The sequence below is a fragment of the Pantoea sp. GM01 genome (assembly GCF_000282675.1).
GTDB lineage: Bacteria > Pseudomonadota > Gammaproteobacteria > Enterobacterales > Enterobacteriaceae > Pantoea > Pantoea nemavictus.
Genome location: NZ_AKIU01000096.1, coordinates 1 through 47264, shown reverse-complemented (window position 1 = coordinate 47264; position 47264 = coordinate 1). Strand labels below are relative to the sequence as shown.

The 47264-nt window shown below is 53.7% G+C and carries 45 protein-coding genes; 16 read left to right on the top strand and 29 right to left on the bottom strand.

Going from position 1 to position 47264, the window contains the following annotated elements; translation table 11 throughout:
* Positions 1–154 precede the first annotated feature (154 nt).
* A complete protein-coding gene (gene gmhB / locus PMI17_RS24150; protein ID WP_007893969.1) occupies positions 155–715 on the bottom strand; it encodes a D-glycero-beta-D-manno-heptose 1,7-bisphosphate 7-phosphatase in 561 nt (186 codons plus the stop codon).
* A 187-nt stretch (positions 716–902) separates the two neighbouring features.
* On the opposite strand from gmhB, the gene metN reads away from it, so the two are divergent.
* The 6 genes from metN (at position 903) to proS (ending at position 6475) form a co-directional block, all read left to right on the top strand.
* Positions 903–1934: a methionine ABC transporter ATP-binding protein MetN gene (metN, locus tag PMI17_RS24145; RefSeq protein WP_007893965.1), complete on the top strand. Its 1032-nt coding sequence runs from the start codon at positions 903–905 to the stop codon at positions 1932–1934.
* Positions 1927–2580, top strand: a complete 654-nt coding sequence (locus PMI17_RS24140) for a methionine ABC transporter permease MetI (RefSeq protein WP_007893963.1) — start codon at positions 1927–1929, stop codon at positions 2578–2580. Before metN ends, PMI17_RS24140 begins: the two co-directional genes overlap by 8 nt.
* 37 nt (positions 2581–2617) lie before the next feature.
* Positions 2618–3433, top strand: coding sequence for a MetQ/NlpA family lipoprotein (locus PMI17_RS24135; protein WP_007893960.1), 816 nt, complete (start codon positions 2618–2620; stop codon positions 3431–3433).
* Positions 3434–3561: 128 nt separating this feature from the next.
* A complete protein-coding gene (rcsF, locus tag PMI17_RS24130) occupies positions 3562–3963 on the top strand; it encodes an Rcs stress response system protein RcsF (protein WP_007893958.1) in 402 nt (133 codons plus the stop codon).
* Complete coding sequence (tsaA, locus tag PMI17_RS24125; RefSeq protein WP_007893955.1) at positions 3960–4667, top strand: tRNA (N6-threonylcarbamoyladenosine(37)-N6)-methyltransferase TrmO; 708 nt, start codon at positions 3960–3962, stop codon at positions 4665–4667. Before rcsF ends, tsaA begins: the two co-directional genes overlap by 4 nt.
* An 89-nt stretch (positions 4668–4756) precedes the next feature.
* Positions 4757–6475 carry a proline--tRNA ligase gene (gene proS / locus PMI17_RS24120; RefSeq protein WP_007893952.1) on the top strand — a complete coding sequence of 573 codons (1719 nt, stop codon included), beginning with the start codon at positions 4757–4759 and terminating at the stop codon, positions 6473–6475.
* Between the two features lie 30 nt (positions 6476–6505).
* On the opposite strand, the gene arfB is transcribed toward proS, so the two are convergent.
* Positions 6506–6916: an alternative ribosome rescue aminoacyl-tRNA hydrolase ArfB gene (gene arfB, locus PMI17_RS24115; protein ID WP_007893949.1), complete on the bottom strand. Its 411-nt coding sequence runs from the start codon at positions 6914–6916 to the stop codon at positions 6506–6508.
* A gap of 215 nt (positions 6917–7131) precedes the next feature.
* Between arfB and PMI17_RS24110 the strand changes: the two genes are divergently transcribed.
* Together PMI17_RS24110 and rof are read left to right on the top strand one after the other, a co-directional pair.
* Positions 7132–7332, top strand: coding sequence for a YaeP family protein (locus PMI17_RS24110; RefSeq protein ID WP_036622231.1), 201 nt, complete (start codon positions 7132–7134; stop codon positions 7330–7332).
* Positions 7319–7579 carry a Rho-binding antiterminator gene (gene rof, locus PMI17_RS24105; RefSeq protein WP_007893946.1) on the top strand — a complete coding sequence of 87 codons (261 nt, stop codon included), beginning with the start codon at positions 7319–7321 and terminating at the stop codon, positions 7577–7579. The genes PMI17_RS24110 and rof overlap by 14 nt, the downstream gene beginning before the upstream one ends.
* A gap of 39 nt (positions 7580–7618) precedes the next feature.
* On the opposite strand, the gene PMI17_RS24100 is transcribed toward rof, so the two are convergent.
* The 21 genes from PMI17_RS24100 to rpsB form a co-directional block, all read right to left on the bottom strand.
* Complete coding sequence (locus PMI17_RS24100) at positions 7619–7927, bottom strand: cytochrome c (protein WP_007893944.1); 309 nt, start codon at positions 7925–7927, stop codon at positions 7619–7621.
* Between the two features lie 14 nt (positions 7928–7941).
* Positions 7942–9243, bottom strand: coding sequence for a tRNA lysidine(34) synthetase TilS (tilS, locus tag PMI17_RS24095; RefSeq protein ID WP_007893942.1), 1302 nt, complete (start codon positions 9241–9243; stop codon positions 7942–7944).
* 54 nt (positions 9244–9297) lie between these two features.
* The gene (locus PMI17_RS24090) at positions 9298–9687 is read right to left on the bottom strand and encodes a VOC family protein (protein ID WP_007893941.1); all 390 of its coding nucleotides are present in this window, start codon (positions 9685–9687) and stop codon (positions 9298–9300) included.
* A 75-nt stretch (positions 9688–9762) separates the two neighbouring features.
* Positions 9763–11913 carry a lysine decarboxylase LdcC gene (locus tag PMI17_RS24085; protein WP_007893939.1) on the bottom strand — a complete coding sequence of 717 codons (2151 nt, stop codon included), beginning with the start codon at positions 11911–11913 and terminating at the stop codon, positions 9763–9765.
* A gap of 332 nt (positions 11914–12245) precedes the next feature.
* Positions 12246–13205 carry an acetyl-CoA carboxylase carboxyl transferase subunit alpha gene (gene accA, locus PMI17_RS24080; RefSeq protein WP_007893936.1) on the bottom strand — a complete coding sequence of 320 codons (960 nt, stop codon included), beginning with the start codon at positions 13203–13205 and terminating at the stop codon, positions 12246–12248.
* Positions 13206–13217: 12 nt separating this feature from the next.
* Complete coding sequence (gene dnaE, locus PMI17_RS24075; RefSeq protein WP_007893933.1) at positions 13218–16700, bottom strand: DNA polymerase III subunit alpha; 3483 nt, start codon at positions 16698–16700, stop codon at positions 13218–13220.
* 31 nt (positions 16701–16731) lie between these two features.
* Positions 16732–17358, bottom strand: a complete 627-nt coding sequence (gene rnhB / locus PMI17_RS24070) for a ribonuclease HII (RefSeq protein ID WP_007893929.1) — start codon at positions 17356–17358, stop codon at positions 16732–16734.
* A complete protein-coding gene (gene lpxB, locus PMI17_RS24065; protein ID WP_007893927.1) occupies positions 17351–18499 on the bottom strand; it encodes a lipid-A-disaccharide synthase in 1149 nt (382 codons plus the stop codon). Before lpxB ends, rnhB begins: the two co-directional genes overlap by 8 nt.
* 3 nt (positions 18500–18502) lie before the next feature.
* Positions 18503–19291: an acyl-ACP--UDP-N-acetylglucosamine O-acyltransferase gene (gene lpxA, locus PMI17_RS24060; protein WP_007893926.1), complete on the bottom strand. Its 789-nt coding sequence runs from the start codon at positions 19289–19291 to the stop codon at positions 18503–18505.
* A gap of 3 nt (positions 19292–19294) precedes the next feature.
* Positions 19295–19750 carry a 3-hydroxyacyl-ACP dehydratase FabZ gene (gene fabZ, locus PMI17_RS24055; protein WP_007893924.1) on the bottom strand — a complete coding sequence of 152 codons (456 nt, stop codon included), beginning with the start codon at positions 19748–19750 and terminating at the stop codon, positions 19295–19297.
* Positions 19751–19940: 190 nt separating this feature from the next.
* Positions 19941–20966, bottom strand: a complete 1026-nt coding sequence (lpxD, locus tag PMI17_RS24050; protein ID WP_007893922.1) for a UDP-3-O-(3-hydroxymyristoyl)glucosamine N-acyltransferase — start codon at positions 20964–20966, stop codon at positions 19941–19943.
* Between the two features lie 3 nt (positions 20967–20969).
* Entirely contained in the window at positions 20970–21470 is a 501-nt protein-coding gene (locus PMI17_RS24045; protein ID WP_007893920.1) for an OmpH family outer membrane protein, read from the bottom strand.
* 95 nt (positions 21471–21565) lie between these two features.
* The gene (bamA, locus tag PMI17_RS24040) at positions 21566–23977 is read right to left on the bottom strand and encodes an outer membrane protein assembly factor BamA (RefSeq protein ID WP_007893918.1); all 2412 of its coding nucleotides are present in this window, start codon (positions 23975–23977) and stop codon (positions 21566–21568) included.
* Positions 23978–24028: 51 nt separating this feature from the next.
* The gene (gene rseP / locus PMI17_RS24035) at positions 24029–25378 is read right to left on the bottom strand and encodes a sigma E protease regulator RseP (RefSeq protein WP_007893916.1); all 1350 of its coding nucleotides are present in this window, start codon (positions 25376–25378) and stop codon (positions 24029–24031) included.
* 12 nt (positions 25379–25390) lie between these two features.
* Complete coding sequence (cdsA, locus tag PMI17_RS24030) at positions 25391–26248, bottom strand: phosphatidate cytidylyltransferase (protein ID WP_007893911.1); 858 nt, start codon at positions 26246–26248, stop codon at positions 25391–25393.
* Between the two features lie 18 nt (positions 26249–26266).
* Complete coding sequence (ispU, locus tag PMI17_RS24025) at positions 26267–27019, bottom strand: (2E,6E)-farnesyl-diphosphate-specific ditrans,polycis-undecaprenyl-diphosphate synthase (protein WP_007893909.1); 753 nt, start codon at positions 27017–27019, stop codon at positions 26267–26269.
* Positions 27020–27185: 166 nt separating this feature from the next.
* On the bottom strand, positions 27186–28388 hold the full coding sequence (gene ispC, locus PMI17_RS24020; protein ID WP_193372796.1) for a 1-deoxy-D-xylulose-5-phosphate reductoisomerase: 1203 nt from the start codon (positions 28386–28388) through the stop codon (positions 27186–27188).
* Positions 28389–28506: 118 nt separating this feature from the next.
* Positions 28507–29064, bottom strand: a complete 558-nt coding sequence (gene frr, locus PMI17_RS24015; protein ID WP_036622239.1) for a ribosome recycling factor — start codon at positions 29062–29064, stop codon at positions 28507–28509.
* Between the two features lie 142 nt (positions 29065–29206).
* Positions 29207–29932 carry a UMP kinase gene (gene pyrH / locus PMI17_RS24010; RefSeq protein WP_007893903.1) on the bottom strand — a complete coding sequence of 242 codons (726 nt, stop codon included), beginning with the start codon at positions 29930–29932 and terminating at the stop codon, positions 29207–29209.
* A 155-nt stretch (positions 29933–30087) separates the two neighbouring features.
* A complete protein-coding gene (gene tsf, locus PMI17_RS24005) occupies positions 30088–30939 on the bottom strand; it encodes a translation elongation factor Ts (RefSeq protein ID WP_007893899.1) in 852 nt (283 codons plus the stop codon).
* 182 nt (positions 30940–31121) lie between these two features.
* Positions 31122–31841, bottom strand: coding sequence for a 30S ribosomal protein S2 (gene rpsB, locus PMI17_RS24000; RefSeq protein ID WP_007893898.1), 720 nt, complete (start codon positions 31839–31841; stop codon positions 31122–31124).
* Positions 31842–32159: 318 nt separating this feature from the next.
* On the opposite strand from rpsB, the gene map reads away from it, so the two are divergent.
* From map to PMI17_RS23980, 4 genes are all read left to right on the top strand, one after another.
* The gene (map, locus tag PMI17_RS23995; protein ID WP_007893897.1) at positions 32160–32954 is read left to right on the top strand and encodes a type I methionyl aminopeptidase; all 795 of its coding nucleotides are present in this window, start codon (positions 32160–32162) and stop codon (positions 32952–32954) included.
* A gap of 70 nt (positions 32955–33024) precedes the next feature.
* Complete coding sequence (glnD, locus tag PMI17_RS23990; RefSeq protein ID WP_007893896.1) at positions 33025–35679, top strand: bifunctional uridylyltransferase/uridylyl-removing protein GlnD; 2655 nt, start codon at positions 33025–33027, stop codon at positions 35677–35679.
* Between the two features lie 184 nt (positions 35680–35863).
* Positions 35864–36688: a 2,3,4,5-tetrahydropyridine-2,6-dicarboxylate N-succinyltransferase gene (gene dapD, locus PMI17_RS23985; protein ID WP_007893895.1), complete on the top strand. Its 825-nt coding sequence runs from the start codon at positions 35864–35866 to the stop codon at positions 36686–36688.
* 290 nt (positions 36689–36978) lie between these two features.
* Positions 36979–37371 (top strand): DUF3461 family protein, encoded by a 393-nt coding sequence (locus PMI17_RS23980; RefSeq protein WP_007893894.1) that lies wholly within the window; start codon positions 36979–36981, stop codon positions 37369–37371.
* Positions 37372–37418: 47 nt separating this feature from the next.
* On the opposite strand, the gene PMI17_RS23975 is transcribed toward PMI17_RS23980, so the two are convergent.
* The 4 genes from PMI17_RS23975 to dgt all read right to left on the bottom strand — a co-directional run bounded on the left by PMI17_RS23975 (position 37419) and on the right by dgt (position 43053).
* Positions 37419–38639, bottom strand: a complete 1221-nt coding sequence (locus tag PMI17_RS23975) for an alginate lyase family protein (RefSeq protein ID WP_007893893.1) — start codon at positions 38637–38639, stop codon at positions 37419–37421.
* The gene (locus PMI17_RS23970) at positions 38639–39796 is read right to left on the bottom strand and encodes a CdaR family transcriptional regulator (protein WP_007893890.1); all 1158 of its coding nucleotides are present in this window, start codon (positions 39794–39796) and stop codon (positions 38639–38641) included. The genes PMI17_RS23975 and PMI17_RS23970 overlap by 1 nt, the downstream gene beginning before the upstream one ends.
* Positions 39797–39980: 184 nt before the next feature.
* Positions 39981–41423, bottom strand: coding sequence for a serine endoprotease DegP (degP, locus tag PMI17_RS23965; protein ID WP_007893889.1), 1443 nt, complete (start codon positions 41421–41423; stop codon positions 39981–39983).
* Positions 41424–41559: 136 nt separating this feature from the next.
* Entirely contained in the window at positions 41560–43053 is a 1494-nt protein-coding gene (gene dgt, locus PMI17_RS23960; protein WP_007893888.1) for a dGTPase, read from the bottom strand.
* A 97-nt stretch (positions 43054–43150) separates the two neighbouring features.
* On the opposite strand from dgt, the gene mtnN reads away from it, so the two are divergent.
* The 3 genes from mtnN (at position 43151) to PMI17_RS23945 (ending at position 45010) form a co-directional block, all read left to right on the top strand.
* Positions 43151–43849: a 5'-methylthioadenosine/S-adenosylhomocysteine nucleosidase gene (gene mtnN, locus PMI17_RS23955; protein WP_007893887.1), complete on the top strand. Its 699-nt coding sequence runs from the start codon at positions 43151–43153 to the stop codon at positions 43847–43849.
* The gene (gene btuF, locus PMI17_RS23950; RefSeq protein ID WP_007893886.1) at positions 43842–44651 is read left to right on the top strand and encodes a vitamin B12 ABC transporter substrate-binding protein BtuF; all 810 of its coding nucleotides are present in this window, start codon (positions 43842–43844) and stop codon (positions 44649–44651) included. The genes mtnN and btuF overlap by 8 nt, the downstream gene beginning before the upstream one ends.
* 107 nt (positions 44652–44758) lie before the next feature.
* Positions 44759–45010, top strand: a complete 252-nt coding sequence (locus PMI17_RS23945) for a hypothetical protein (RefSeq protein ID WP_007893885.1) — start codon at positions 44759–44761, stop codon at positions 45008–45010.
* Between the two features lie 35 nt (positions 45011–45045).
* Here PMI17_RS23945 and erpA read toward each other — a convergent pair whose 3' ends face one another.
* Positions 45046–45393, bottom strand: a complete 348-nt coding sequence (gene erpA / locus PMI17_RS23940; protein WP_007893884.1) for an iron-sulfur cluster insertion protein ErpA — start codon at positions 45391–45393, stop codon at positions 45046–45048.
* Between the two features lie 200 nt (positions 45394–45593).
* Between erpA and hemL the strand changes: the two genes are divergently transcribed.
* Entirely contained in the window at positions 45594–46874 is a 1281-nt protein-coding gene (hemL, locus tag PMI17_RS23935) for a glutamate-1-semialdehyde 2,1-aminomutase (RefSeq protein ID WP_007893883.1), read from the top strand.
* A 30-nt stretch (positions 46875–46904) separates the two neighbouring features.
* On the opposite strand, the gene PMI17_RS23930 is transcribed toward hemL, so the two are convergent.
* A partial coding sequence (locus PMI17_RS23930) for an iron chelate uptake ABC transporter family permease subunit (RefSeq protein ID WP_007893882.1) occupies positions 46905–47264 on the bottom strand: 360 nt, incomplete at its 5' end.

The following is a 47264-nucleotide window of genomic DNA, read 5'->3' as shown; positions in this document are numbered from 1 at the left end:
CCGGCGGGATGAATTTCTTCACTCCCTGCTGAGCCGCCCGCGTTGCCGCTTTGCCGTCTCAGTGGTGGCGCATTATAGGGAGTTATTCGGAGGTGACAAGTGCAAATTTCAACTTTTTTGCCGTTCGATTGAAATTTGCACAAAACGACCGTTTTTAGGCCTTTTTAATGCGTGAAGGTAGTTCTGCCAGACTATTAATTACCCAATCCGCCGCGGCTTCACCTTCTGCCGTTACCGGCTTACCGCTACGTACCAATACTTTTGTACCAACACCTGCCGCTTGTGCCGCCTGCATATCTTCTATTTTGTCACCTACCATATAAGAAGAAGCCATATCGATATCCAGATGCTGCTGCGCCGAAAGCAACATGCCTGGCTGCGGCTTACGGCAATCACACTGCTGTCGATATTCTTCTACTGTTGCATCGGGTAAATGTGGGCAGAAATAGATGCCATCCAGATCAACATCCCGATCGGCCAGTGACCAGTCCATCCATTCGGTGAGCTGCATAAACTGATCTTCGGTAAACATCCCCCGCGCAATGCCCGACTGATTGGTCACCAGCACCAGCGCATAGCCCATCTTCTTCAGCGCCTGTAGCGCTTCGATGGTGCCATCAATAAATTCGAAATTATCGATTTCATGAACATAGCCGTGATCGACATTCAAGGTGCCATCACGATCCAGAAAAATAGCCGGGACTTTGTTCGCCACGTAGAAACTCCTGCTGAAAATGTGTCCCTAAGTATCGCATGATTGCGTATAGCGAGAGAATGGCAGATTGAATGACTTCGATTGATTTAGCCGTCTGGATACCTTAACATCCATTCAAATTTCGCGCAGCACTGCTGAGCGAAGCCCGATACACCACGGACCATGCAACACGATAATAAATAACCTAATGATTAAACTCGAAAATATCACCAAAGTGTTCCAGCAAGGTTCACGCAGCATTCAGGCACTGTCGAACGTCAGCCTGCATGTGCCTGCTGGACAGATTTATGGCGTCATCGGTTCATCCGGTGCCGGTAAAAGTACATTGATTCGCTGCGTCAATCTGCTCGAACGCCCAACATCCGGTCGCGTACTGGTTGATGGCCAGGAGTTGACCACCCTCTCTTCAGGCCAATTAACACTGGCACGCCGTCAGATTGGCATGATTTTCCAGCACTTTAACTTGATGAACTCGCGCACGGTGTCCGGCAACGTGGCGCTGCCACTGGAATTAGGCAACCTCTCTCGCGAGCAGATTAAAAAGCGCGTCACCGAGTTACTTGAATTGGTGGGTTTATCCGACAAGCATGATAGCTGGCCGGCGAATCTCTCTGGCGGACAAAAGCAGCGTGTAGCGATTGCGCGCGCGCTGGCAAGTAATCCGAAGGTGCTGCTGTGTGATGAAGCCACCAGCGCGCTGGATCCGGCCACAACGCGTTCCATTCTGGAGTTGCTGAAAGACATCAACCGCCGTCTCGGTATTACCATTCTATTGATCACCCACGAAATGGATGTGGTGAAACGCATCTGCGATCAGGTTGCGGTCATCAGCAATGGTGAGCTGATCGAGAAAGACAGCGTAAGCGAAGTGTTCTCACATCCAAAAACACCGCTGGCGCAGCAGTTCATCCAATCCACGCTGCATCTGGATATCCCTGACGACTATCAGCAGCGCATGGCGCCACAGGCCTCCGCCGAAAGCGTGCCCCTGCTGCGTCTGGAGTTCACCGGTAAGTCAGTCGATGCTCCGCTGCTGTCTGAGGCGGCACGTCGCTTTAACGTGAATAACAATATTATTAGCGCGCAGATGGATTACGCCGGCGGCGTGAAGTTCGGCATCATGTTAGCCGAAATGGATGGCAGTGAAACAGATACCCAAGCCGCAATTGCCTGGCTGAAAGAAAATCATGTGAAAGTAGAGGTGCTAGGTTATGTCTGAAGCGATGATGTGGTTACTGACGCGTGGCGTCTGGGAAACGCTGATGATGACCTTTGTCTCCGGTTTCTTTGGTTTTGTCCTCGGTCTGCCGGTCGGCGTGCTGCTGTATGTTACGCGCCCGGGTCAGATTCTGGCTAACAATGCGCTCTATCGCGTGCTGTCAGCGCTGGTGAATATCTTCCGTTCGATTCCATTCATTATCTTATTGGTGTGGATGATTCCCTTTACTCGCGCCATCGTCGGCACGTCCATTGGTTTGCAAGCCGCCATCGTGCCGCTGACTGTTGGGGCCGCGCCATTTATTGCACGTATGGTTGAGAACGCACTGCTCGAGCTGCCAACCGGTTTGATCGAGGCTTCCCGCGCTATGGGCGCCACGCCGCTGCAGATTGTGCGTAAAGTCCTGCTGCCAGAAGCCCTGCCGGGTCTGGTGAATGCCGCTACAATTACTCTGATTACGCTGGTCGGCTACTCTGCCATGGGCGGTGCAGTTGGCGCGGGCGGTTTGGGCCAGATTGGCTACCAGTATGGTTACATCGGCTATAACGCCACCGTGATGAATACCGTGCTGATCCTGCTGGTTGTTCTGGTGTATTTAATCCAATTCTGTGGCGACCGCATCGTGCGTGCTGTGTCCCATAAGTAAGCAAGCAACATCAATAGTCCTCTATTAAGGAAGGGATATGTCTTTTACATTTAAAAAGATTGCCGCTGTGGGTGCTCTGATTGGCGCAATTGCGCTGGCAGGATGCGATCAAAAAGCAAAAGATCCAAACCACATTAAAGTGGGTGTGATCGTGGGTGCTGAGCAGCAGGTTGCGGAAACTGCGGTGAAAGTTGCCAAAGAAAAATATGGCCTCGATGTTGAGCTGGTCACCTTTAACGATTACGTGCTGCCTAACGAAGCGCTGAGCAAAGGTGATATCGACGTTAACGCCTTCCAGCACAAGCCGTATCTCGATCAGCAAATTAAAGATCGTGGTTACAAGCTGGCTATCGTAGCGAACACCTTCGTTTACCCAATCGCGGGTTACTCGAAGAAAATCAAATCACTGGATGAACTGCAGAACGGTGCACAGGTCGCTATCCCGAACGATCCCACTAACCTGGGTCGTTCATTGCTGCTGCTGCAGAAAGTGGGCCTGATCAAATTGAAAGACGGCGTGGGTCTGCTGCCTACCTCGCTGGATATCGTCGGGAACCCGAAAAACCTGAAGATTGTTGAGCTGGAAGCGCCGCAACTGCCACGTTCCCTGGACGATCAGCAAATCGCGTTGGCGGTGATCAACACCACTTACGCTAGCCAGATTGGCCTGACGCCAGCGAAAGATGGCATCTTCGTGGAAGACAAAGATTCACCGTATGTGAACCTGATCGTTAGCCGTGAAGATAACAAAGACGCTGAGAACGTGAAGAAATTTGTTCAAGCCTACCAATCAGACGAAGTGTCTGAAGCGGCCAACAAGATCTTCAACGGCGGTGCAGTGAAAGGCTGGTAATTTTTACCTTTCATGCCATACAGGGCGGCTTCGGCCGCCCTTTCTTTTGCCATAAATTGCACCTGACTTGTTATTTATTGTCGTCCTTGTTTCAATAACGCCACTTTTTATTACTTGAGGATGTTGCCATGCGTTTTTTACCGCTCTGCTTGTTGGCATTGATGCTAACCGGGTGCGTGCGTGAATATCACCCGATAAGCAGTGCTCCTTCTCGTCCGCAGCAGGCATCCAGCGAGCCAGAACGCAAACCGACACCACGTCCTGCGCCGGTGAAGATTTACACCGATGCGACCGATTTGGTCAGCAATCCGTTCCGCGATTTAGGCGAAGTCTCCGCTGAAGATTGCCAAAGCAGCAGCCAGGATTCACCGCCGAATATCAACACCGCGCGTAAACGCTTGCAGATCAGAGCGGCCGGCATGAAAGCCAATGCGGTATTGCTGCATAAGTGCGAAATTGTCACCAGCACGCCGGGATGTTATCGCCAGGCCATTTGCCAGGGCTCCGCCCTAAAAGTCTCCAATCAATGAGTGAATTTGCCTTCGCGCAAATCGGCGTGATCCGCTCACCGTGGAAAGAGAAGTTTGCCGTCCCGCGCCAGCCCGGTCTGGTGCAGGATGGTGGCGGCGAGTTGCATCTGTTGCCGCCCTACAATCAGCCGGAAGCGGTACGCGGTCTCGAAGACTTTAGCCATCTGTGGGTACTGTTCGTCTTTCACCAAACGATGGAGGGTGGCTGGCGTCCAACGGTGCGTCCACCGCGCCTCGGTGGCAATGCGCGTATGGGAGTGTTCGCCACACGGTCGACCTTCCGTCCCAATCCCATCGGCATGTCGCTGGTTGAGTTAAAAGGTATTCGCTGCGAGAAGCAGCAGGTGATCTTACAGCTCGGCAGCCTTGATTTAGTCGATGGTACGCCGGTGGTGGATATCAAACCCTATCTGCCGTTTGCCGAGGCGTTACCGGATGCGCGTGCCGGCTTTGCGCAGGCCGCTCCGGATGCCACTATGCCGGTACGCTTTTCGCCACTGGCGCAGAGCCAGCTTCAACAGCAGCAGAAAACCTATCCCCAGCTGGCGCGGTTTATCACCGACGTGCTGGCGCAGGATCCGCGCCCAGCCTATCGTAAAGGTGAGACGCAGGATCGCGAATATGCCGCGTGGCTCCTCGACTTTAATGTGCGCTGGCGCATTGATGACGCGGGAACCGAAGTGATCGCCCTCGATCCACGCTAAAACTCGCTTTTGAGTGATTGATCTCGCTGGTACACTAGCCGCCAGAAAAATTTTGTCAGTTTCCTTCCGTATAACTGGAATCGTAATCAATGCGTACTACTCAATATCTGCTCTCCACTCTGAAGGAGACACCTTCCGATGCAGAAGTGATCAGCCACCAGCTGATGCTGCGCGCCGGCATGATCCGCAAACTGGCTTCGGGTCTCTATACCTGGTTGCCGACCGGTATTCGCGTGCTGCGAAAAGTTGAAAACATCGTGCGTGAAGAGATGAACAACGCCGGCGCGATTGAGATCTCCATGCCGGTGGTTCAGCCAGCCGATTTGTGGGAAGAGAGTGGCCGTTGGGAGCAGTACGGCCCGGAACTGCTGCGCATTAAAGATCGTCATGAGCGTCCATTCGTGTTGGGTCCAACCCACGAAGAAGTGGTGACCGATTTGATCCGCAACGAGCTGAGCTCTTACAAGCAGCTGCCGCTCAACCTGTATCAAATCCAAACCAAATTCCGCGATGAAGTACGCCCGCGTTTTGGTGTGATGCGTTCACGCGAGTTCATCATGAAAGATGCTTACTCGTTCCATACCACGCAGGAGTCGCTGCAGGAAACTTACGACGCGATGTACCGCGCCTACAGCCAAAGCTTCAGCCGCATGGGTCTGGATTTCCGTGCCGTACAGGCCGATACCGGTTCTATCGGTGGCAGCGCCTCACACGAGTTCCAGGTATTGGCGCTGAGCGGTGAAGATGACGTGATCTTCTCCAGCGAATCGGATTACGCGGCCAACATTGAGAAAGCTGAAGCCTTAGCGCCGGCTGGTGAACGTCCACAGGCCACGCAGGCGATGACGCAGTTCGATACGCCGAACGCGAAAACCATTGCTGAATTGGTTGAACAACATCAGTTGCCGATCGAGAAAACCGTCAAGACGCTGTTCGTCAAAGCCACCGAAGAGAGCGGCCACACGCTGGTTGCCCTGCTGCTGCGCGGCGATCATCAGCTGAACGAAATTAAAGCCGAAAAGCTGGATATCGTGGCTGAACCGCTGGAGATGGCAAGCGAAGAAGAGATTCGCGCATTGTTAGGCGCAGGTCCAGGTTCACTCGGTCCGGTTGGTTTGACCCTGCCAGTGATCGCCGATCGTACCGTGGCGAAAACCAGCGACTTCTGTGCGGGCGCGAACATCGATGGTAAGCATTTGAGCGGCATCAACTGGGGACGCGATCTGCCAGAACCGCGCGTGGAAGATATCCGTAACGTGGTCGAAGGTGATCCAAGCCCGGACGGTAAAGGCACGCTGCAGATTAAACGCGGTATTGAAGTTGGCCACATCTTCCAGCTGGGTACCAAGTACTCCGAAGCGATGAAAGCGGCGGTACAGGGCGAAGATGGCCGTAACCAGGTGATGACTATGGGTTGCTACGGCATCGGTATCACGCGCGTGGTGGCGGCAGCGATTGAGCAGAACAACGATGAGCGCGGCATCATCTGGCCTGCGGCGCTGGCGCCGTTCGAAGTCGCCATTTTGCCAATGAACATGCACAAATCTTTCCGTGTACAACAGCTGGCAGAAGAGCTGTACAACACGCTGCGTGCTAAAGGCATCGACGTAATTCTGGACGATCGCAAAGAGCGTCCAGGCGTGATGTTCGCGGATATGGAGCTGATTGGCGTGCCGCACACCATCGTGATTGGCGATCGTAATCTCGATAACCAAGAGATTGAGTACAAGGCGCGTACCGCCAGCGAGAAGCAGATGATCAAGCAGCACGACATCGTCGACTTCCTGGCGAAAGCCCTCAACAAGTAACACTGAAACGCCTCCGACTGGAGGCGTTTTTTATTGCACTTTCCCGCGCATCGCTTTTACGTTACTGCGCCGTGTTTTGCCTTCCAGCCGCCTCACTTTAGAACCGTGCGTCGGTTTCGTCGCGCGCCGGACTTTTTCCACCGTAGTTAACTCCTGAATCAGATTGATCAACCGCTGCACGGCCGCTTCACGATTCATTTCCTGGCTACGGTGCTCCTGTGCTTTGATGATCACCACACCTTCCGCAGTGATCAAATGATGGCTCGCCGCCAGCAGTCGCTCTTTATAAAACGGCGGCAGCGACGATGCGTTGATATCAAACCGCAGGTGAATGGCCGTAGAGGTTTTATTCACGTGTTGGCCGCCCGCACCCTGCGCACGGATGGCACTAAGCTCTACTTCATTATCGGCCAGTGAAACCGAACGAGACAGTACAATCATCTGTCACCTGCCGTTTGGTTCGACGTTGTGTCGCGTAATAACCTGTTCATCAACTTAACCTTTTGTGCGCACGCTGAGTGCATGATACCAGCGCGAAATGTCACTTTTGCCCTTTTCCATGCATCAAACCCGTGACGACCGGGCTGATTTCCATGAATTTCCTGTGATATAGTCGCCTATCATCCAGAGTATCAAGCTCTGCTGAGGAGGTGTATGTGCAAAAGTATTGTGAGTTAGTTCGCCAGAAGTATGCCGAAATTGGTAGCGGCGACCTTGGGTATGTGCCAGACGCCATAGGTTGTGCGTTGAAGGCTCTCAACGATATTGCCGCTGATTCTGCGCTAAACTCTTCTCTCAGGGAACAAGCAGCGTATGCCGCTGCAAACTTATTGGTGAGCGACTATGTTGACGAATGAAGCCTACAAACCCATCAACTGCGATGACTACGACAACCTCGAACTCGCCTGCCAAAAAAACTGGACGCTGTCGTTAGAGTTAAAAAACGGCGATCAGCTCAAGGCGAAAGCCGTGGACATGGTCTCACGTAAAAACGTCGAGTACCTTGCCGTCGATCTCTCCGGCGAGACCCGCGAAGTGCGGCTCGACCACATCGCCAGCTTCACGCATCCGGAGCTGGGCACCGTCGTCGTTAGCGAAGAGTAAACCCTCTCTCGGGCGGGAATCCCATCCCGCCCCCCTCGCTTAAGGCTTTAACGAACTGTAATACGCCGACAAATCTTCCATATCCTGATCGCTCAATCCCGCCACAAATGCTTTCATCACTTCTGCCTGACCGCCGCTGCGTTCGCCTTTTTTGTAGGCTTGCAGTGAATGCAGCAGATAAGGCGCATGTTGTCCCGCGAGATTTGGATAAAGCGGCACCGCGCTTTTGCCCTCCGCGCCGTGACACGCCATGCAGCTTGCCGCTTTTTGCGCGCCGGCATTGACATCACCGTCGGCAAACGCCGGTAGCGTCGCAGCGCATAAAAGCGCGGCAATCAAATACTTCATCATTGCTCTCCATTTTATTGTTGTTGTAGCCAGATCGCCTGCCAGCCTTGCGCATTGCCAGCCGCGCCTTCCCGGGTGATAAACAGTCCCGGCGCGCAAATTAACGTCTGGTTGTAGTAAATCAAGGGGATACGTTCACGCTGCCAGGGCGCAACGCCCAACTCTTGCCACAGCTTCTTCATCTCTCGGCCACCCGCGCGCCCCAGCAGGTGATAATAGCCTTGCGCCCTGAAGCGAATATTGATCTCTTCATCCGCATTAGGGTGACGTAACTCAGCAATCTCGCCGTTAGCCTGCAGCAAGCCTACACCTGCCGGTAAATCGAGTGGCTGGCTGCGGTCTTGCCAGGTTAGCGAGTGCTGACTCAGAGATGGCTGCGGCCTGAGCCAGTAGAGTTGCTGGCGATAGCGTCGCAGTTCAAAATCGCCGAAGCGCAGACAAGGTTTAGCATCATCCCGACTGTTAATGACTTCATCGGTGATACGTTTGAGCGCTTCACGCGCAGGCATCGCGCCGCCCTGTTGAGCGATCCAGCGGCGCAACAGCGCATGGCGGCGCGCTTCGCTCATGTCGAGTAACGGTGGAAAATGCAGTGCGCCATGCGCATCGGTAAGCTGTATCAGCTGTTCAGCCAGCAACTCATCCAGCAGTTGCTCCTGCTCGCCACAGAGTGCTGCACTGCGTGCGCTGGCGGCGCAGAAGTGCGGCCAGCGCGCCTGCAGTAGCGGTAAAACCTGCTGGCGCAAGAAGTTGCGGTCATAGCGGCTATCGGCGTTGCTTTCATCCTCAATCCAGCTGAGCTGGTGCTCGGCAGCATAGTTTTCCAACTGCTGACGGCTGACGTCAAGCAACGGTCGCAGATGCAGACGATCGTCAACGCTGCGCTGCAGCGGCATCGCCGCCAAACCCGCCGGTCCGCTGCCGCGTTTTAATGCCAGCAGCAGCGTTTCCGCCTGATCGTCGAGGTGCTGCGCAGTGAGTAAGTGCTCACCGGGTTGTAGCTGCTGAAACAGCGCTTGATAGCGCGCCTCGCGGGCCGCCGCTTCAATACCGCTATCGCGCCCATCAACCTGCACCTGCAGAACCGCACAAGGAATCTGCCACTGCATGCAAATCTGCTGACAATGTTGCGCCCAGCGATCAGCATTGGGGCTTAAGCCATGATGAACATGTAACGCGCGCACGCGCAGCTGCGGCTGCTGACGTTGCCAGCAAACCAATTGATGCAGCAGCACGGTAGAGTCAAGTCCGCCGCTGAACGCCAGCACATAGCCAGCGTCGGGTGTCAGCAGCGAAGCAAGATGAGATAAAGACATGAGCGCGTTCCGTCCAGGCGAGCCACCGAATTGCGGCTCGCGGCGGACGCTAGTTTACGCCTGATACAGCTCCAGCGGCAAACCGTCCGGATCGGGGAAGAAGGTGCAGGCTTTGCCGGTTAACGCATCGATACGAATCGGTTCACAGGTCACGCCCTTCTCCGCTAGCGCGGCTATCGACTGCGCGACATCCTCGACACAAAACGCCAGATGGCGCAGACCGCAGGCTTCCGGTCCGCTGACACGTGGCGGCGGCGACGGGAACGAGAACAGCTCGATGGTGTAAACCCCGTTCAACCCAAGATCGCCTTTCCAGGAATCGCGCTCGGCGCGGTAATATTCACCCAAAAGTTCAAAACCCAGCACATCACAGTAAAACGCCTTACTGCGCTGATAATCGGTGGCAATAATGGCAATGTGGTGGATCTGTTTTATCTGCAGCATAGCGGCTCCATTTTTCACATAAGCCGCTTACCCTACGTGGCATAAGCGGCGATGGAAAGGGGGGATTATCCTAAGTTAGCGATCGTCTTCATCACGCAACACGCGCACCAGATAGCGGCCATCTTCGGTCAGCGTCGCGCCGTGAATATCGGTTTCGAAGCCGGGATAGTGGCGACCAATGGTGCAGAGCATCAGCAGAAAATCGAGTACTGATCGGCTCTCTTCGGTGATCATCTCACCCGGCATCACCACCGGTACGCCCGGCGGATACGGCAAAATCATATTGGCCGAAATGCGCCCCACCAACTCACGAATATCAACGGTTTCAACCTGGCCTTTCACCTGGCGCTGAAACGCCTGATGCGGCGTCATCTTCATCTCCGGCAGCACGTCGAACGCCTTCAACATCAGACGCGGCAAATCGTGCTGCAGGATCAGTTGATGAATGCCCTGCGCCAGCGTCTGAATACGCATGTTGCGATAGAAGTCAGGATCTTCGGCATACAGATCCGGCAGCATGTTTTTCACCCGCAGGTTGAGATCGTAGGCACGCTTAAATTCCGTCAACCCGCGCAACACGCTCATCGCTTTGGTTTTATCGATACCGATGCTGAAGAGGAACAGCAGATTGTAGGGCCCGGTTTTCTCCACCACGATACCGCGCTGATCGAGGAACTTCGCCACCAGCGCGGCAGGAATCCCCTCTTCCGCCATGTTACCCAGTTCACTCATGCCCGGCGTCAGGATGGTGACTTTGATCGGATCGAGGTACATGTGATCGCGATCGGCATGGGTGAAACCGTGCCAATCCTCTTCGCCCGGCTGGATCGGCCAGCATTCAGCTTGATCAACCTGCTCCGGCTGCCAGATATCAAAGAACCAGCCGTCGGACTCTTCACGCAAGCGCTGAATCTCACGGCGGAAATGCAGCGCGCGTTCGACCGAGCGGTTAATCAGTCGCTTACCCGGATTACCGCGCAACATCGCTGCCGCCGTTTCAATCGATGACACGATCGCATAGCTTGGCGATGTGGTGGTGTGCATCATGTAGGCTTCGTTGAAGGTGTGCTCGTCGTAGTCGCCTTTGATGTGAATTAGCGAGGCCTGTGAAAATGCCGCCAGCAGCTTGTGGGTTGATTGCGTTTCATAGATCACTTTGCCTGGAGTACGATCGCCACTCATGCCGCTTTTTCCGGCGTAGATCGGATGGAAGTTGGTGTAAGGCACCCACGCTGAATCAAAGTGGATTGAGGGTACATCCAGCGTCTGCTTGATGAACTGTGTGTTATACAGCAGGCCGTCGTAAGTCGAGTTAGTAATGACTGCATGCACCGGCCAGCTGGCGCGCGGCGTGGCGTTAACCTTTTGCTGAATGTTGTCGCGCGTAAATTCACGCTGCGGAATACCGCCGAGAATTCCCAGCGCATTACGCGTCGGCTTGAGCCAAATCGGAATGATGTCGCTCATCATCAGTAAATGGGTCAGCGATTTATGGCAGTTACGGTCAATCAATACCGTGCTGCCGGCGGGAGCCGCGTACATGCCGACGATTTTGTTCGAGGTCGAGGTGCCGTTGGTCACCATGTAGCTTTGCTCTGCGCCAAAGGTACGCGCGACATACTCTTCCGCTTCCAGATGCGGACCGGTGTGATCGAGCAACGAACCCAGTTCTGTCACCGAGATCGAAACGTCCGCCTTTAAGGTGTTCGAGCCGAAGAAGTCGTAAAACAGGCTGCCAACCGGGCTCTTCTGAAAGGCGCTACCGCCCATGTGCCCTGGCGTGCAGAAAGTGTATTTGCCCTCTTTCACATAATTGAACAACGCTTTGGTCAGCGGCGGTGTGATGTTGTCGATGTACTCATCGGTGTATTGCCGAATATGCAGCGCGATGTCATCGGCGGCGCTTAGGGCATACTCAAAGAAGTGCAGCGCCATGCGCATCTCGTTGATGCTGACATCCATTTGCGAATGGGTGTTGATGAAGGCATACAGCGGCAGATATTCGTTGAGCTGATTGATATCGCTACACAACGACAGACTGTAATCGTCCCAGTCAAAAATCACCCCGCAAATGCGCGGATTGTGTTCAATCAACTTCAGCAGGTCGCTGGCATTATTGGGGTAGACGGTCTGGAAGCCTTGCAGCTTGAGTGTGGCGTCCAGTTCGCGAATAGGCTCATCTTTATAGAAAGCGCCGTGCGGTCCCATGATCGCAATAATATTCAATGCTCACCTCCTGTGGTGTTGTGGCACTGAATAAGGATAGCGAAAAGCGGACGTGGATAAACCTGGAATGCTCTGCTGTTAAGTTACATCGCTGGCGGCTGAGGCCAGGAAAGGCCAGCCCGATCGCAAAGAAGGCCTGCATCCATTTTGATCGGCCTCGCCATCCTGGCTCGGACGCTTTGCTCTTCAGGCTGGCCTTTCCTGACCCTTCCGACATTTTTATTGCTGCAAGTGTGTCGGCTCGCCATTAATGGCGACCAATGCGAATTCACCCATTAACAGGCATAAAAAAAGCGGACCGAAGTCCGCTTCTTCTTATGCAGCATTGCTTATCACGCGTAGCCGTAGTTCATCAGGCGCTGATAGCGACGGTTAAGCAACTCTTCGGTGCTCAACACATCGAGATCGGCCAGATCAGCCAACAGCTGCTGCTTCAGACTGGCAGCGATCTCCAGCGGATGGCGATGTGCACCCCCCAGCGGTTCTGGAACGATGGAATCAATCAGCTTCAGCTCTTTCAGACGTTCAGCGGTGATGCCCATCGCTTCTGCGGCCAATGGCGCTTTATCGGCGCTTTTCCACAGAATCGACGCACAGCCTTCCGGTGAAATCACTGAATATGTGCTGTACTGCAGCATGTTCACTTTGTCGCCCACGCCGATGGCCAACGCACCACCGGAACCGCCTTCGCCGATTACGGTACAAATCACCGGAATTTTCAGGCCAGACATTTCACGCAGGTTGCGAGCGATCGCTTCAGACTGACCGCGCTCTTCTGCACCGACGCCCGGATAAGCACCCGGCGTGTCAATAAAGGTGATCAGCGGCATCTTGAAACGTTCCGCCATTTCCATCAGGCGCAGCGCTTTGCGATAGCCTTCCGGTGCCGGCATGCCGAAGTTACGACGGATTTTCTCTTTGGTTTCGCGACCTTTCTGATGACCAATGATCATCACCGGACGGCCGTCGAGACGTGCAATACCACCGACAATCGCTTTATCATCGGCATAAGCGCGGTCGCCAGCCAGTTCGTCGAAATCATCAAACGCGTTGCGGATATAGTCCAGTGTATAAGGACGCAGCGGATGACGCGCAAGTTGCGCCACTTGCCAGGCGCCTAAATCGGAGAAGATTTTACGGGTCAGCTCAACGCTTTTTTCGCGCAGGCGCTGCACTTCCTCATCCAAATTAATATCGTGTTTCTCATCCGAACGGCCAATCGATTTTAACGAGTCGATTTTCGCTTCAAGCTCTGCGATTGGCTGTTCAAAATCCAGGTAATTAAGACTCATAATGTTCCTGTTTTAGTCAAACTCCAGTTCCACCTGCTCCGATCCTACTAACGACCGCAAATCGTTGAGTAAACGATCGCTGGGCGAAATTCGCCACGCTGCACCAAAGCGTAGCTTCGCTCGCGCATCGGCTCTCTGATAGTAGAGATGCACCGGAATGGTCCCGGAGCGATGAGGCTCCAGAGACTGGCGGAGACGGTTTAAAAGCTGGTCATCAATTTGCCTGTCCGTCAGCGAGATAGCAAGTCCGCGCGCGTATTTTTCCCGCGCTTCGTCGATGTCCATAACTTCTCGAGCGGTCATTTTAAGGCCACCGCTAAAGTCATCAAAGCTGACCTGTCCACTGACGATCAGGATACGGTCCTTCTCCAGCAACTGCTGGTATTTATCTAACGCATCGGTAAATAACATCACTTCAAGACGACCAGAACGATCGTCAATCGTACAAATACCAATTCGGTTGCCGCGCTTGGTGACCATCACGCGGGCGGCAATCACCAGCCCCGCCGCGACGGTTACTTTACCACGATCTGTTGGATGCATGTCTTTCAGCCGCATGCCGCCAACGTAACGCTCAATTTCTTTCAAATACTGATTAATGGGATGGCCGGTGAGATACAGGCCAAGCGTCTCACGTTCGCCATCCAACTGAACTTGTTCCGGCCATGGCGTAATGCTGGCGTAGGATTTCTCCACCTGCTCCGGCTCTTCCGCCAGCACACCAAACATATCGGCCTGGCCAATGGCTTCGGCTTTAGCGTGCTGATCGGCGGCTTTTAATGCATCGCCAAGCGCACTCATCAATGCTGCACGATGCGGACCCAGACGATCGAACGCGCCCGACATGATCAGTTTTTCCATCACGCGACGGTTGATCTTCTTGGTGTCAGTGCGCGCACAGAGATCGAACAGCTCTTTGAAGTAGCCGCCCTCGTTACGCGCATCAATGATCGCTTCGATCGGACCTTCGCCCACGCCTTTAATCGCGCCAATGCCGTAAACGATCTCGCCTTCGTCATTGACGTGGAACGGATACAAACCTGAGTTGATGTCCGGCGGCAGCACTTTAAGGCCCATACGCCAGCACTCATCGACCAGTCCAACCACTTTCTCGGTGTTATCCATATCGGCGGTCATTACCGCCGCCATGAACTCTGCCGGATAGTGCGCTTTCAGCCACAGCGTTTGATAAGAAACCAGTGCGTAAGCAGCGGAGTGTGACTTGTTAAAGCCATAACCGGCGAACTTCTCCACCAGATCGAAGATTTTCATCGACAGTTCGCCATCGACGCCCATCTTCTCCGCACCGTCCTGGAATACCGAACGCTGCTTCGCCATCTCTTCTGGTTTCTTTTTACCCATCGCACGACGCAACATATCTGCGCCACCCAGCGTATAGCCGGACAGCACCTGCGCGATCTGCATCACCTGTTCCTGATACAGGATAATGCCGTAGGTCGGCTCCAGTACCGGCTTCAGGGTTTCGTGCTGCCACTGAATATCCGGATAGGAGATCTCTTCGCGGCCGTGCTTACGGTCGATGAAGTTATCTACCATGCCCGATTGCAGCGGGCCCGGACGGAACAATGCCACCAGAGCGATCATATCTTCGAAGCAGTCAGGCTTCAGACGTTTGATCAGATCTTTCATGCCGCGCGATTCAAGCTGGAACACTGCGGTGGTTTCCGAGCGCTGCAGCATGTCGAAGCTTTTCTTGTCATCCAGCGGGATGGCAGCGATATCGATTGGCGGCAAACCCTGCTTTTCACGGCGCGGGTTAATCATCTTCAGCGCCCAGTCGATGATGGTGAGCGTACGCAAGCCGAGGAAGTCAAACTTCACCAGCCCGGCGTATTCCACGTCATTCTTATCAAACTGGGTAACCGGGAACTGTCCGTTTTCATCGCAGTACAGCGGCGCAAAATCGGTAATTTTAGTTGGCGAGATCACCACACCACCGGCATGTTTACCAGCGTTACGCGTGACACCTTCCAGTTTGCGCGCCATGTCGATCAGCGCTTTAACCTCTTCGTCTGCCTCGTAGATCTCCGGCAGCTGCGGTTCAGCCAGGAAGGCTTTTTCCAGCGTCATGCCCGGATCCGGCGGGATCAGTTTGGAGATGCGATCGACGAAACCATACGGATGACCCAACACGCGTCCCACATCGCGGATTACCGCTTTCGCCGCCATGGTACCGAAGGTGATGATCTGCGATACCGCTTCACGTCCGTACATCTCGGCAACGTGATCGATAACCTGATCGCGCTTCTCCATGCAGAAGTCGACGTCGAAGTCGGGCATCGACACACGTTCTGGATTAAGGAAGCGTTCGAACAGCAGGTCAAACTCTAGCGGATCAATATCGGTAATCTTCAGCGCATACGCCACCAGCGAGCCCGCACCCGAGCCGCGGCCAGGCCCCACGGGGATGCCGTTATCCTTGGACCACTGAATAAACTCCATCACGATCAGGAAGTAGCCGGGGAAGCCCATCTGGTTGATTACGGTGAGTTCAATATCCAGACGTTCATCATATTCCACGCGTTTCTCAGCGCGCTCCGCCGGATCCGGGAAGAGAAATTCCATACGCTCTTCCAGACCTTCACGTGACTTCGCCACGAGGAAGTCTTCGGTGCTCATCTCACCGGTGGGGAACTGTGGCAGGAAGTATTCGCCGAGGCGCACGGTTACGTTACAACGCTTAGCAATCTCTACGCTATTTTCCAGCGCTTCCGGGATGTCCGAGAACAGCTCGCACATCTCCTCTTCACTGCGCATATATTGCTGAGGACTGTAATTGCGCGGGCGCTTAGGATCATCCAGCGTATAGCCGTCATGAATTGCGACGCGGATTTCATGCGCATCAAAATCTTCTTCATTCAGGAAGCACACTTCGTTAGTGGCCACCACCGGTACGCCTTCGGCGATCGCTAACTCAACCGCAGCGTGCAAATAAGCTTCCTCATCAGCACGACCGGTGCGGATGAGCTCGAGGTAATAGCGATTGGGGAAGTGTTCCTGATAGAAGCTCAAACACTGCGCCACCATGGCGCTATTGCCGCGCAGCAGGCTACGACCAACATCACCGCGGCGTCCACCCGACAACAGAATCAAACCTTCGCCTAATTCCAGCAGCCAGTCACGATCGATGATTGGCCCATCGATGCCATAACCGCGCTGATACGCACGTGAAATCAGCAGCGTTAGGTTTTGATAACCGGTGTTATTCGCGGCCAGCACGGTGAGTTGCGTCAGCTCGTCACCCATCAGTTCACTGGCGACGTGGAAGTCAGCCCCCACAATCGGCTTGATCCCCGCTCCGTGCGCGCTGCCGTAAAAACGCACCAACCCACACAGGTTGATGTAGTCGGTCATGGCAATCGCTGGCATGCCAAGCGCGGCCGCCTTCTTGACTAAAGGTCCGGTTTTCGCCAGACCATCAACCATGGAGTAATCGCTATGGACGCGCAGATGTATAAAACGAGGTTCAGCCATATCAGTTTCCGGTTAAAACAGCGTCAGGCTATTAAAGCGTAGTTGGCTGATGTGCAGCCCGCACATCGGCATCGATCAGGGCGTTACGCACCGGCGCAAAGCTGCGACGATGGTGAGGTGTGGCACCGTGCTGCGTTAGCTTTTCCATATGCAAAGCAGTCGGATAACCTTTGTGCTGCGCGAAGCCATATTCAGGGAATAGCAGATCCAGCTCGGCCATTTCCCGATCGCGCGTCACTTTAGCGATAATCGAGGCCGCACTGATCTCTCTCACCAGGCTATCGCCCTTCACCACTGCCAGCGAAGGCATCGGCAACGCTGGGCAACGGTTGCCATCGATCAGTACGAAGTCTGGCGCAACGGGTAAACCTGCCACCGCACGCTGCATCGCTAGCATGGTAGCGTGCAAAATATTGAGCTGATCGATCTCTTCAGGTTCAGCACGGCCAAGGCTCCAGGCCAACGCCTTCTCTTTGATCTCGTCATACAACGCCAGACGACGCTTCTCTGACAGCTTTTTCGAGTCGGCCAGGCCTGCAATAGGGTTGGCAGGATCGAGAATCACCGCAGCAGTGACAACGGCCCCAACCAGCGGGCCGCGCCCAACTTCATCAACGCCGGCAATCCGCTGTGCGTTGGGATAGATAAATTCAGCCATTTATGATCTCCAGTACCGCATCCGCCGCTTGTTCGTCGGCATTCCAGCGAATCTGTTGATGCAGTTCGGTGAAGGTGTTCAGTAACGCTTCGCGCTCAGGCCCGGCGTGCAGCAAGGGCTCTAACGCCGCAGCTAAAGCTTCAGGCTGGCACTCGTCCTGCAGCAGCTCTTTCACCAGTTCGCGACCAGCCAGCAGATTCGGCAGCGAAACATACGGCGTTTTCACCAGACGTTTGGCCAGCCAGAAGGTAAACGGCTTCATACGATAACCCACTACCATCGGGCATTTCGCCAGCATACACTCCAGCGCGGCGGTGCCAGACGCAAGAATAGCGGCGTCACTGGCCAGCATCGCCTGGCGGCCTTTGCCATCCAGCAAATGCATCGGCAGTTCCGGCGCCACCTCAGCTTTGATCTGCTCAAACTGTTCGCGACGTTTGGCATTGACCAGCGGCACCACGATTTCCAGCGTTGGATAGCGCTGACGCAAAAGTTGGGCAGCGCGCAGGAAATCGGCGCTGAGCATTTCAACTTCTGCACCGCGACTGCCGGGCAATAAGCCGAGGCAAATCGCCTCTTCGGCTATGCCTAACTCGCGACGCGCCGCCAGTTTATCAGGCTGTAACGGCATCGCATCGGCCATGGTATGGCCAATAAAGCGGCACGGCACGTTGAAGCGATCGTAGAAAGCTTTTTCAAACGGCAAAAAGGCCAGCACCAAATTGGTATTACGGCCGATTTTAAACACGCGTTTTTGACGCCACGCCCAAACCGAAGGGCTGACGTAATGAATAGTGCGAATGCCTTGGCGCTTGAGGCTGCCTTCCAACGTAATGTTGAAATCCGGCGCATCAATGCCAACGAAGACATCCGGCTTGAGTTCGGTAAAGCGCTGCGTGAGGTCGTGACGAATTTTAAGCAAGCGGCGCAAGCGGCCTAGCACTTCGACGATACCCATCACCGCCAGCTCTTCCATCTCGTACCAGGCTTCACAGCCTTCGGCCTGCATCAGCGGGCCAGCCACGCCAACAAAGCGTGCATTGGGATGACGCGCTTTTAACGCACGGATGAGACCTGCACCAAGAATATCGCCGGAGGTTTCTCCGGCGACCAGGGCAATCGTGAGGGGACGCGCTGACATGGATTAACGAATCAATCCACGCGTTGAACGGGCAAAGAAATCATAGAAAGGCTGTACTTCACTGTGTTGCTTCGCCAGCTCTTCAATCTCTGGTTTCACTTCATCCAGCGTTTTGCCGCTGCGGTACAGCAGTTTGTACGCGTTGCGAATGGCATGCAGCGCTTCTTTGCTAAAGCCGCGACGCTTCAGACCTTCGATGTTAATACCGTACGGCGTTGCATGGTTACCCTGTGCAATAACGTAAGGCGGCACATCTTGCGCGACACCTGAACAACCGCCAACCATCACATGCGCACCAATGGTGCACCACTGATGTACCGCTGTCATGCCGCCAATAATAGCGAAATCATCAACGGTTACGTGACCGCCCAGCGTGGCATTATTGGCAAAAATGCAGCGATTGCCGATCACGCAGTCATGGGCAATGTGCGCATTAACCATCAGCAGGTTATCGCTGCCGACTTTGGTCACATTGCCGCCCTGGGTGGTACCACGATGAATCGTGACGCTCTCGCGGATGCGGTTGCGATCGCCAATTTCAACGCGCGTCGGTTCGCCAGCATATTTCAGATCCTGGTTAACTTCACCGATGGAAGCGAACTGGTAGATCTGATTATCTTTGCCGATACGCGTATGGCCGTTCACCACCACGTGTGATTTGAGTACGGTACCTTCACCAATTTCCACATGAGCACCGATAAAGCAGAACGGGCCGATATGAACATTGGCACCGATAATGGCACCTTCTTCAATAACTGAACTGGGATGAATATTGGCGGTTGAATCAATCACTTATTATGCCTCCCGGCTACGGGCACACATCATGGTCGCTTCACAGACAATTTTGCCGTCAACGGTCGCCACGCCTTTAAAGCGCGTTAAGCCACGACGGGTTTTCTCGAATGTCACTTCCATGATCATCTGATCGCCCGGTACTACAGGACGTTTGAAACGGGCTTCATCGATACCGGCGAAGTAATACAGTTCGCCTGGCTCCAGTTTTCCAACGCTTTTAAACGCCAGGATACCGGTCGCTTGCGCCATCGCTTCCAGAATCAGAACGCCTGGGAAAATCGGCTTACCAGGGAAATGTCCCTGGAAAAACGGTTCGTTAACAGAAACGTTCTTAACCGCGCGCAGGTATTTATGCTCTTCAAAATCCAGCACGCGATCAACCAGCAAGAAAGGATAGCGGTGTGGCAGCAGTTCTAAAATCTCTTCAATTTTCAGAGTATGCGTTTCAGTAGTCAAAATACTCTTCCTGTCCTAAAAATCTGATGGCAACAATAACACGGCCTGCACCGATCAAAATGATCTTCCGCAGGCCGCAAATTAGTTCGGGGCGTTTCGCTTTCTTACCATACCTGCTGCCATGTTCGGCTTAACCGACGCTGGAAGAAAGTACACTTCTTGTTATGAAAGCGAGTAGCGTGGGATGCGTTTAGTCGTCTTTGCCGACCTTACGTTCGATGGCTTTTAAGCGTTTGCTTATTTCATCGATGTTCATCACCAGCGCTGCAGTTTTACGCCAGGTTTTGTTGGGTTGCAGTGGAATACCCGACGAGTATACCCCAGGTTCTGTGATGGGGCGCATTACCATGCCCATGCCCGTTACGGTCACTTTGTCACAGATTTCCATATGGCCGTTAATGACGCTGGCGCCGCCAATCATACAGTAACGTCCAATCTTCAGACTACCCGCCATGATCACACCACCAGCAACTGCGGTGTTATCACCAATGATCACGTTGTGGGCAATCTGACACTGGTTGTCTATGATAACACCATTGCCGATCAGAGTGTTATCCAGCGCGCCGCGATCGATAGTGGTACAGGCACCAATTTCTACCCGATCACCAATCACTACGGTACCCAGCTGCGGAATTTTCACCCAGTTGCCGCGATCGTTAGCATACCCGAAACCATCAGCACCGATTACCGTGCCGGACTGAATCAGACAATCCTGACCAATCTGGATTTCGTGATAAATCGTGACGTTAGCCCACAAGCGTGAGCCGCGACCGATACGCGTCTGCTTACCAACAAAACATCCTGCGCCAATAACGACGTCATCACCCAGCTCAACGCCGGACTCAATCACCGCATTTGCGCCTACCGAAACATTCTTACCCAGCTTCGCAGTTGCATCGATCACCGCGCTGGGCGCGATATTCTGCGCGGGCTGCGGCGTGGTGTCCAGCAGTTGTGCCATGTGGGCATAAGTTAGGTAAGGATTTTTCACCACCAGGGCGGCCGTTTTACACCACTCCAGATCCGCTTCCGTCAGCACCACGGCTGAAGCCTGGATAGTAGCGAGCTGCTCGCGGTAGCGGCTGTTTGCAAGAAAAGTGATTTGGCCAGTTGTGGCGGATTGCATAGAAGCAATGCCGGAGATGACGATATCGCCATCTCCGTGCAATTCTGCATCCAACTGCTGGGCTAAATCAGCCAGTCGAATTGATGACATCAATTATTTAACCTGTTTTACAACGTCAGCAGTGATGTCTTTAGCATCAGAAGAAGAGTACAGCACGGCCTGAGAGTCCAGAACCAGATCGTAACCTTCGCTTTTCGCTACAGACTGCACAGCGGTCTGGATTTTAGCCAGCAGCTTGTTACGTTCCTGCATCTGACGGGTTTGGTTGTCTTTGTCAAAAGCCTGTGCTTTTTGTTCAAAGGCAGCACGCTCAGAAGAAATCTGCTTCTCTTTCTTGGTACGGTCGCTCGCTTTCATGGTCGACGCATTACGCTGCAGATCCTGAATTTCTTGCTGGATCTTCTGCTGCTGAGACTGGAGGTCAGAGGCGCGGCTCTGGAATTCACCTTCCAGTTGCTTAGCAACAGCGGCACGCTGCGGAGACTGCTGGAAAACCTGGCTCAGGTTCACGACGGCAACTTTATCAGCCGCTTGGGCACCCGCAGAAGCAGCTAATGCAACACCCAGAGCAGCAGCACAGAACAACTTTTTCACTATAAACTCCTTACCTCAACGTGTGTGTTTGCAGCGTGCCGCATCTTTAAACGGCACGCGTGCAAGACGGTATTTTCACTTCCTTGTTCAGAGCCTTACCAGGTTTTACCGATGTTAAACTGGAATTGCTCTGACTTGTCTCCCTCGACTTTCTTCATCGGCTGGGCGTATGAGAATACCAACGGTCCTAATGGTGACATCCACTGCAGTGCCACACCGGCAGAGACGCGAATGTTGTTAGGATCGCTGTAGTCCGGCACACCCGCCGCACGTGTTTCTGCGGTGTTCTGCCATTTGGTATCCCAAACGGTACCGGCATCCATAAACACCGAGGTACGCACAGAGTTTGCATACTTTTCGCTCAGGAACGGCGTAGGCGTAATCAGCTCAAGGCTGGCAATCGCCATAGCATTACCCCCTACCGCATCATCTGACTTACAAACCCCGTTCGGGTTGGTCAGATTACAGGTAGATGAGCCATCGTTCAGATACGCAGCTTTAGGACCAATGGTATTGGACTGGAAGCCACGAACCGTGCTTGAACCACCGCCGTAGAAGTTCTCATAGAACGGCATCTCTTTACCATTAAGTCCGTCACCATATCCAACACGACCACGACCTAATACCACCCACGTACCATCGCGGTTCAGCGGCACATATTGCTGGCTATCTAATGTCGCTTTATAGAACGCGTTATCAGAGCCCGGAATGGTCACTTTACCGTTCAGGTTGGTACGGTTACCGCGCGTTGGGAAGAAGCCGCGGTCTAAGGTGTTATACGTCCAGCCATAGTTGAAGGTGAAATCATCTGCGGAGAAATCGCCGTCATCATTCAGGCCCTGATGACGCCCCACCGAATCAAGATAACGCCACATAGCAATCTGTGGACGCATGTTGGACAGGTCGTTATGTACGTATCCTAAACCAACACGCAGCGTGTTATTTTCATTGACCGGGAAGCCCAGCGTTCCATCGAGACCATAACTTTTGTTGGTATAGTCGGACAGATCCGCGTCATCAGCTTTAAAATCGTTGTAGAACAAACGACCGCCAAGGCTCACACCATCAACCGTAAAGTACGGATCGGTCATGGAGAGCTCAGCATAGGTCTGGTAATCATTTTTGGTACCGCTGATGCCAACGGTGTTACCGGTGCCGAGCCAGTTTTCCTGAGTCACGCCAACCTGGAAACTCACTCCACTTTCGGTACCGTAACCGACACCAAAGTTGAAGGTACCGGTGTTACGCTCTTTCACCTTGTAAACCACATCAACCTGGTCTGGTGCACCCGCAACGCGCTGTGTATCAACGTCAACGGTTTCGAAGTAACCCGTACGATTCAGACGCTCTTTACCTTGATCAACGAGGTCGCTGCCCAACCAGGCACCTTCCATCTGACGCATTTCACGGCGCAGTACTGAATCTTTCGATGTGTCGTTGCCTTCGAAGCGTACCTTACGCACGTAATAACGGTTGCCCGCATCAACGTTGATATGCAGCTTGACGGTTTTGTCAGCATCGTTGATTTCAGGTTGTGTCACGACACGCGGATAGGCGTAGCCATAACGACCCAGCAATTTCTTGATGTCATCTTCCATCTGGGTAACTTTGGTGCCGTTGTACAGCTCACCCGATGGAATTCTGGTCATCTTTTCGATTTCCGCAGAATGGCCCGCCATGCTGCCGTTCACAATTACGCCGGCAATCTTGTACTGATCGCCTTCGTTAATGTTCACGGTGATGTAGATGCCTTTCTTATCTGGCGTCAGGCTCACCTGCGTGGAATCGATATTGAAACGCGCATAACCGCGATCCAAATAGAAGCTGCGCAGGGTTTCGAGATCGCCCGCTAATTTTTGCTTCTGATATTTACGATCGCCCACCACGTTCCACCACGGCACTTCATCACGCAGTGAGAAGCGTGAGATCAGTTCGTCAGAGCTAAAAGCTTTATTGCCGACGATATTGATCTGTTGAATCTGCGCAGAAACGCCTTCCTGGAAGACGAACTTCAGGTCAACACGGTTACGTGGCAGCGGCGTAGCAATCGCTTTGACGCTGGCGGTGTATTTACCGACGCTGTAGTAGAAATCTTCCAGACCCTTTTCGATTGAAGAGAGCGTAGTGCGATCCAGCGCTTCGCCAACGCGCACGCCAGAAGCCTCGAGGTTCTGTTTCAGCTGATCTTCTTTCACCGCTTTGTTACCGGAGAAAGTGATGTTGGCAATGGTTGGACGCTCTTTCACCTGAACAATCAGGGTTGTCCCGTCACGCAGAACCTGCACATCTTCAAAGTTACCGGTGGCAAACAGTGAGCGAATGGTGTTTCTGACATCATCATCATTCACCGTATCACCGACACGTACCGGCATGCTGAGCAGAGCCGCGCCGACGGCGACTCGTTGTAGACCTTCGAAATGAATGTCCTTCACTACGAAATCGTCTGCACCGTAAACGGTGGCGCTGCTAAACAGCAGCGACGCTATGAGCAACTTTTTCATCGCCATCGTTGTTATGCGTTTTCCTAACACATCCCGCACCTGTATGCGTTCCAGCTATTACAGACGAGAGAAATCATTGAAAAGTGCAAGCCCCATTAACAGCACCAGCAAGATTGAGCCAATGCGATAACTAAAGTCCTGAACTCGCTCGGACACCGGTCTACCTTTGATCTTTTCGATCGCCAGAAAGAGCAGATGACCACCATCTAAAACCGGCAGAGGGAACAGGTTAATGATGCCCAGGTTGACGCTGATTAGCGCCAGGAACATCAGGTAATAAATCACCCCGTACTCTGCTGATAACCCGGCACCTTGCGCAATCGAAATCGGCCCGCTCAGGTTATTCAGCTTCACATCCCCGGTTATCAACTTGCCCAACATGGAAACTGTTAGCTTCATCAACTGCCAGGTTTTCACACTGGCTTCGCCGATAGCCGCAAAGGGCCCATATTGCCTTACCGTTTTGTACTCATCAGGCAGTGGAATTACGCGCGGTATAACACCCGCGAAGCCTTCCGCTTCATTGCCCGGTTTCGCTTCCGGCGTGAGCGATAACGCCACAGGTTCGCCGTTGCGCTCAATATCTAGCGCCATGTTTTTGCCCGGGTTATCCCGCACCTGCGCCGCAAAAGTCTGCCACTGTGTTAATGGCTGACCATCGACTTTAACGATCCTATCGCCCGCTTGCAAACCAGCATTGCTTGCCGGCGAGTTTGCCTGAACGTCAGCTAAGGTCGTTTCAATCTGCGGCCCACGTGGACGAATACCTAAAGCGACCACCGGATCCTGTTTATCAGGCTCAAATTGCCATTCGCGCAAATTTAATTGCTTTTGCTGCGTAGCTTCTTCGCCAAATTGCGAAACAGTAAGCGTGGCATCGCTGTCACCGATTTTACCGACCAGCGCCATACGCACAGCATCCCAATCAGGCGTTTCGATACCATCTACCGCTTTAAGTTCCATGCCGGAGGTAATTTGCGCTTCAGCAGCGACGGAACCGTTCAGAATTTCGCCAACCACCGGACGTACGCCCGGTACGCCGTGGATAAACACCACCCAGTAGGCAAATATGGCAAAGATGAAGTTGGCGATAGGACCGGCTGCAATAATGGAAGCACGCTGCAGCACGGTTTTATTGTTGAAGGCTTGATGACGCAGTTCAGCGGGAACGCTCTCAACGCGTTCATCGAGCATTTTAACGTAGCCACCGAGAGGAATCAGCGCGATGACATATTCGGTGCCCTGACGGTCGGTGCGCTGCCATAGCGCCTTACCAAAGCCAATGGAGAAACGTTCGACTTTGACACCGCAACAGCGAGCGACCCAAAAATGACCAAATTCGTGCACGGTAATCAGCACGCCCAGCGCCACGATAAAGGCGACAAAACTCCAGAGTATACTCAACATCGTCGGCGATCCTCAGAGGGTTTGGAACACCAGCAGCAGCAGGCAGGCAAATACCGGCACCGCAGCTGTCAGACTATCAATACGATCGAGAATACCACCGTGCCCTGGAATCAAGTTACCGCTGTCTTTAATGCCTGCCTCACGTTTGAACATACTCTCTGTGAGGTCACCGAGTACTGATGCGAGTGTCGCAATGACCGCACAGATAATCAGTGTGCCTGGCGCAACCGAAAGCGGTGCCAATAGCGCAAACAGCCAGGCAATGATGGCAGACGACAGCAGCCCACCAAAGAAACCTTCCCAGGTTTTACCCGGAGAAACTTTCGGAGCCAGTTTGTGTTTACCAAACAGACGGCCAAACATATAAGCACCAGAGTCTGCGCCCCAGACGAGGAACATCACGAACAGTAGCCACCACGCACCCGCGAAGTGGTCGGTATCGTAATGGTATTGACGCAGCGCCATCATGCCCCAGAAAAACGGAATGACGGTGAGAAGGCCAAACACCAGACGCAGCGTACGCGAATTACGCCACAGCGCAGCCGAAGCAGGATAGAACAGCACTAAAAATAGCGCGACAATCCACCATCCCAGCGATGCCCAGAGCGAGCCTTCCATCTGGAATTGATGCAGATTGCGTTGATAGGGTTGCAGGGTGAAGAGCATCGCGGACAGTAACAAACCGCATAGCACGGCCAGCCAGATACGTTGCTGGCGCGTTTTCATGCCCGCAAACTGCCCCCATTCCCAGGCGGCAAGCATGCAGATGATGATAGTGGTGATCGCAAAACCGGACAGTGGTAACCAGAACAGTGCAGCGATCACCAGCGGAATCAAAATTAACGCGGTAATCAGACGAGACTTCAGCAAAGGTTACCCCCAAATTGCTTAGGCGCCGCCTGGTGCAGTACCGCCATAGCGTCGCTCCCGCGTAGAGAATGCATTCAGTGCACCTTCAAAAACGTTTTCATCAAAATCAGGCCAAAGAACATCGGTAAACCAAAACTCAGCATAGGCGATTTGCCACAGCAGGAAGTTGCTAATCCGATGCTCTCCCCCGGTCCTTATCACTAAATCCACTGGCGCCAGCTCCTGCATACACAGATACGGAGCCAGGCTTTCTTCGGTAATCTGGTCAGGACGCAGTAAACCTTCCTGAACCTGTTCGGCCAATTTTCTGGCACCCTGGATAATATCCCAACGGCCGCCATAGTTGGCAGCAATGTTGAGGGTCAGTCCATTATTTTGCTGAGTCAGTTCCTCGGCGCGGCGAATGCGTTCCTGAATACGGTTATTGAAACGGCTGATATCACCAATAATGCGCAGACGCACATTGTGCTTGTGCAGGCTTTTAACTTCGCTGTCGAGCGCCCAGACAAACAACTCCATTAATGCTGTCACTTCCTGAATGGGTCGGCTCCAGTTTTCACTGCTGAACGCATAAAGCGTGAGCGCTTCCAGTTTGTGGCTGACCGCAAAGCTGACAGCCCGGCGTACTGATTTTACCCCGGCTTTGTGGCCTGAAATACGCAGTTTGCCCTGATTTTTTGCCCAGCGACCATTACCATCCATAATGATGGCCACGTGACGTGGCGTACAGTACGACTCGTCATCGATTGTATTGTGATTGTTGGACGACATAACGCGTAATAATTCCTTTCATCAGAAATGCTGTGGTTTCTGAATACATTGCGCCTGCAGCAAACTCCGGCAAACACGCCAGATGACATCGAAACAATGTCGGGCTGTGAAACGCGAGCGAGCGACTATACCATTTTCACCCAGAGCGAACAAATAGCGGGAACTATCAACCTGCTAAACGAAAGCGTGGCAACAATTCTCTGGCACGAACTCGCGCTAATCGGTCGATCTCCATCACTTCGTCAATGCTGCCCGGCTCCTGACACTTCAGGGAGGACAGCACTTCGCTGTTGATGGCGGCGATATCGGTAAAGCGAATCTGATGCTGCAGAAAAGCCTCAACCGCCACTTCATTCGCTGCATTAAGCGTCGTAGTGGCGGCCTGGCCTGCTGCGCAGGCATCAATTGCGAGCTTCAGGCAGGGATAGCGCTCGTAGTCCGGCTCGGCAAACGTCAGCGACTTCATGCGAGTGAAGTCGAGCGGCGTCACGCCCGCAGAGATACGTGCTGGCCATGCCATGCTGTGCGCTATTGGCGTTCGCATATCCGGTGAACCCAGTTGCGCCAGTACACTGCCGTCGCAATAACGCACCATCGAATGGATGACGGACTGCGGATGCAGGATCACCTCCATCTGCGCGTCGGTCGCATTAAACAGCCAGCGGGCTTCAATGTATTCAAGACCTTTATTCATCATGGTGGCCGAATCAACGGAGATTTTACGTCCCATTGACCAGTTCGGATGCGCACATGCTTGATCCGGCGACATAGCGGCTAAATCCGCTAATGGCGTGTCACGAAAAGGACCACCCGATCCCGTAAGGAGAATCGACTCGATGCCGTTCCCCTGCAGATCAGCGTACCCCAACTGATGCTGTATGGAAGCGGGTAAACTCTGAAAAATGGCATTGTGCTCGCTGTCGACCGGCAGCAATTGCGCCTGATGTTGACGTACAGCCTCCATAAACAGACGGCCGCATGTGACAAGCGATTCTTTGTTAGCGAGCAGCACCGTTTTACCCGCACGAATCGCCGCCAAAGTGGGCTGCAAGCCGGAGGCGCCGACAATCGCCGCCATTACCTGATCCACCTCATCCAACGCGGCCAGTTCGCAGGCTGCCTGAACGCCGGAGAGCACTTCGGTATTAACGTTGAGTGCTTTCAGTCGCTCACGCAGCGCCTGAGCGGATGTCTCGTCGGACATCGCAGCATAGCGTGGCTGGAATTGCTGGCACTGTTCAGCCATCAGCGCAACGTTTTGGCCGGCAACCAGCGCAGTCACTTGATAAAGTTCAGGATTCGCGGCAATTACCGCCAACGTACTGGTGCCAATCGAGCCGGTAGATCCCAGCAGAGTTAATCGCTTCATCATGCTATCCCTGTGAAGTCATGAATCGTTCCCGCAACGGCGCCGGGCACAATGTAAAACGCCGCCAGAGTCGACTATCTCTCGTCTCTGAACGGCGTTTTAAAAGTAAATGATGGAATTAGAAGTCCATCAGTTCCTTTTCTTTGTCGGCCAATGCCGCATCAACACTCTTGATGTGCGCATCAGTCATTTTCTGGATTTCGTCCTGCGAACGACGTTCGTCGTCTTCGCTGATCTCTTTGTCTTTCAGCAGCGCTTTGATCTTGTCGTTGGCATCACGGCGGACGTTACGCACAGAGACACGGCCCTGCTCAGCTTCGCCACGTACGATCTTGATCAGGTCTTTACGACGCTCTTCGGTTAACGCTGGCAACGGCACACGAATATCGGTACCGGCCGAGCTTGGGTTCAGACCCAGATCAGACGTCATGATCGCTTTCTCAACCGCAGCGCTCAGCGAGCGATCAAATACGTTGATTTTCAACGTACGTGAATCCTCTACCGTCACGTTAGCCACCTGACGCAGCGGCGTAGGTGTACCGTAGTAAGGAACCATAATGCCGTCGAGCAGTGAAGGCGAAGCACGACCAGTGCGCACTTTGCTGATGTTGTTTTTGAATGCATCCACACACTTTTCCATGCGCGTGTCTGCATCTTTTTTAATGTCGTTAATCACGTTGAAACCCTTGAATTCGGTTGACCTGGCCATTTCCGGGCTAACCGGAAGCGGTATCGATAAACATCGATCATCCTAATTGCTGCGCGATGACAGCGCATCGCGGCAAAAGAATATACCTTATTTTAACCTGCGTCGGGTATTAATGCGTAATCAGGGTGCCTTCTTTTTCACCCATCACTACGCGACGCAGTGCGCCAGGCTTATTCATATTGAAGACGCGGATAGGCAGTTTATGGTCGCGTGCCAGCGTGAAGGCCGCGAGATCCATCACTTTAAGCTCTTTATCCAGCACTTCTGCATAGCTCAGCTGATCATACAGCGTTGCATCCGGGTTTTTCACCGGATCTTCAGAGTAGACGCCGTCTACTTTGGTGGCTTTCAGTACCACGTCGGCTTCAATTTCGATGCCGCGCAGACAGGCTGCAGAGTCGGTGGTAAAGAACGGGTTGCCAGTACCGGCCGCAAAGATGACGACGCGGTTATTACGCAGCAGACTGATCGCTTCTGCCCAGCTGTAGTTGTCGCACACGCCATTCAGCGGAATCGCTGACATCAAACGCGCATTGACATACGCACGGTGCAGCGCATCACGCATTGCCAGGCCATTCATCACCGTCGCCAGCATGCCCATATGGTCGCCGACCACACGGTTCATCCCGGCCTGGGCCAGACCTGCGCCGCGGAACAGGTTACCGCCACCAATAACCACACCCACCTGGATGCCCAGTTCAACCAGCTCTTTCACCTCTTGCGCCATGCGGTCAAGCACGCTCGCGTCGATGCCAAAACCTTCGGCACCTTGCAGTGCTTCGCCACTCAGTTTTAGCAGGATACGTTGATATACAGGTTTTGCGTTGGTCGCCATGGTCGATTCTTCCTGGAAGATATGATGAAAAGGAGAAGTAAAATCTGATCGATCATCCGCTTAGCAAGCAAGAAAAGCTATTGGGATGAGACTGAAAAGTGCTGCACTAAATTGCAGACAAAAAAGAACCGCCTTGTGGCGGTTCTTTCGGACCATTAAGACTGTTTAGACATTGCAGCAACTTCTGCTGCGAAGTCAGATTCAACTTTCTCAATGCCTTCGCCCACTTCGAAGCGGATGAAGTTGATGACGTCAGCGTTTTTCTCTTTCAACGCCTGGCCAACGGTTTTGCTTGGGTCGATAACGAAAGCCTGACCGGTCAGAGAAACTTCACCGGTGAATTTCTTCATGCGGCCTTCAACCATTTTCTCTGCGATTTCTTTTGGCTTGCCAGACTGCATGGCGATGTCCAGCTGAACCTGGTACTCTTTCTCAACCACATCTGCAGACACGTCTTCTGGCTTAACGAATTCTGGCTTGCTCGCAGCAATGTGCATAGCAATTTGCTTGCTCAGCTCTTCGTTAGCACCGGTAGTAGATACAACGACACCGATACGTGCGCCGTGCTGATAGCTGTTCAGCTCAGTGCCTTCCAGGATAGCAACACGACGGATGTTGATGTTCTCACCGATTTTCGCAACCAGCGCTACGCGTTCTTCTTCGAACTGCGCTTTCAGAACTTCCACATCGGTAACTTTGCCAGCAACAGCTGCATCCAGAACCTTGTCAGCAAACGCCTGGAAACCGCCATCTTTAGCAACGAAGTCGGTCTGGCAGTTTACTTCCAGGATCACCGCGAAGCCGTCAGCGATTTTGGTTTTGATCACGCCATCAGCAGCTACGTTGCCTGCTTTTTTAGCGGCTTTGATTGCGCCAGATTTGCGCATGTTCTCAATCGCCAGCTCGATGTCGCCGTTCGCTTCGGTCAGCGCTTTTTTGCAGTCCATCATGCCTGCGCCAGTACGCTCACGCAGTTCTTTTACCAATGCAGCGGTAATATCAGCCATTCCAGAATCCTCGATTCGTCTCTGTGTGTTCACACACTGCCAGAAACTTGTTGCGGAAAATTTACTCTGCCCCGCTCGCTCTGAAGTGAGCGTGACAGACTTAGATAAAATAAAGGGGCCTGAACGGCCCCCTTAACAGATAACATCTGATGTCTAAGGGCTCTTAGAAAGAGCGAACCTTATTAAGCTTCAGCAGCTTCTTCAGCCTGCTCAGCCAGGTCCTGTGAACGGCCTTCGCGCACGGTAGTGGCAACGGCAGTCAGGTACAGGCTTACAGCACGGATCGCATCGTCGTTACCTGGGATAACGAAGTCAACGCCGTCTGGATCAGAGTTGGTATCAACGATAGCAAATACTGGGATACCCAGGTTGTTTGCTTCTTTGATAGCGATGTGCTCGTGATCAGCGTCAACAACGAACAGTGCATCCGGCAGACCGCCCATATCTTTGATACCGCCCAGGCTGTTTTCCAGCTTGGCCAGTTCGCGAGTGCGCATCAGCGCTTCTTTCTTGGTCAGTTTGTCGAAAGTACCGTCCTGAGACTGAGACTCAAGATCTTTCAGGCGTTTGATTGACTGACGAACGGTTTTCCAGTTAGTCAGCATGCCACCCAACCAGCGGTGGTTTACGAAGAACTGGTCGCAGCTCAGAGCTGACTCTTTTACCGCTTCGGCAGCAGCGCGCTTAGTACCAACGATCAGGATCTTACCTTTACGGGAAGAGATCTTTTTCAACTCAGCCAGCGCGTCGTTGAACATTGGCACAGTCTGCTCGAGGTTGATGATGTGAACCTTGTTACGTGCGCCGAAGATGAATGGCTTCATTTTCGGGTTCCAGTAACGGGTCTGGTGACCAAAGTGAACACCAGCCTTGAGCATGTCGCGCATTGAAACAGTTGCCATGATTACCTCTAAAGTTTGATTTGGGGTTGGGCCTCCATGTATCCCATACGACCGACCTCTTTCAAGGCACCCCGGCGTATGTGTCGATACATGTGTGTTTTAGTACACATAATGAGTTTTATGCGTTTCCTGTCAGCCAAACGTCGGTGACAGAGAATCGTCGGCGCGCTTTATACCACAATGCGCAGGAATACGCCAATAGTAGTTAGCGGCAGCAGGCGCAGACAATCGCCATTTGGCAGCCCATTTGCTGGCTGCTAACATGATCGCCACAGAACTCATTATTGTCGAAAATTTCGACGATTGCGGATTAATTTAATGGCTATTTCAATTAAAACCCCTGAAGAAATCGAAAAAATGCGCGTCGCCGGCCGTCTTGCCGCTGAAGTGCTGGAAATGATCGCACCGCACGTGGTGCCTGGTGTCACCACTGGTGAACTCGACCGCCTCTGCCACGAACACATTACGCAGAAGCAACAGGCGATTTCTGCCTGCCTTGGTTATCACGGCTTCCCGAAATCAGTATGTATTTCGGTGAATGAAGTGGTTTGTCACGGTATCCCAAGCGACGATCGTGTGTTGAAAGAGGGCGACGTGGTTAACGTGGATGTCACGGTGATCAAAGATGAGTACCACGGTGATACCTCTAAAATGTTCATCGTCGGGAAACCTACCATTCAGGGCGAACGCCTATGTCGCGTCACTCAGGAAAGCCTGTACATCGCGCTGCGCCTGGTGAAACCGGGCATTCGTCTGCGTGAGCTAGGTCGGGCGATTCAGCAGTATGTGGAAGCGCAGGATTTCTCGGTGGTGCGCGAATATTGCGGTCACGGTATCGGCAAAGGCTTCCATGAAGAGCCGCAGGTGCTGCATTACGACGCTGACGACAGCGGCGTGGTGCTGCAAGCAGGTATGACATTCACCGTTGAGCCGATGGTCAATGCCGGTGATTACCGCATCCGCACCATGAAGGATGGCTGGACCGTGAAAACCAAAGATCGCAGCTTGTCCGCGCAGTATGAGCATACTATTGTGGTGACAGAAAACGGCTGTGAGATTCTGACGCTGCGTGAAGACGACACCATTCCAGCGGTGCTCGAAAACGTCGCGTAATTATCTCCCTGACAGTACCAGGCCGGCTTATAGCTGGCCTTTTTTATGTGCGTAATGATGAGGCATGTTGATGAGTGGTAGCGTGACCGAAGCAGTACACAAAGGCCTGACCGATTCTCCCGCCAGCTGGCCCGATGAAGCCCTGACGCGCGACAAGCTCAAACAGTATCTTGAGCAGTTTCACCAGCATCTCGGCATCGCGTTTGATGCGGGCACCGATATCGAATCATTGATTGATGCGCGCACATTGTTTATCGACCGCCTATTACGTCGCTTGTGGCGCTTTTTTGGTTTTGACCAGCTGAAAGAGATCGCGCTGGTTGCCGTAGGCGGCTACGGTCGCGGCGAACTGCATCCGCTCTCGGATATCGATGTGCTGATCCTCAGTCGCCAGCCGCTGGACGAAGCCGCCGCGCAGCGCACCAGCGAGCTGTTAACACTGATGTGGGATCTGAAGCTGGAAGTCGGTCACAGCGTGCGTACGCTGGAAGAGTGTTTGCTGGAAGGCTTATCCGATCTGACTGTCGCGACCAACCTGATCGAATCACGCATGCTAACGGGTGACGTGGCGCTGTTTCTCGAACTGCAAAAGAACATCTTCAGCGATGGTTTCTGGCCGTCGTCACGCTTCTTCGCCGCGAAAATCGAAGAGCAGCAGGAACGGCATCAGCGCTATCACGGCACCAGCTACAATCTTGAACCCGATATCAAAAGCAGCCCCGGCGGCCTGCGCGACATTCATACGCTGCAGTGGGTAGCGCGCCGGCATTTTGGCGCCACGACCATGGATGAGATGGTCGGTTTCGGCTTTATTACCGAAGCGGAACGTAATGAAATCAATGAGTGTCAGGAATTCCTGTGGCGCATTCGTTTTGCCCTGCACTTAACGCTGCCGCGCTATGACAACCGCCTGCTGTTCGATCGCCAACTGACCGTTGCCCAGCGCCTTAACTATCTGGGCGAGGTCAACGAGCCGGTTGAGCGCATGATGAAAGACTTTTATCGCGTCACGCGTCGCATCGGCGAACTCAATCAAATGCTGCTGCAATTGTTTGATGAAGCCATTCTGGCGCTGTCGACGACGGAAAAACCGCGCGCCATTGATGATGACTTCCAAATCCGCGGTAATTTAATTGATCTGCGCGATCCCACGCTGTTTGAGCGTGAGCCGCAAGCCATCCTGCGCATGTTCTATGTGATGGTACGCAATGAAAATATCAAAGGCATTTACTCCACCACGCTGCGCCAGCTGCGCTATGCACGTCGCCACCTGAAACAGCCGCTGTGCCATATTCCTGAAGCGCGTGAAACCTTTATGGCCATTCTGCGTCATCCGGGCGCAGTCAAGCGCGCGCTGGTGCCGATGCATCGGCACAGCGTGCTGTGGGCCTATACGCCGCTGTGGGGCAATATCGTCGGCCAGATGCAGTTCGATCTGTTCCACGCTTATACCGTGGATGAACACACCATTCGCGTGCTGCAGAAGCTGGAGAGTTTTGCCGATGAAGCCACGCGCCCGATGCATCCGCTGTGCGTAGAGCTCTGGCCGCGCCTGCCGCAGCCAGAACTGTTGCTGATGGCCGCGCTGCTGCATGATATTGCCAAAGGTCGCAATGGCGATCACTCTATTCTCGGCGCGCAGGATGCGCTGGATTTCGCCGAATTACACGGCCTGAACTCACGTGAAACGCAGCTGGTTGCCTGGCTGGTGCGCCATCATCTGTTGATGTCTGTCACCGCTCAACGCCGTGACATTCAGGATCCCACCGTGATTCAGCAGTTCGCTGAAGTGATGCAGAATGAAAACCGTCTGCGTTATCTGGCGTGCCTGACGGTGTCTGATATCTGCGCCACTAACGAAAGCTTGTGGAACAGCTGGAAGCAAAGTCTGTTGCGCGAGCTGTTCTTTGCCACCGAAAAACAGCTGCGTCGCGGCATGGAAAACAGCCCGGATCTGCGCGAGCGCGTGCGCCATCATCGGCTACAAGCGTTGGCGCTGCTGCGCATGGAGAACCTCGACGAAGAGCGCCTGCACCATATCTGGAGCCGCTGCCGTGCCGACTATTTCCTGCGCCACACGCCGAATCAGCTCGCCTGGCACGCGCGTCATTTAATTCATCACGATCTCAACAAGCCGCTGGTGTTGGTTAGCCCACAGGCTACGCGCGGCGGCACCGAGATCTTTATCTGGAGCCCGGATCGCCCGCACCTGTTTGCGGCGGTGGCTGGCGAATTGGATCGTCGCAACCTCAGCGTGCATGATGCGCAAATATTTACCAGCCGCGACGGCATGGCGATGGATACCTTTATTGTGCTGGAGCCCGACGGCAGCCCGCTGGCCGCCGATCGCCATCCGCTGATCATCCAGGCGCTGGAACAGGCCATCACGCAAACCGAATGGGTGCCGCCGCGCACGCGCCGGCAGTCAGCGCGTCTCAAGCATTTCAGCGTTGATACCGAGGTCAATTTCCTGCCAACGCACACCGATCGCCGCAGCTATCTGGAGTTAGTCGCGCTCGATCAGCCCGGCTTGCTGGCGCGCGTGGGTGAAGTGTTTGCCGATCTCGGCGTGTCGCTGCACGGTGCGCGCATCAGTACAATTGGTGAGCGGGTTGAGGATCTTTTCATCCTCGCCGATAGCGAGCGACGTGCGCTGGGGGTCGAAATGCGCGATGTGTTGCAACAGAGGTTGACAGAGGCCCTTAATCCAAACGATAAACTCTAATCTCCCCGTCATCATTCAAACCGCAGGGGCGTTGGCTTTCCTCGCTCGACCTGGTCACATACTGATGTATGCTCCCAGGCTCTCGCTGCGTCGCCGCCTACCTGCAGCTTGAATGATTTAGGGGAGATATTTTAATCATGTCCGTATTTACGGACATCCGCTATGACAGAATCAGGAAATAAATATGCAACAGTTACAGAGCGTTATCGAATCTGCCTTTGAGCGCCGCGCCGACATCACGCCATCTAGCGTAGACGGTGCAACCCGTGATGCTATCAACCAGGTTATCGACCTGCTGGATAGCGGTGAACTGCGCGTTTCTGAAAAGATCAACGGAGAATGGGTAACGCATCAGTGGCTGAAGAAAGCTGTGCTGTTGTCGTTCCGCATTAACGACAACCAGGTGATGGAAGGCTCTGAAACCCGTTTCTACGACAAAGTGCCAATGAAATTTGCTGGCTGGGATGAAGCGCGCTTCAAGAACGCCGGTTTCCGTGTGGTGCCACCGGCAGCCGTGCGTCAGGGCGCATTCATCGCACGCAACACCGTGCTGATGCCGTCTTACGTCAATATCGGTGCATACGTTGATGAAGGTACCATGGTTGATACCTGGGCCACGGTCGGTTCATGTGCGCAGATCGGTAAAAACGTGCACCTGTCTGGCGGCGTGGGCATCGGTGGCGTGCTGGAACCGCTGCAGGCCAACCCAACTATCATCGAAGATAACTGCTTCATCGGTGCACGTTCAGAAATCGTTGAAGGCGTGATCGTAGAAGAAGGCTCAGTGATTTCGATGGGCGTGTACATCGGCCAGAGCACCAAAATCTTTGACCGCGAAACCGGCGAAGTACATTACGGCCGCGTACCCGCGGGTTCAGTGGTGGTTTCAGGTAACCTGCCGTCGAAAGACGGTAGCTACAGCCTGTACTGCGCAGTCATCGTGAAAAAAGTTGATGCTAAAACCCTTAGCAAAACAGGCATTAACGAACTGCTGCGCAGCATCGACTAAGTTTCTTCTGCCGCAAAACTTTCCCAACGGGCCTGTATTCAGGCCCGTAATTATTTGTTTACACTCCCGCCTGAATTGCCTGTTTCGCGCCGCGAATTAACACGTGCGTTTATTTTTCAAACAGTTCATAATCCGCGCCAGGTTAACTCCGGTCGCGCACTGTTCATCCCGGTTTTTGTGTCTACAGTTGATTAAGTATGCCGTAAGCGTTCCGGTTGCCGCGTTTCTGCTGCATCCCGAATGATGATAGTCCTGCGCGCTCACCCACTCTTAGATGGAATATAAACGCTATGTACGACAACCTGAAAAGCTTAGGTATCAGCAACCCTGACGACATCGACCGTTACAGCCTGCGTCAGGAAGCTAACAACGACATTCTTAAAATCTACTTCCGCAAAGACAAAGGTGAATTCTTTGCGAAAAGCGTGAAGTTCAAATACCCGCGTCAGCGTAAAACGGTTGTCGCCGATCACACCAGCCAGGGTTACAAAGAAGTTCAGGAAATCAGCCCGAACCTGCGTTACGTGATCGATGAGCTGGACCAGATTTGCCAGCGCGACCAGGTTGAAGTGGATCTGAAGCGTAAAATCCTGGCGGATCTGCGCCATCTGGAAAGCGTGGTCTCTAACAAGATCGCTGAAATCGAATCAGACCTCGATCAGTTGACCCGCAACAACCGTTAATTTCGCGCTTTAGATAAGAGGCCAGCTAATGCTGGCCTTTTTTATTGCTACTGATAAGGCAGCGAAAGCAGCCAGCTGTCACGCTGCGCCTGCATTACCGCGCCACGCTTGTTATTAGTCCATGTTTCCTGCGTGATCCACCGCTGATAACGCGGCTGCTGCAAGCTGTTGTCGGCCGCTGAAAGCAATGGAATCACACGTTCACTAACACGATTACGATTTTTCCACGGCCAGACTTTGCTGGCATCGCTGTACGGTGCCATCGCGTCTAGCGCATCCAGCAGCGAACCGCTTTGCTGGCGGCTATGCCATAAATCCCCCAGCCCCGCTTTTTTGGCCAACTGCGCCACTGCGGTCAGCGCCTGCAGATTGAAATAGCTGTAATGGAACGATCGCGTGCGCGCCAGCTCGGCAGGTTGGCTGCCATCGGCGCGGATTTGCAGCGCGATTTTACTGCGCGCCAGCTCAACCATCGCTTTTACCGTCTCACGATCGTCCAAATACCACGCGATCCCCGCCACCTGGGTGCAATACCAACTGCCATGATTATTCGCCGCCGCCGCTTCTTTCTGTGCTAACGGATTGTGCAGCAGCCAGTGCAGATACTCGCTGAACCACTGCTGCATCGCTTTCTCATCGGAAGGCTGCCAGCCGGGCGCGTGACGCAATAAAGTGAGCGCATCCACCACGCGCGTGGCGAAATAACGCCCGTCCAGAACGCCATCGTGGCGGCCCGTAGAACGGCCCAGAATGCCTTGCGCAAAATTAAGGTTGGGATGCATGCGGCTGGAGGGCGTAATAAACCAGTGGCGCATCATCGCCAGCGCTTTATCGGCATAGCGTTGATCGCCGGAGAAGTACCAAGCCAACACCAGCGCCTGGAAATCGGCAGTAAAGCACGCCAGCCGCACACCATCGCTCTGGTCGTTCTTGCTGGCGGGATTCACTTCCCCATCGCGGCGCTGCCATGGCAGGCCATCAGCTTTGCTGGCGTCCGGCCACCAGTAGGCGCTTAAGCTGAGATAATCCTGCTTTGAACCACTCGGTGGCAGCATACCTTTGTCGGTGACGCTGGGATTAGCATGTTTTAGCGCCCTATCCGCCTGCTGTTGCAGTTGATGCCAGGCTTCGAGCGTCGGCGGCGCAGCCTGCTGCTCAGCGAGTTGTTGTTTAACCCGTTGCAGATCGTTTAAAGAGAGAAAAGCCGGATCGTTGGCAAAACTAAGCGCGCTAAACAGCCACAACAACGCAATCCACGCCCTGGTCATTAACTCTGCTCATCCAGTTGTAGCGCCACGTACAGCAGTAGCCGATCGTCAAAGTTACCCAGATCGAGTCCGGTTAGCTCGGAAATACGGTTGAGGCGATACTCCAGCGTATTACGATGAATAAACAGCGCGCGCGCGGTCGCGCTAGGTTGCACGTTGTGGCTGAACCATGCCACCAGCGTACGCCGTAATAAACCGTTGTTATCCATACTTTTTAGTTTCGCCAGCGGGCGCGCCAGCTCATTGGCCTGCCAGCCGCCGCGTAAACTGTCGAGCAGCACCGGCAGCACCAGATCCTGATAAAAATAGCTGCGCTGATCGGGCATGCGTTGTTTACCTACCATCATGGTGGTACGCGCGGTGCGGTACGAGCGTGCAATGCTACCGGGGCCGGTAAAGTAGTTGCCAAGCGCGATGCGCATGCGCACCTGCCCGCTCTCCTTCATCCGCTGCAGCAGTTGATCCACACGCCGGCGATGATCGTCCTGATCGTAGCGACCATGCGCATTGAGCGCCGGCTTGAGCACCACCATTTCGGTCAGCGAAACAATCGCAATCAGGTTGTCGCGTTCCGGCGTAGTCAATAACGTTTGCAGCTGCTGCAGTTCTGACATAGCGCTATCGACGCCAAGTTGACCGCTATCCACTTCCACCACCGCGACCACGCGCGGCTGATTGAGATCGATGCCCAGCCGCTGCGCCCATTCGCTCAGCGCCGGCGATAAGGTTTCACTGCGCACCAGATTCAGCACCAGCTCTTCACGCAGGCGGCTGTCCTGCGCCAGCATATGCAGCAAACGCGCCTGCTCCAGCATCATTTCGGCGGTCATACACACCAACTCGCCGTAGTGGCGCAGCGTGGCCGGTTGACCGGTCAAGCCGATTACGCCGACGATATCGCCATCAATGCGCAGCGGTAAATTAATCCCGGGACGCACGCCGTGCAGATGTTTTGCCACCGCCTCGTCGATGTCCACTACGCGACCCTGCGACAGCACCAGCAGCGCGCCTTCGTGCAATTCGCCAATACGCTCACGATCGCCGCTGCCGATGATGCGACCGCGTGCATCCATCACATTGACATTACTATCAATAATTTGCATGGTGCGGGCAACAATATCCTGAGCCAGTCGCGCATCGAGATGATAGGTGGCCATCAAACACTCCGGAGGTAAGGACGAACCGACAGAATACGCATCCATTAAGGCGCTGACATTGTGCAACTGCACATAGCCAGAAGGATTATGCGAGATTTGCGGTGGACGTCACATTCAGTACCGGACATTTGCCCAGGCGTAAAAAAGGCGAGCCGAAGCTCGCCTGCCATTAACAACTGGAAACTTACTGCATCAGCAGATACAGGCTGCTATCTCCGCGCTGCACGTTCAGTGCCAGCACTGAAGGCTTGGTGTCGAGCACCTTACGCAATTCGCCGAGATTAGCCACCGCTTGCTGGTTCACACCGAGGATGACATCACCTTTCTTCAGGCCGATACGCGCCGCTGCGCTACCCGCTTTCACATTATCAACTCGCACGCCTTTCTGGCCGTTTGTGTCGATATTGCTGAGATCGGCGCCTTCAATACCGGTGTAAATGGTGGCGGACTGTACCTTCTCCTGCGAGCTCTGCTGCAGTTCAACCGTGACGTTCACCGGTTTGCCCTCACGCAGCAGACCCAGCTGCAGCTTAGTGCCCACCGGCAGCGAGCCGACTTCAGCACGCAATGCCGCGAAGCTGGTCAGGGCTTTACCGTTCATTGACACCACCACGTCACCGGCCTTCACGCCAGCTTTCGCCGCGGCAGAGTTTGGCAGTACCTGGCTGACAAAGGCGCCGCGCTGCGCATCAACTTTCATCGCTTTCGCCAGTTCGGAGTTAAGCTCGGTGCCCATAATGCCCAGCTCGCCGCGTTTCACCTGACCATATTCCACCATCTGCGCGGTCAGGTTTTTCACCATTGAGCTTGGGATAGCAAAGCCGATACCGATGTTGCCGCCGTCCGGCGCCAGAATCGCGGTGTTAATACCGATCAGCTCACCGTTGAGGTTAACCAGCGCACCGCCGGAGTTACCGCGGTTAATTGCCGCATCGGTCTGGATAAAGTTTTCATAATTCTCAACGTTCAGGCCGCTTCGACCCAGCGCGGAAACGATACCTGAGGTGACCGTTTCGCCAAGACCATACGGGTTACCAATCGCCACGGTGTAATCACCGACGCGCAGGTTGTCAGAATCGGCAATCTTAATTGCGGTAAGGTTTTTTGCATCCTGCAGCTGAATCAACGCGATATCAGATTGCGGATCTTTGCCGATCACTTTGGCGTCGTAGCGACGACCATCGCTCAGCTGAACCTGAATTTTGGTGGCGTTGTCCACCACGTGGTTATTGGTAACGACATAACCTTTATCTGCATTGATCACCACGCCGGAACCCAGCGCACGGAACTGCTGTTTCTGCGCGTTGGCACCGCCCTCTGCGCCACCACCCTCACCGCCGCCGTTCTGGCACATCGGTGAGTTCTGGAACGGAGAACCGTCCTGGCAGAACGGTGAATTATCACCAAAGAATTGCTGGAACTGCTGTGGCATGCGCGGGGTTTTAACCGTGGTACTGCCTTCAACGCTGATGCTCACCACGGAAGGCATGACTTTTTCCAGCATCGGTGCCAGGCTTGGCAACTGTTGGCTCGAAGAAGACGCTGTCTCCGCTGCGAATGCACTCACAGGACCCATTGCCGCGCCGAAACTCAGCGCCAACGCCAGCATAATTGTGTTTTTTTTCATTTATCTGTGTCTCTCTAAGAAGTACGGCCAGACCATTGCTGTGGTCGTGATGATGAGATTAAGTTTTTAGCGCGAAGTTCCTAATAAAGTTTTAGGCAACGGTAAAAAATTGTTCTTCGTCTTTACAAATCCGCGCTTATTCCACCGCCATCAAACGACGATATTCATCCCAGGCATAATTGTCTGTCATTCCACTAATGTAGTCCTGAATCAAGCGCGCACGATAATAACGTTCCCACAACAAACGCTGATATTTATGCTCAACAATTAATGAACGCATGTGTTGTTGATAAGCTTTACGGTGTTTTCCGGAAAGCTTATGAAACAGACGGGTTTCAATTGGATGCTTCGCCAGGAAATCATCGTTCATTAACGTGGTAAATTGCTCATAATCCAGCAACAGCAAGGATTGATATATCTCCAGCAGCCCTTTAATCACGCGGTAGCCCTGCAACTCCAGCTGCTCGACTTCCGGATGATTAAACACCTGCTGGCGTGCAACCGTCTTAAATAAGTTCAGCAAGCGCCCTTCTTCACCGTCATCTTCCAATAATGCATGATTGAAATTGCCTTCGAAAATAGCGGGCAGATTATCGATAAAACGCCGTACCGCATGGCTAACTAATACGTTCTGCACATTAACCCGCAGCGACATAAAGAATTGATCGCTGATACTGCGACGCTTTTTCTGATTGGCCTCTTTCCACGCATCACCGATGGTGCGGCTGAAGACATCACCGTTTTTGACCGTCCCCCAGGCCTCGAGCAAATGCTTATACAGCGTTTCAACATGGAAGATATCTTTTTCCACCGCGTCATCAAGATCGGCGATGCAATAAGAGATATCATCGGCGGCTTCCATTATCCAGGTCAGCGGAAAACGATGATGCTCTTTAATATTTGTCGCGTCACGTAACTCGGCAACATATTCGCGTTCGGATAAGTAGAAACCCGGTTTCTTCATTAACACGCTAAACTCAGCCGGTTTATCACCTTGCCACCACGCTGGTGCGGTATATTTCAAAATACAGGCAACCTGCGCGTAGCTGAGATTAAGTTGCAGCAGCGTATGCACCAGGCGAATCGCTTGCGCATTGCCTTCAAAGTGGCATAAATCCTGGCGGATCATGGCATTTAATTGGTCGAATGCTGAGCGTGCAATATCGTCGCCAACCCCCGCTACCAGCGGATCGACTAATTCAGCAGGCAGGTTATCATCGAACCAATCATTGATCGCCGCTTCACCGAAATGACCAAAAGGCGGATTGCCGACATCGTGTAGCAGGCAGGCCATTTCAATCAGGCTTTCAAACGCACCTTCAAACTCATCCAGCCCATAATTGGCCAGTCCGCCGCCCTGCGTTTTCAGCGCTTGCAGAATTTCTTTAGTGATATAACGCCCGGTTTGCTGCACTTCCAGTGAATGCGTCAGACGCGAACGCACTGCGGCATTGCGTTCCAGCGGGAATACCTGAGTTTTCTGTTGCAGACGGCGAATGGCAGCGGAGTTAATAATGCGTCCACGATCGCTCTCAAAATGGCGGGTAATATAGTATTCCCCTTCGGGATCTTTGCGGCTGGTATAAGGGCGGGTGAAACTGATCTTCTTCCTGAAATTGATCGTCGCCATAATTACCCCTTATTTTTTCGTGAATTCTTCCTCAATCAGCCATGTTAGACTATGCCTCACTTTTGCGGGTTACATCCATTAAATTAGCGAGATTCTTATGAAAGTAGGCATTATTGGCGCGATGGAGCAGGAAGTTACCCTGCTGCGTGACAAAATTGAAAACCGCCAGACACTTACGCTGGCTGGCTGCGAAATTTACACCGGCACGCTAAACGGTGTTGAAGTGGCGCTGCTGAAATCAGGCATTGGCAAAGTCGCTGCCGCGCTGGGTACCACGCTGCTGCTTGAACTGTGCAAACCCGATGTGGTGATCAATACCGGTTCTGCGGGCGGATTAGCATCAACGCTGAAAGTGGGCGATATCGTGGTATCAGAAGAAGTGCGTTATCACGATGCGGATGTTACCGCCTTCGGCTATGAACCAGGCCAAATGGCCGGTTGCCCTGCTGCCTTCGCTGCAGATGACAAACTGATTGCGGCCGCCGAGCAGGTTATTAAGCAACTCGATCTCAACGCAGTGCGCGGTTTAGTGGTGAGCGGCGATGCGTTTATCAACGGTGCCGAGCCATTGGCGCGCATCCGTAGCACCTTCCCCCAGGCGATTGCGGTAGAGATGGAAGCCACGGCGATTGGCCATGTTTGCCATCAATTTAACGTGCCATTCGTGGTGGTACGCGCTATTTCTGACGTTGCCGATCAAGAGTCTCATCTCAGCTTCGATGAGTTCCTCAGCGTTGCGGCAAAACAATCTTCGCTGATGGTAGAAAACCTGCTGGCGCAGCTGGCGCGTGGCTAAACATCTTCTGCTCGGGCTATTGCTGCTGTGCAATAGCCTGTTCGCCGCCGCACCACGCGTTATCACCCTTTCACCTCATTTAACCGAGTTGGCCTTTGCTGCCGGCATTACGCCGGTCGCGGTCAGCGCTTTCTCTGATTATCCGGCGCCAGCCAGAGCGCTGGAGCAGGTAGCAAACTGGCAGGGCATCAACGTTGAACGTATTCTGCAACTCAAGCCGGATGTGGTGCTGGCGTGGCGTGGCGGTAATCCGCAACGGCAAATCGAACAGTTGCAGCGTTTCGGCCTAAAAGTTGAGTGGATTGATCCGCAAACCCTCGATCAAATGATTGATGCGCTGGCCGGATTACAGCAGTGGAGTCCGCAGCCGCAGCAGGCCATTGATGCCGCCCAGACATTACGGGCACAGGAGGTGGCGCTGCGGCAACAATATCAACACGGCGCGCCGATAGCGCTGTTTTTGCAGTTTGGCCAGCAGCCGCTGTTTACCGCTGCGCGCAACACCATGCAGAATCAGGTAATTGAGTTGTGTGGCGGAAGGAATATTTTCGCTGATAGCGCCGTTAGCTGGCCGCAGGTAAGTCGTGAGCAGGTGCTGATGCGCCATCCGCAGGCGATTGTGATCGGCGGTGACGCGACGCAGGCCATCAGCATCGCCAAATTCTGGCAGCCGCAGCTTACTGTGCCGGTGATCGCCATCAATGACGACTGGCTGAGCCGCCCCGGCCCACGCATGCTACTGGCAGCGAAACAGCTGTGTGCGAATTTACATCCGGCGAAAAATAACACCAAAAAAGATTAAAGATCCGGCAGAAATTGTCGTTGATCATAATACAAGGCGCAGCGGCCACGTATGCTCTGTGCCCATTTTAGCGCTTAGCGCAATTTTGTCTTCACCAGGAACTATTCATGACCAGAGCTCTGCTGCTGGCCATAGGGCTCGTGATCGCTGCGCCATTGAATGCGGCTACCTCAACCGGCTCTATTGCCGTCACCTTGACGTTATTCTCACGTTGCGATATTTCGCGCCAGAATGAACATACTCTGCCGAGCATTGACTGCGGACGCCACTTTAGCGCGCAACCACGTATTACCGAAAGGGTACTAAAACGCGATGCACAACGCCGCGAATCGGCGCGCTTAGTGACTATTGAGTGGTAGGAATCTGGCTACCAGAACGGCAGCCAGAAGCAGCATTAGATGCTGAAGGAAGAACCGCAACCGCAGGTGGTTTTGGCATTGGGGTTAGTTACGATAAAACGTGAACCTTCCAGACCTTCAGTGTAATCCACCGAACCGCCCACCAGATATTGCAGGCTCATTGGATCAACCACCAGCGCCACACCCTGTTTTTCGATGGTCATGTCGCCGTCATTCATTTGATCGTCAAACGTGAAGCCGTATTGGAAACCGCTGCAACCACCGCCGGTGATATAAACGCGCAGTTTCAGCTCCGGATTCTCTTCATCAGAAATCAGGTTTTTCACTTTTTTTGCTGCTGCATCAGTGAATTGCAAAGGCAGCGCTGCTAAGTCGTCACTCATCTTTTACTCCGGGTAAACGTCGAGGTCAGAAAACGACCTTAATTTCGCTATTATCTGCCAGCCGTGCAGTGCAATCAAGTATCAAGCTTGGCAGTGTGTGCCGCCGCATGCGCATGAAAGTATATACCCTAAACTTTAGCGCAAGCCGTTCTTCCCGTAGAATGGCGCCAGATTTTTTCCCGAACAGCAGGAGCAGAACCATGAGTAAGTCAGAAAACCTGTATACCGCAGCGCAACGCCTGATTCCTGGCGGTGTGAACTCCCCGGTACGTGCTTTTACCGGTGTAGGCGGTGTGCCGCTGTTCATCGAACGCGCTGACGGTGCGTATCTGTACGACGCCGACGGCAAAGGTTATATCGATTATGTCGGTTCGTGGGGCCCGATGGTGCTCGGTCATAACAATGCCACTATCCGTAATGCGGTGATTGAAGCCGCCGCACGCGGTCTGAGCTTCGGCGCTCCCACCGAGATGGAAGTGAAAATGGCCGAGCTGGTGTGCGAGCTGGTGCCAAGCATGGACATGGTGCGCATGGTGAACTCCGGCACCGAAGCCACCATGAGCGCCATTCGCCTGGCGCGCGGCTTCACCCATCGCGACAAAATCATCAAGTTTGAAGGCTGCTACCATGGTCACGCCGACTGCCTGCTGGTGAAAGCCGGTTCCGGCGCGCTGACGCTCGGCCAGCCAAACTCGCCGGGCGTACCGGCCGATTTCGCCAAACACACGCTGACCTGCACCTACAACGATTTGAGCACGGTGCGTGCTGCTTTCGAGCAATATCCAGAGGATATTGCCTGCATCATCGTTGAGCCGGTAGCGGGCAACATGAACTGTATTCCACCGCAGCCGGACTTCCTGCCAGGCCTGCGCGCGCTGTGTGACGAATTTGGCGCGCTGCTGATCATCGACGAAGTGATGACCGGTTTCCGCGTGGCGCTGGGCGGTGCTCAAGCCTATTACGACGTAACGCCAGACCTGACCTGCCTCGGTAAAATCATCGGCGGCGGCATGCCTGTTGGCGCCTTTGGCGGTCGTCGTGATGTGATGGATGCGCTGGCACCGACCGGCCCGGTTTATCAGGCAGGTACGCTGTCCGGTAACCCGATTGCCATGGCCGCCGGCTTTGCTTGTCTGACGCAGATTGCGCAGCCGGGTACGCACAGCACCTTGACCGACTTAACCACGCAGTTGGCAAAAGGTTTGCTGGCCGCCGCAAAGGCAGAGAACATTCCGTTGGTGATTAACCACGTTGGCGGCATGTTCGGTATTTTCTTCACCGATGCTGCTGAAGTGACCTGCTATCAGGACGTGACGCAGTGTGACGTAGAGCGCTTTAAGCGCTTCTTCCACCTGATGCTGGAAGAAGGCGTTTATCTCGCGCCTTCCGCCTTCGAAGCAGGCTTTATGTCGCTGGCGCACAGTCAGGAAGATATCCAACGCACCATCGATGCTGCACGCCGCAGCTTCGCGCAGCTGTAAATGACAAGGGCGCCAACTGGCGCCCTTTTGCTATGCCCGCCGCAGTAACCAGATAAAGTACGGTGCACCGAAGAAGGTGGCCATCAGGCCAGCTGGAATCTGATCCGGAAACGCCAGCATTCTGCCGCACCAGTCAGCGAAGATCATCAATCCCCCACCCAATAAGCCGGCCATCAACACCTGCGGTAATGCACGGCGGAAACCGAGCATGCGCACAATATGCGGCGCCATTAGTCCGACAAAACTCAGCGGCCCGATGGTTAAGGTTGCCGTGGCGGTCAGCGCTGCCGCCAGCAGCAGCAAACTTAGGCGTGAGGTGGTGAGCGCCATGCCCGCCGAACGCGCGGTAGCGCTGCCAAGCGGCAGTAGCGTTAACCAGCGGCTCCCCCG

Bases quoted from the DNA above. Each gene is read 5' to 3' on its own strand.
- metN (WP_007893965.1), top strand. From the start codon at position 903: ATGATTAAACTCGAAAATATCACCAAAGTGTTCCAGCAAGGTTCACGC.
- PMI17_RS24140 (WP_007893963.1), top strand. From the start codon at position 1,927: ATGTCTGAAGCGATGATGTGGTTACTGACGCGTGGCGTCTGGGAAACG.
- PMI17_RS24135 (WP_007893960.1), top strand. From the start codon at position 2,618: ATGTCTTTTACATTTAAAAAGATTGCCGCTGTGGGTGCTCTGATTGGC.
- rcsF (WP_007893958.1), top strand. From the start codon at position 3,562: ATGCGTTTTTTACCGCTCTGCTTGTTGGCATTGATGCTAACCGGGTGC.
- tsaA (WP_007893955.1), top strand. From the start codon at position 3,960: ATGAGTGAATTTGCCTTCGCGCAAATCGGCGTGATCCGCTCACCGTGG.
- proS (WP_007893952.1), top strand. From the start codon at position 4,757: ATGCGTACTACTCAATATCTGCTCTCCACTCTGAAGGAGACACCTTCC.
- arfB (WP_007893949.1), bottom strand. From the start codon at position 6,916: ATGATTGTACTGTCTCGTTCGGTTTCACTGGCCGATAATGAAGTAGAG.
- rof (WP_007893946.1), top strand. From the start codon at position 7,319: ATGTTGACGAATGAAGCCTACAAACCCATCAACTGCGATGACTACGAC.
- PMI17_RS24100 (WP_007893944.1), bottom strand. From the start codon at position 7,927: ATGAAGTATTTGATTGCCGCGCTTTTATGCGCTGCGACGCTACCGGCG.
- tilS (WP_007893942.1), bottom strand. From the start codon at position 9,243: ATGTCTTTATCTCATCTTGCTTCGCTGCTGACACCCGACGCTGGCTAT.
- PMI17_RS24090 (WP_007893941.1), bottom strand. From the start codon at position 9,687: ATGCTGCAGATAAAACAGATCCACCACATTGCCATTATTGCCACCGAT.
- accA (WP_007893936.1), bottom strand. From the start codon at position 13,205: ATGAGTCTTAATTACCTGGATTTTGAACAGCCAATCGCAGAGCTTGAA.
- dnaE (WP_007893933.1), bottom strand. From the start codon at position 16,700: ATGGCTGAACCTCGTTTTATACATCTGCGCGTCCATAGCGATTACTCC.
- rnhB (WP_007893929.1), bottom strand. From the start codon at position 17,358: ATGGCTGAATTTATCTATCCCAACGCACAGCGGATTGCCGGCGTTGAT.
- lpxB (WP_007893927.1), bottom strand. From the start codon at position 18,499: ATGTCAGCGCGTCCCCTCACGATTGCCCTGGTCGCCGGAGAAACCTCC.
- lpxD (WP_007893922.1), bottom strand. From the start codon at position 20,966: ATGTCATCAATTCGACTGGCTGATTTAGCCCAGCAGTTGGATGCAGAA.
- bamA (WP_007893918.1), bottom strand. From the start codon at position 23,977: ATGGCGATGAAAAAGTTGCTCATAGCGTCGCTGCTGTTTAGCAGCGCC.
- rseP (WP_007893916.1), bottom strand. From the start codon at position 25,378: ATGTTGAGTATACTCTGGAGTTTTGTCGCCTTTATCGTGGCGCTGGGC.
- ispU (WP_007893909.1), bottom strand. From the start codon at position 27,019: ATGTCGTCCAACAATCACAATACAATCGATGACGAGTCGTACTGTACG.
- ispC (WP_193372796.1), bottom strand. From the start codon at position 28,388: ATGAAGCGATTAACTCTGCTGGGATCTACCGGCTCGATTGGCACCAGT.
- pyrH (WP_007893903.1), bottom strand. From the start codon at position 29,932: ATGGCGACCAACGCAAAACCTGTATATCAACGTATCCTGCTAAAACTG.
- tsf (WP_007893899.1), bottom strand. From the start codon at position 30,939: ATGGCTGATATTACCGCTGCATTGGTAAAAGAACTGCGTGAGCGTACT.
- rpsB (WP_007893898.1), bottom strand. From the start codon at position 31,841: ATGGCAACTGTTTCAATGCGCGACATGCTCAAGGCTGGTGTTCACTTT.
- map (WP_007893897.1), top strand. From the start codon at position 32,160: ATGGCTATTTCAATTAAAACCCCTGAAGAAATCGAAAAAATGCGCGTC.
- glnD (WP_007893896.1), top strand. From the start codon at position 33,025: ATGAGTGGTAGCGTGACCGAAGCAGTACACAAAGGCCTGACCGATTCT.
- dapD (WP_007893895.1), top strand. From the start codon at position 35,864: ATGCAACAGTTACAGAGCGTTATCGAATCTGCCTTTGAGCGCCGCGCC.
- PMI17_RS23980 (WP_007893894.1), top strand. From the start codon at position 36,979: ATGTACGACAACCTGAAAAGCTTAGGTATCAGCAACCCTGACGACATC.
- PMI17_RS23975 (WP_007893893.1), bottom strand. From the start codon at position 38,639: ATGACCAGGGCGTGGATTGCGTTGTTGTGGCTGTTTAGCGCGCTTAGT.
- PMI17_RS23970 (WP_007893890.1), bottom strand. From the start codon at position 39,796: ATGGCCACCTATCATCTCGATGCGCGACTGGCTCAGGATATTGTTGCC.
- degP (WP_007893889.1), bottom strand. From the start codon at position 41,423: ATGAAAAAAAACACAATTATGCTGGCGTTGGCGCTGAGTTTCGGCGCG.
- dgt (WP_007893888.1), bottom strand. From the start codon at position 43,053: ATGGCGACGATCAATTTCAGGAAGAAGATCAGTTTCACCCGCCCTTAT.
- mtnN (WP_007893887.1), top strand. From the start codon at position 43,151: ATGAAAGTAGGCATTATTGGCGCGATGGAGCAGGAAGTTACCCTGCTG.
- PMI17_RS23945 (WP_007893885.1), top strand. From the start codon at position 44,759: ATGACCAGAGCTCTGCTGCTGGCCATAGGGCTCGTGATCGCTGCGCCA.
- erpA (WP_007893884.1), bottom strand. From the start codon at position 45,393: ATGAGTGACGACTTAGCAGCGCTGCCTTTGCAATTCACTGATGCAGCA.
- hemL (WP_007893883.1), top strand. From the start codon at position 45,594: ATGAGTAAGTCAGAAAACCTGTATACCGCAGCGCAACGCCTGATTCCT.